At 40.0% G+C, this 57,671-nt stretch carries 50 protein-coding genes and 1 tRNA gene (2 of these 51 cut by a window edge); 27 read left to right on the forward strand and 24 right to left on the reverse strand.

What is annotated here, in order from left to right; all coding sequences use genetic code 11:
- On the forward strand, positions 1–537 hold the 3' portion of the coding sequence (locus ACFG4S_RS28905; RefSeq protein WP_392532338.1) for an OST-HTH/LOTUS domain-containing protein. It extends 393 nt beyond the left edge of the window; 537 of the gene's 930 nt are visible here — the last part of the coding sequence; its start codon lies off the left edge, out of view; the stop codon is at positions 535–537.
- Positions 538–557: 20 nt separating this feature from the next.
- Positions 558–2,264, forward strand: coding sequence for an amidohydrolase family protein (locus ACFG4S_RS28910; protein WP_392532339.1), 1,707 nt, complete (start codon positions 558–560; stop codon positions 2,262–2,264).
- A gap of 43 nt (positions 2,265–2,307) precedes the next feature.
- On the opposite strand, the gene ACFG4S_RS28915 is transcribed toward ACFG4S_RS28910, so the two are convergent.
- On the reverse strand, positions 2,308–2,622 hold the full coding sequence (locus ACFG4S_RS28915) for a helix-turn-helix transcriptional regulator (protein ID WP_190878312.1): 315 nt from the start codon (positions 2,620–2,622) through the stop codon (positions 2,308–2,310).
- Between the two features lie 4 nt (positions 2,623–2,626).
- Positions 2,627–2,968, reverse strand: coding sequence for a type II toxin-antitoxin system RelE/ParE family toxin (locus tag ACFG4S_RS28920; RefSeq protein WP_392532340.1), 342 nt, complete (start codon positions 2,966–2,968; stop codon positions 2,627–2,629).
- Between the two features lie 99 nt (positions 2,969–3,067).
- On the opposite strand from ACFG4S_RS28920, the gene ACFG4S_RS28925 reads away from it, so the two are divergent.
- Positions 3,068–3,844: a uracil-DNA glycosylase gene (locus ACFG4S_RS28925; RefSeq protein ID WP_392532341.1), complete on the forward strand. Its 777-nt coding sequence runs from the start codon at positions 3,068–3,070 to the stop codon at positions 3,842–3,844.
- On the opposite strand, the gene ACFG4S_RS28930 is transcribed toward ACFG4S_RS28925, so the two are convergent.
- Complete coding sequence (locus ACFG4S_RS28930; protein ID WP_392532342.1) at positions 3,833–3,982, reverse strand: hypothetical protein; 150 nt, start codon at positions 3,980–3,982, stop codon at positions 3,833–3,835. The genes ACFG4S_RS28925 and ACFG4S_RS28930 overlap by 12 nt on opposite strands.
- A gap of 336 nt (positions 3,983–4,318) precedes the next feature.
- Between ACFG4S_RS28930 and ACFG4S_RS28935 the strand changes: the two genes are divergently transcribed.
- The 11 genes from ACFG4S_RS28935 (at position 4,319) to ACFG4S_RS28985 (ending at position 13,231) form a co-directional block, all read left to right on the forward strand.
- A complete protein-coding gene (locus ACFG4S_RS28935) occupies positions 4,319–4,804 on the forward strand; it encodes a type II toxin-antitoxin system VapC family toxin (RefSeq protein ID WP_392532343.1) in 486 nt (161 codons plus the stop codon).
- 2 nt (positions 4,805–4,806) lie between these two features.
- Positions 4,807–4,992 carry a hypothetical protein gene (locus ACFG4S_RS28940; RefSeq protein ID WP_221709229.1) on the forward strand — a complete coding sequence of 62 codons (186 nt, stop codon included), beginning with the start codon at positions 4,807–4,809 and terminating at the stop codon, positions 4,990–4,992.
- A gap of 135 nt (positions 4,993–5,127) precedes the next feature.
- Positions 5,128–5,532, forward strand: a complete 405-nt coding sequence (locus ACFG4S_RS28945; protein ID WP_392532344.1) for an Mpo1-like protein — start codon at positions 5,128–5,130, stop codon at positions 5,530–5,532.
- Positions 5,519–6,523: a Rieske 2Fe-2S domain-containing protein gene (locus tag ACFG4S_RS28950; RefSeq protein ID WP_392532345.1), complete on the forward strand. Its 1,005-nt coding sequence runs from the start codon at positions 5,519–5,521 to the stop codon at positions 6,521–6,523. Before ACFG4S_RS28945 ends, ACFG4S_RS28950 begins: the two co-directional genes overlap by 14 nt.
- Before the next feature lie 261 nt (positions 6,524–6,784).
- Positions 6,785–7,525 carry a hypothetical protein gene (locus ACFG4S_RS28955; RefSeq protein ID WP_392532346.1) on the forward strand — a complete coding sequence of 247 codons (741 nt, stop codon included), beginning with the start codon at positions 6,785–6,787 and terminating at the stop codon, positions 7,523–7,525.
- A gap of 5 nt (positions 7,526–7,530) precedes the next feature.
- Positions 7,531–8,583, forward strand: a complete 1,053-nt coding sequence (locus ACFG4S_RS28960; RefSeq protein WP_392532347.1) for a Rieske 2Fe-2S domain-containing protein — start codon at positions 7,531–7,533, stop codon at positions 8,581–8,583.
- 120 nt (positions 8,584–8,703) lie between these two features.
- Positions 8,704–9,609, forward strand: coding sequence for a ferritin-like domain-containing protein (locus tag ACFG4S_RS28965; protein WP_392532348.1), 906 nt, complete (start codon positions 8,704–8,706; stop codon positions 9,607–9,609).
- A 39-nt stretch (positions 9,610–9,648) separates the two neighbouring features.
- Positions 9,649–10,827, forward strand: coding sequence for a P-aminobenzoate N-oxygenase AurF (locus ACFG4S_RS28970; RefSeq protein WP_392532349.1), 1,179 nt, complete (start codon positions 9,649–9,651; stop codon positions 10,825–10,827).
- Between the two features lie 373 nt (positions 10,828–11,200).
- Positions 11,201–12,316, forward strand: a complete 1,116-nt coding sequence (locus ACFG4S_RS28975; protein ID WP_392532350.1) for an AAA family ATPase — start codon at positions 11,201–11,203, stop codon at positions 12,314–12,316.
- Positions 12,313–12,804, forward strand: a complete 492-nt coding sequence (locus ACFG4S_RS28980) for a hypothetical protein (protein ID WP_392532351.1) — start codon at positions 12,313–12,315, stop codon at positions 12,802–12,804. The genes ACFG4S_RS28975 and ACFG4S_RS28980 overlap by 4 nt, the downstream gene beginning before the upstream one ends.
- Positions 12,805–12,928: 124 nt before the next feature.
- Positions 12,929–13,231, forward strand: a complete 303-nt coding sequence (locus ACFG4S_RS28985) for a 2Fe-2S iron-sulfur cluster-binding protein (protein ID WP_392532352.1) — start codon at positions 12,929–12,931, stop codon at positions 13,229–13,231.
- A 64-nt stretch (positions 13,232–13,295) separates the two neighbouring features.
- Here the strand turns inward: ACFG4S_RS28985 and ACFG4S_RS28990 are convergent, their stop codons facing one another.
- Complete coding sequence (locus tag ACFG4S_RS28990; RefSeq protein ID WP_392532353.1) at positions 13,296–13,514, reverse strand: hypothetical protein; 219 nt, start codon at positions 13,512–13,514, stop codon at positions 13,296–13,298.
- Between the two features lie 128 nt (positions 13,515–13,642).
- On the opposite strand from ACFG4S_RS28990, the gene ACFG4S_RS28995 reads away from it, so the two are divergent.
- The 4 genes from ACFG4S_RS28995 to ACFG4S_RS29010 all read left to right on the forward strand — a co-directional run bounded on the left by ACFG4S_RS28995 (position 13,643) and on the right by ACFG4S_RS29010 (position 17,600).
- Positions 13,643–14,662 carry a Rieske 2Fe-2S domain-containing protein gene (locus ACFG4S_RS28995; RefSeq protein WP_392532354.1) on the forward strand — a complete coding sequence of 340 codons (1,020 nt, stop codon included), beginning with the start codon at positions 13,643–13,645 and terminating at the stop codon, positions 14,660–14,662.
- Positions 14,663–14,734: 72 nt separating this feature from the next.
- Positions 14,735–15,487, forward strand: coding sequence for a sterol desaturase family protein (locus tag ACFG4S_RS29000; RefSeq protein WP_392532355.1), 753 nt, complete (start codon positions 14,735–14,737; stop codon positions 15,485–15,487).
- The gene (locus ACFG4S_RS29005; RefSeq protein WP_392532356.1) at positions 15,484–16,092 is read left to right on the forward strand and encodes an acyltransferase; all 609 of its coding nucleotides are present in this window, start codon (positions 15,484–15,486) and stop codon (positions 16,090–16,092) included. Before ACFG4S_RS29000 ends, ACFG4S_RS29005 begins: the two co-directional genes overlap by 4 nt.
- Entirely contained in the window at positions 16,092–17,600 is a 1,509-nt protein-coding gene (locus ACFG4S_RS29010; RefSeq protein WP_392532357.1) for a GH3 auxin-responsive promoter family protein, read from the forward strand. The genes ACFG4S_RS29005 and ACFG4S_RS29010 overlap by 1 nt, the downstream gene beginning before the upstream one ends.
- Positions 17,601–17,695: 95 nt before the next feature.
- Here ACFG4S_RS29010 and ACFG4S_RS29015 read toward each other — a convergent pair whose 3' ends face one another.
- The gene (locus ACFG4S_RS29015; RefSeq protein WP_392530245.1) at positions 17,696–18,943 is read right to left on the reverse strand and encodes an ISL3 family transposase; all 1,248 of its coding nucleotides are present in this window, start codon (positions 18,941–18,943) and stop codon (positions 17,696–17,698) included.
- A 382-nt stretch (positions 18,944–19,325) separates the two neighbouring features.
- Here ACFG4S_RS29015 and ACFG4S_RS29020 point away from each other — a divergent pair, with 382 nt between their 5' ends.
- Complete coding sequence (locus ACFG4S_RS29020) at positions 19,326–19,580, forward strand: hypothetical protein (protein ID WP_392532358.1); 255 nt, start codon at positions 19,326–19,328, stop codon at positions 19,578–19,580.
- A gap of 47 nt (positions 19,581–19,627) precedes the next feature.
- Here ACFG4S_RS29020 and ACFG4S_RS29025 read toward each other — a convergent pair whose 3' ends face one another.
- From ACFG4S_RS29025 to ACFG4S_RS29065, 9 genes are all read right to left on the reverse strand, one after another.
- A complete protein-coding gene (locus ACFG4S_RS29025) occupies positions 19,628–22,774 on the reverse strand; it encodes an efflux RND transporter permease subunit (protein WP_392532359.1) in 3,147 nt (1,048 codons plus the stop codon).
- Between the two features lie 204 nt (positions 22,775–22,978).
- On the reverse strand, positions 22,979–23,329 hold the full coding sequence (locus tag ACFG4S_RS29030; RefSeq protein WP_392532360.1) for a DUF5615 family PIN-like protein: 351 nt from the start codon (positions 23,327–23,329) through the stop codon (positions 22,979–22,981).
- A gap of 15 nt (positions 23,330–23,344) precedes the next feature.
- Entirely contained in the window at positions 23,345–23,668 is a 324-nt protein-coding gene (locus ACFG4S_RS29035; protein ID WP_392532361.1) for a DUF433 domain-containing protein, read from the reverse strand.
- A gap of 172 nt (positions 23,669–23,840) precedes the next feature.
- Entirely contained in the window at positions 23,841–26,963 is a 3,123-nt protein-coding gene (locus tag ACFG4S_RS29040) for an efflux RND transporter permease subunit (RefSeq protein WP_392532362.1), read from the reverse strand.
- Positions 26,960–28,561, reverse strand: a complete 1,602-nt coding sequence (locus ACFG4S_RS29045) for an efflux RND transporter periplasmic adaptor subunit (RefSeq protein WP_392532363.1) — start codon at positions 28,559–28,561, stop codon at positions 26,960–26,962. The genes ACFG4S_RS29040 and ACFG4S_RS29045 overlap by 4 nt, the downstream gene beginning before the upstream one ends.
- Positions 28,562–28,809: 248 nt before the next feature.
- The gene (locus ACFG4S_RS29050; RefSeq protein ID WP_392532364.1) at positions 28,810–29,787 is read right to left on the reverse strand and encodes an RpoD/SigA family RNA polymerase sigma factor; all 978 of its coding nucleotides are present in this window, start codon (positions 29,785–29,787) and stop codon (positions 28,810–28,812) included.
- 143 nt (positions 29,788–29,930) lie between these two features.
- Positions 29,931–30,839 carry a hypothetical protein gene (locus ACFG4S_RS29055; RefSeq protein WP_392532365.1) on the reverse strand — a complete coding sequence of 303 codons (909 nt, stop codon included), beginning with the start codon at positions 30,837–30,839 and terminating at the stop codon, positions 29,931–29,933.
- Positions 30,840–31,005: 166 nt separating this feature from the next.
- The gene (locus tag ACFG4S_RS29060) at positions 31,006–32,286 is read right to left on the reverse strand and encodes a S41 family peptidase (RefSeq protein ID WP_392532366.1); all 1,281 of its coding nucleotides are present in this window, start codon (positions 32,284–32,286) and stop codon (positions 31,006–31,008) included.
- Positions 32,287–32,514: 228 nt separating this feature from the next.
- Positions 32,515–32,898: a hypothetical protein gene (locus ACFG4S_RS29065; RefSeq protein WP_392532367.1), complete on the reverse strand. Its 384-nt coding sequence runs from the start codon at positions 32,896–32,898 to the stop codon at positions 32,515–32,517.
- A 523-nt stretch (positions 32,899–33,421) separates the two neighbouring features.
- Here ACFG4S_RS29065 and ACFG4S_RS29070 point away from each other — a divergent pair.
- Entirely contained in the window at positions 33,422–34,639 is a 1,218-nt protein-coding gene (locus tag ACFG4S_RS29070; RefSeq protein ID WP_392532368.1) for a sensor histidine kinase, read from the forward strand.
- Positions 34,640–34,668: 29 nt separating this feature from the next.
- A complete protein-coding gene (locus ACFG4S_RS29075; RefSeq protein WP_392532369.1) occupies positions 34,669–35,331 on the forward strand; it encodes a response regulator in 663 nt (220 codons plus the stop codon).
- Positions 35,332–35,392: 61 nt separating this feature from the next.
- Here ACFG4S_RS29075 and ACFG4S_RS29080 read toward each other — a convergent pair.
- Positions 35,393–35,464: transfer RNA gene (locus tag ACFG4S_RS29080), tRNA-Thr, on the reverse strand.
- 341 nt (positions 35,465–35,805) lie between these two features.
- Here ACFG4S_RS29080 and argF point away from each other — a divergent pair.
- From argF to ACFG4S_RS29105, 5 genes are all read left to right on the forward strand, one after another.
- Positions 35,806–36,726 (forward strand): ornithine carbamoyltransferase, encoded by a 921-nt coding sequence (gene argF / locus ACFG4S_RS29085; protein ID WP_392532370.1) that lies wholly within the window; start codon positions 35,806–35,808, stop codon positions 36,724–36,726.
- Between the two features lie 232 nt (positions 36,727–36,958).
- The gene (gene lexA / locus ACFG4S_RS29090) at positions 36,959–37,564 is read left to right on the forward strand and encodes a transcriptional repressor LexA (protein WP_392532371.1); all 606 of its coding nucleotides are present in this window, start codon (positions 36,959–36,961) and stop codon (positions 37,562–37,564) included.
- 107 nt (positions 37,565–37,671) lie between these two features.
- Positions 37,672–39,147, forward strand: coding sequence for a DNA phosphorothioation system restriction enzyme (locus ACFG4S_RS29095; protein WP_392532372.1), 1,476 nt, complete (start codon positions 37,672–37,674; stop codon positions 39,145–39,147).
- Positions 39,148–39,478: 331 nt separating this feature from the next.
- Entirely contained in the window at positions 39,479–39,652 is a 174-nt protein-coding gene (locus tag ACFG4S_RS29100) for a hypothetical protein (protein WP_292754103.1), read from the forward strand.
- Positions 39,649–41,721 (forward strand): AAA family ATPase, encoded by a 2,073-nt coding sequence (locus ACFG4S_RS29105; RefSeq protein ID WP_392532373.1) that lies wholly within the window; start codon positions 39,649–39,651, stop codon positions 41,719–41,721. Before ACFG4S_RS29100 ends, ACFG4S_RS29105 begins: the two co-directional genes overlap by 4 nt.
- A gap of 235 nt (positions 41,722–41,956) precedes the next feature.
- Here ACFG4S_RS29105 and ACFG4S_RS29110 read toward each other — a convergent pair whose 3' ends face one another.
- The 9 genes from ACFG4S_RS29110 to ACFG4S_RS29150 all read right to left on the reverse strand — a co-directional run bounded on the left by ACFG4S_RS29110 (position 41,957) and on the right by ACFG4S_RS29150 (position 56,568).
- Positions 41,957–42,535, reverse strand: coding sequence for a PEP-CTERM sorting domain-containing protein (locus tag ACFG4S_RS29110; RefSeq protein WP_392532374.1), 579 nt, complete (start codon positions 42,533–42,535; stop codon positions 41,957–41,959).
- A gap of 118 nt (positions 42,536–42,653) precedes the next feature.
- Positions 42,654–43,403, reverse strand: coding sequence for an SDR family oxidoreductase (locus ACFG4S_RS29115; RefSeq protein ID WP_392532375.1), 750 nt, complete (start codon positions 43,401–43,403; stop codon positions 42,654–42,656).
- A 287-nt stretch (positions 43,404–43,690) separates the two neighbouring features.
- Positions 43,691–45,037: a cytochrome P450 gene (locus ACFG4S_RS29120; RefSeq protein WP_392532376.1), complete on the reverse strand. Its 1,347-nt coding sequence runs from the start codon at positions 45,035–45,037 to the stop codon at positions 43,691–43,693.
- Between the two features lie 80 nt (positions 45,038–45,117).
- The gene (locus ACFG4S_RS29125; RefSeq protein WP_392532377.1) at positions 45,118–45,741 is read right to left on the reverse strand and encodes an O-methyltransferase; all 624 of its coding nucleotides are present in this window, start codon (positions 45,739–45,741) and stop codon (positions 45,118–45,120) included.
- A gap of 146 nt (positions 45,742–45,887) precedes the next feature.
- Positions 45,888–49,025, reverse strand: a complete 3,138-nt coding sequence (locus tag ACFG4S_RS29130) for a thioester reductase domain-containing protein (protein WP_392532378.1) — start codon at positions 49,023–49,025, stop codon at positions 45,888–45,890.
- A gap of 47 nt (positions 49,026–49,072) precedes the next feature.
- Entirely contained in the window at positions 49,073–52,426 is a 3,354-nt protein-coding gene (locus ACFG4S_RS29135; RefSeq protein ID WP_392532379.1) for an AMP-binding protein, read from the reverse strand.
- A 245-nt stretch (positions 52,427–52,671) separates the two neighbouring features.
- Positions 52,672–54,372 carry a histidine ammonia-lyase gene (hutH, locus tag ACFG4S_RS29140; RefSeq protein WP_392532380.1) on the reverse strand — a complete coding sequence of 567 codons (1,701 nt, stop codon included), beginning with the start codon at positions 54,370–54,372 and terminating at the stop codon, positions 52,672–52,674.
- A gap of 281 nt (positions 54,373–54,653) precedes the next feature.
- Complete coding sequence (locus ACFG4S_RS29145; RefSeq protein ID WP_392532381.1) at positions 54,654–55,499, reverse strand: PEP-CTERM sorting domain-containing protein; 846 nt, start codon at positions 55,497–55,499, stop codon at positions 54,654–54,656.
- A 178-nt stretch (positions 55,500–55,677) separates the two neighbouring features.
- Positions 55,678–56,568 (reverse strand): PEP-CTERM sorting domain-containing protein, encoded by an 891-nt coding sequence (locus ACFG4S_RS29150; protein WP_392532382.1) that lies wholly within the window; start codon positions 56,566–56,568, stop codon positions 55,678–55,680.
- A 509-nt stretch (positions 56,569–57,077) separates the two neighbouring features.
- Here ACFG4S_RS29150 and ACFG4S_RS29155 point away from each other — a divergent pair.
- Positions 57,078–57,671, forward strand: the beginning of a protein-coding gene (locus ACFG4S_RS29155; protein WP_392532383.1) for a cytochrome-c peroxidase. The gene runs 1,428 nt beyond the window's last position; 594 of the gene's 2,022 nt are visible here — the first part of the coding sequence; it begins with the start codon at positions 57,078–57,080; its stop codon lies off the right edge, out of view.

Genomic DNA, 57,671 nt, shown 5'->3' on the forward strand with positions numbered 1-57,671 from the left:
ATTAAAGATATAAATGATATTTTTGATCCAATTTTAATTTCTGCACATATATTATTATACGAAAACGTCGATAATATAGATGACATGAATAAGTATCAAAATAGTTTAAATAATTTGTATTCACTCTTGAATGAATCCTTAACAAGAGCGGGTGGCTCTCTTGAAATAGAGGTTCACAATAATCTTGATGAACGTTTTGATTACCAGACAAAAAGTAATTTTAATAAAAATAATTCTTCTACATTTAACCCGCAAGCAGAAAAAAATAAATTATGGCAAAATACTAAAATAGTTCGTGCATTGAGTTGTATTGGAGCAGAGATAGCAAATCAAGATGGATGGATTTCTTTATCTATTTGTGAACAACGGCTAAAAACAGAGTACCCAGAAATAAAGCCTAATGATTATGGCTTTAATAATATTCTGGAAATAATCAAAATATCTAATTTATTTAAAGTTAAAAAATCAAAATGTAAAAAACACAATAAATATAAAATTTATTTTCGGTTTTATCAAGAAACAAATGAAATTAGCTGAAATTATCAAAATAGAGAATTATGTTAGATTTGCTGATTCAAAACGGGTTAATTTTCGATGGCTTAGGCTCTCCACCTGTGCGCGGAGATATCGGCATTGAAAACGGCCGCATTGTCACCCTTGCACCTTCCTTAACTACCCCAGGGCTTGAAGTGGTTGATGCTTCTGGGTTATGGGTGACACCGGGATTTATAGATATTCATACCCACTACGATTTAGAGTTAGAAATTGCACCAGGATTGAGTGAATCAGTTCGTCATGGAGTTACCAGCGTGGTTATTGGTAACTGTAGCTTGTCTGTTGCGATCGCCCAACCCCAAATCCTGGCTGATATTTTTCAGAGGGTAGAGACACTTTCCCATCGATTGATTGCAAAATGGCTAGAAAAGTCGGTTTCCTGGCAGACACCAGCAGAATATTTACAACATTTGCAACAGTTACCCCTTGGCCCCAATGTTGCCCCAATGTTTGGACACAGTGCCTTACGCGCTCATGTGATGGGATTAGAACGCAGTTTAACGGTTCAGCCGACAAAATTTGAACTAAAGCTTATGCAGCGCATAGCCAGAGATGCAATAGATGCTGGTTTTATTGGTATTTCTATTGATATGTTTCCTTGGCATCGGATGAGTGGAGAATGGCAAGGCTGCACAATTCCCTCTCAACACGCCAAATTTAATGAATATGCGATGTTGGCGGATTTGTGTCGGCGGTGCGATCGCGTTTTTCAAGTCACACCCAATTTACAACGACTCGCTTCCTTTGTGGATATTCTGCGTATGGGTTCAGGAATTGCACAAAAACCACTGCGGCTAACAGTCCTCTCAGCCTTAGATGCCGTACACGATCGCAAACTATGGCGAATATTTTCTCCCCTACTTTTTATTTGGAATCGGCTTCTAAATGGGAATGTGCGCTTTCAAACCCTTACCGAACCTTTCACCATTTACTCTGATGGATCTGTGACTCCCTTATTTGAAGAATTTTCCACAGGCGCACAACTCAATGGCTGTCAGTCACGAGAAGAAAGACAACAACTATGGGCATCGGAAATTTTTCGTCGTCAGTTTCGCCAAGAATGGCTCAGTAAACGGCGTAAATCATTCCATCGTCGGTTAGATTTAATGGAAGTTATCCACTGTCCCGAAGCAAGTTGGCAAGGGTTAAGTTTTGCGGAAATTGCTCGTCAAAAGCAACAAGAACCAGTAGATTTATTTATCCACGCATTACAAAAATACGATACAGATTTACGCTGGGTGGCGACAGGAGCGAACGATCGCCTAAAACCCCGTTTAGCGATGATGCAGCATCCTCATATTTTGCCTGGTTTTACCGATGCTGGCGCTCACGTCCGTAACCTGGGCTACTATGATGGAGCTTTGTCTTTGCTCAAACAAGCAGTTGCAACCAAGTTCCTTTCACCTGAAGCTGCAATTTGCCGCGTTACGGGAGAACCTGCTGCTTGGTTTCGTCTGGATACGGGAGTTCTGAAAGTTGGGGCGAAAGCAGATATAGTTTTACTCGATCCCAATGCTTTAAATCAGCCGATTAGCCCGCAAGTGCAGATATCAGATCCAGTTTTAGATGGTGAACCTCGGATGGTTAAGCGTGGCTCGGATGAGATTGTCCAAGGGGTTTATATTAATGGAGTTCGGGTTGTTTGTCGGGGGAAAGTGAGCGATCGCTTGGGGCGTGAAAAGTTGGGAACTGTTTTGTTTCCTGTTTGAATTATTTCATACGGAGGCTTAAGAGGGGAGCATTGAATTGCTTTTACCCCACACCGGCAATCACCTGCCCAATATCTTGAGGGGTTGCACCTGTTGCTAACATTGCCCGAATCAACAATTCAATTGATACTGAAGCATCGCCATTTTCAGCTTTAGCAATCCGAGGTTGGCTGGAACTAATCTTATCAGCGAGTTCACTTTGAGTCATCAGTTTTTGTCGGCGTTCCTTCAAGTTTTGGCTGAGAGCTAGCTTAATTTCAACCAAGATAGTTTCTTCGGGTGTTAACTCCAAAAAATCTGAAACTGTACCAATTTTCCAACCTTTAGATTCCAAACGTTCTTTCTTTGCTTGATCCATCACATTACTCCTGTTGATCGGTATCGTATTTACTCAGACGCTTTTTGCAAACCTCAATTATCTTCTTGGATGTTGTTCTCGTTGTTTTATTAAAGACTTCAACAATCAAGATTGCATCGTCATCAATTCGATAAATGATTCTCCAGTTTTTATCTGCATCTCGAATACGTAATTCATGACAGTGAATTCCTATACTTGGCATAGGGCGTGAATGTGGCAACCCAAGGGATTCACCTTCCTGTAATTGTCTGAGCAGAACACCCGCTTCTATGCGTGCTTCTTGAGTCAAAGGTGGGGTTTTAACTTCACCATGTAACCAAATTAAAGGTTTACTTTGATCTCCCATACTGTATTTATATCATATCTGATATATCAATACATTAACTTAGAGATTAGATTAAGGGCAAACTACATTGATGTTGTATTGGTCATAGCTTTTAAATTTATGTCAGATTACTTGTTTTCCCAGTTTAAAGCCAACAAATTTGAAGCCTTGCATAAGGAGTTATCTAAAGTTCTGGATATTTCAGAAGATCAACTACAAAATTTCTATGATGTAATGCTGCAACAATTTGAATTAGAGGGCTATCCCGACGATCAGAGGCTTACCCGAAATATTTTTTACTCTCACGATGAAAATTTTCAGAAGTGCTACGAAGACGCTTTAGTTATTGGAGTAGATATTCCCAGTCTCCTTGAAAAGAACAATAATATTTCAAACAAGAAAACAGTTGTTATCCTCGGACAAGATCCTTTAAGAAAAAGTGATAAAAGAGTAGAGGAAATTGGTATTGCAACACCTTACGCTTTACACTTGAAGAGTTGTCGAGAGAAGTTGCGTAATACAAGGCTATACTTTGATTTGATCAAAGTCTTACTAGATGCAGGATACCGAGTCTATCTCACAGATATTTTTAAGATATGGGTTAGTGAGGCTAGTTGCGATCGCGGTATTCCTCTAAGTAAAAAAGATCGTACTCGCTTCATTCAAGTTCTAAAGACAGAGTTAGAAATTTTTGAACCAGTTGCGATCGTTACCTGGGGAAAAAAAGCAAGTAGCGCTATTAAAAGTATAAATTTAGAAGTAAAACACCTTGAGTTTCCTCATCCCGGTGGTGCGGCAAATGGTACTTTGGGTAAACTAATGGGTAAATCACCAACACGAGAAAACCGGATTAATTACTGGCAGGAAAAAGTTTTTGCCTACTTATCAGGGTTGTAGACAAGGGTAGTTGCCAGTGCGATCGCTCTTCTTGTAAGCTACGTTAACGAAAATATAACGCACTATTTTTATGAGAATAATACCTACGGCGGGTGGAGCGATCGCTTTATTCAGCAATTGTGCCTCACCGATAATCACTTCTCAAGAACTTGTAAAATTTAAACAGCAAAAAATTTCTTCATGCTTATTCTTATGAATGTAAAACTTCAGACCAACGAAGACAATCTACAGGCAAGCACTAGTATAAAAATAGATGAAGAAACAGAAAACGAAAAAGTTCTATGTTCTCATTGTCAGCGCACTGCTACGAACGGTATTAAATGTAAAGGTATCTGTGTAGCTGACAATGACTATTAACGTATAAATTCTATTACTCGCTGGTAAGTATGATTGTTTTAGTTCATTTGGGAGGCTAAAACCATCAATAGTATAAATTCAGGGGATAGTTTGGATCAAAAGGAATCATAAGTTGCCGTGAAGGAAAGCATCTATATTGAAACCAGCATCTTAGGTCACTTGACCGCCAGAGCAACAGACAATCTCATTCTTGCTGCTAACATCAAGATCACACAAGACTGGTGGAATGAAAATCGTAGTTCATTCATACTGTATGCTTCAGAAATTGTTGAGGATGAAGCAGCTAAGGGAGATCCAGCGATCGCATCTCAAAGGTTGAGTATGTTACAATCCTTGATGCTCCTTGAACTCACAGAAGAGGCTCTAGAGCTTGCCCAAGCATTCCTCAGCCAAAGTAATCTCCCACCAAAAGCATCAAACGATGCTCTGCATATAGCATTGGCAACAGTGTATGGTTTGGACTATCTGCTAACATGGAACTGCAAACATATGGCAAATGCCCAAATCCAGCGCAAGCTATCACAAATTAGCTCTGAACTTGGATATGTTTTACCAGTTATTTGTACACCTTATGAACTCATAGGGTATAATCAGGAGATTTAATCATGTACAAAAACGAAATAGTTGAAGAAATTCACAAGTACAGAGAAGATTACGCTCAATCATTTCAATATGATTTGCAAGCTATATTTAATGATTTACAAAGAAAACAAACGGAACACAAGGATAGACTGGTAAGACTCCCAATCAAGCGGGAGTATAACAAATCACTGAATCAAAATGCAAGCTAGATCATCCTTATTAATGTAGGCAGCAGACTCAATAAATCAGTCTTGATTGTCATGCGCTTTTGAAGACAGTAGTCTTGATCCATTGTTTATAAGGCGACAAGCCCATACGATATCTGAGGAAACTCACATCTTTTCATGAGTGAGATCAATTCTAATCCTAAACAAAAGGTAAAAAATCGGATTAATAATCAAATTTTGGATCATCCTTTTACAGATTATTGGGATATTTTTATTCTTAAACATCAACATCCAATTAATATTACTCTACACATTCTGGGAATATTCTTTTTTTACGGTTTACTCTTTTATACTTGGAAATCGCAAAATTTTTGGTTACTCTTGGGCTTACCGTTAACTCAATTATTGGGATTAACCGGACATTTTTTATTTGAACGTAGCCATATTGATTTACAAGATGCTGTATTTTCTTGGCGGGCTTCTTACTGTTTGGGTAAAATGTTATTGAGGATTTTGATGGGTAAATATCAAGATGATATTCGCCAACGACAAGAAATATTAAACAATTATGCAAATATTTAACAACTGGAATGTAATTGCTAAGGGTTGGTATATTGCCTGTCCTAGTCGTGAAATCCCTAAAAAAACAGCAAAATCTGTAGACGTGTGCGGTCATAAAATTGCCATTTTTAGAGGTGAAGATGGGCAAGTGCGGGCTTTGGATGCTTACTGCCCTCATTTGGGGACAGATTTAGGAATTGGGAAGGTTGATGGTAATTGGATTCGTTGTACATTTCATCATTGGGCATTTGATGAAACAGGGCTTTGTCAAAATATTCCCTGTCAATCAGAAATTCCTACTCAAGCTAAATTACAAGCTTATGCAACAGAGGAAAAGTATGGATTTATCTGGATTTATCCAGATGCTAAAGCACCAGAGGGAGTAGCTGATTTTGATGAATTGAAGGGAAAAGAAATTGTTGCACAAGCTGATATTGCATTTGCAAGAAGTTGTCATCACCATATTTGTATGATGAATGGAATTGATGCTCAACATTTAAAAACAATTCATCATTTAGATATCAAAATGGATCTGTCGTTATATCGCAGTGAATTAGGGACGCAAATTGACTTTACAATGCGGGGACAATTCCCTCAAACTACTTGGAGAGAAAAGTTAGGTCAAAAATTTCTTGGTTCTACATATCAATATTCAATGCGTTATGCTCATGGTTGCATTGGCTTGTTAACAATGATGAAGGATGTTAGACTTTTTCCGCCATTGTTTATGATATATGCTTACACTCCGATTGCGCCTGGAAGAACGATAATTCAACCGATTTATGTAACTGAAAAACGTCAAGGTATTCTAGGGTATCTGCTTAGTCAGTTTTTGCTATTTTGTACTCGCTTGGCTTACTATATGCTTAGAGATGAAGATGGCAAAATTTACGATAATATTCGCTTTAATCCGAATTTACTCCTTAGTATCGATCGGCCATTAGCTGAATATATGAAGTATGTGAATCAGCTAAAACCGTCTCTATGGTCAAAAAATAGGGGTGTAGAATAGTAGTTTTGGATTAGCGATCGCGTAATCCAACAAAAGCTTTGGTAATGTTGCGTTTTGTTTCTCAATCTAAATACATCTTAATTATTTTGTAGAGTGCGTAATTGACATCAACCTTTATTGAAAAGGTGCAAGATGGGAATACGGAATTGTAGCGTAAATAACCATTCTGGAATCTGTCACATTACACCGTAAATTTACCATAATGGTCGATAAAGTTTTAATTAAATATAATACAAATCGAGTTTAGGTAATTTCCGTGCAATGAAGAGTTTGCTGATTCCTGTTGAAAATTTGCAACAAAGCGATCGCACTGCCATGTATGCGCTGCTGCAAAATCACTTTAAAGGTATAACCTGGGCTGGTTTTGAAATTGATCTAGAGCGTAAAAACTGGGTTTTGTTGTTGAGAGATGAAACATCTAATGTACTCAAAGGATTTTCAACTTTGATGTTATGCCAAAAGACTTTTTTGGGAGAAAAAATTAGTGTGGTGTATTCCGGCGACACTATTGTTGATCCTAGTGCTTGGTCAAGTACAACATTACCACGAAGTTGGATTGCTGCCATCAATTTTCTTCGTCAAAATTATGCCGAAAATAAACTTTACTGGCTGCTAATTTGCTCTGGTTTTCGCACTTATCGTTTTCTGCCTACTTTTTGGCAAGATTTCTACCCGCGTTATGATGTCACAACACCTACTGATGTTAAGCATCTAATGGGTAATTTGGCACAGGAATATTATGGTAACTTATATCAAGAAGCAACTGGTATTGTCCGGTTTCCGCATCCCCAAATTTTACGGGAAGGGCTGATTGAAATTCCATCAGGACGACAAACTAATCCCCATATCCAATTTTTTGAGGAAAAAAACCCCGATTATCGTTTAGGTGATGAATTAGTTTGTTTAACTGAAATTAATTATGACAATCTCACCCGTTCTGGACAACGGATGTGGAAGTCAGAATCATCATTAAAATTTGTGCGAGATTGTGTTCTTGTTTAACTTCTATGCCATCTACCAACCCACACTTAAACTTTAATAACTCAACACAATTTATAGAGGGATGGTACTGGACATTACCATCAAAAAAATTAAAGCTTGGCAAAGTAAAAGCTATAACTTTGCTAGGTAGAAATCTGGCAATTTATCGGGGAGTTAGCGATCAGGTAGTAGCTATAGATGCTTATTGTCCACACATGGGCGCTCATTTAGCAGAAGGGAAGGTAGAAGGTGATGGAATTCGCTGCTTTTTTCATAATTGGAAGTATGACAGTCGCGGAATGTGTGTAGATGTTCCTTCTTTGGGAAAACCGCTACCTGTGTGTATTAAAACTTGGCATACGGCAGAAAAGTACGGCATGATTTGGGTTTGGGTGGGAGAAGAAAAGCCAAGTTTGCTGCCTTTTGTACCAGAGTTAGAACAGGCAGATTGTGACTATATATTGGGGACTCACTTTGTCAAAAACTGCCATCCCAATGTCTTACTAATTAATGCGATTGATGCTCACCATTTCAATACAGTACACAATCTGCCTTTAGAAATTGTGTTTGATTCTCAAAACCTCAACCTCAACGCTATTACCTTCAGTAATACTACACGAGGAGGGGATGATTCTTGGTTAATTCGCCTGATTCGTCCTTTATATCGCAACGAAGTTACTTATAGTATGTGTTACTGGTATGGCAGCACTGGCACTGTGACGCTAGGCCCGGATTTTCTGCACTTCTACATTATATTTACACTGCGAATGATAGAAGGTGGTAAAACTGAAGGGCAAACAATTCTTGTCACTCCTAAGCGTTCGGGATTTTGGGGATGTGTTTTAAATCGTGGTTTGTTATGGTTAACTCAGCAGGTTGGTAATTACTTTGCAAAAGGGGATACACAGGTATTTCAAACAATTCAGTTTGATTTAAAGACTCCTATTAAAGCAGATCAATCTATTCTGGAATTTATTCAGCACGTTAATCACCAGAAAGCTTTAACCTGGGGAACTTGGGACACTGTTAATTATCCAGATATTCAAACCCTATTAACACCTAATAGTAATTCGCTATGAAGATGCAGTTAATTATTAAACGAACCGCCAAGTACGCCAAGAGAGAGAAGGAGTAATTATTAAGTGTAAACTTACAGACAATTAGTATAACCTTGAATTTACTTTAATTGAACAGAGAAAATGGATTTAAAATATAATATTGTTGGTTTTGACCTACCGCACACAGATTCGGATGACCGTTTGCGACGGATATTAACAGCAGCATTACCTAATCATAATAATTATGTTAATTACCCACAATTAAATTATTGGAATGCTGAATTTTTCAATTTATATCAAGTCAAAATTTTTCAACAATCTAATATTGATGAGCAATCTGGTATTCTGGAATTTGCCAACCGCAGCCTGTTAGAAGAATCATATTTCATAGAGAAAGCAGGTGTTGGCTACATGGCAAAAATGGTACTTTTAGCAGAAACAGTTGAAGAACGAATGCTTTATGGATTGTTTACGGCTGATGAAGCTACCCACCTTCACCAAATTAGCCATTTTTTACCAGAAATGAAAGTAACTAGCACGGACGATCCGTTTTTGCACTTACTATCAGAAGTGGTTGAAAGTGAAGATAAAACAGTTTTGTTGTTTGTGCTGCAAGTCGTTTTAGAAGGATGGGGTTTAAGCCATTATCGGCGTTTGGCAAAGGAATGCTGCTATCCAGTTTTAGCAGAACTTTTTTCTAGTTTTTTACAATCTGAATCCCGTCATCACGCTACGGGAACCACCTTGTTTAATCAAATTACTGTTTCAGCATTCAGTCAAACAACAATTCTTGATGTCTTGGCACAGTTTTTGTTTATGGTACAGGTGGGGCCGCAAAGTGTACTAACAGCAATCGAACAAGTTAAAGGACATCTGACGCGATCGCAAAAAATCCAAATTTTAGAAGAACTGGATACCGAAACCCACAGTGGAACGCGATTACAAATATTGCGATCACTCATGGGGATAAAATCAGCCCAGTCTATCCTGCAAAATTTAGAAGAACGCGGAGCCTTTGAACCACTCCCCGCCTATCAATGTGTGTAATAAATCTCAATTTTATCTCTGCGTCAAATAAAAACGGATATGGAAAAAAATATTCATCGCAAATTACAAATTAACCACACCCGCAACAAACAGCAAGATAATACTCCTTTAATGGATGAAGCTGTCACCAAGTTTCGCTATGAAGATTGCCAAAACGAGTATTGGAACCCAGAGGAATTTTCCCTGCTATATGGTACACCTTTATGGGAACAGTCCAGCCAACATCAGCGTATAATTTTAAACCAACTTTACTGGGTAGCTTACTACTCACAAATTGTTTCTGCGGAAATTGCAACTATCTTTTTCAATCAAACCAGTGCAGCCGGACTTTACGCTCAAGAAGATTTTCGCTTAATCTGCGATACATTAGACTTGGAATCCGCCCAAGAGCGATCGCACATTAACGCCTTCCGCACAATTGCCAAACAGGTTGAACAAGAGTTGTTTAGGGAACTTATCTTTACTTACCCCATGCGCGGCCCCTTTACAGAAACGATGGTTTATGCTGACACCAATGCTCTAAAAACTTGGTGGAAAAAAATTCAACTTCAATACTTTGGGCTGATTTCTGCGAATAATACTTTTTTGGCTTGTCAGTATTTCACTGTCCGGGGAGTACGGACACTAAACGGCAAGTTAGTACAGCACAAACTCAGCAATTATTATCAAAAACATCCCCATCCTGAAGCTGCTCCAATTCCTGCTAAAGTCTCCTATTATCACTTCATGGATGAAAGTTTTCACTTCAATAGTTCGACAATTATATCTCACGATGTTGTTACTTGTCTTAATCCACCAACTGAATTTGAGCGACTGGTGGCTAATTTAGGATTGCTAGGATGTCAGCGCGATCATTTCCATTTTTCGGCTGCAATTAACGGTATTTTTTGGTATGAGCCGGCGCTGTATAGTAAGATTTATCGGGTGTTGCGATCGCCAATTTTTGAGATGAGTGACAAAGATGCTAAAGAAATGATGCGGCGTTGTTTTACGCAGGAGTCGGAAGGATTACAGCGCAGTTTTTCAACTCATCAGGAGGCGATGAAATCTTATCAGGTGTATGTTGAAAAGCTCGATTATCTTTGGCAACGTAATCGGGATATGTCACTGATGCGAACTAATTCAATTTCTCGATATTTGGCAACTCAAAAAAATGCTTTTCAAGGTTTTGAACAACATTATAATGATAATTTACAGGGATTTGCTGCAACTGAATAGACTATTAAAAATAAGGAAAATTCAGTTTGTGTAAATTAAAAGTATAAGAGCTTACACTGGTTTGTTTGCATTTGGTGAAGAGAATAGTTTGTGTATAATGATATACAATCGATGAGGTTCAAACCCTCTTGCTTTCTGCCTACTACCTTATCCTAACCATAAATATTCACGCCTACCTACTTATCGCTCTTCTATCACTTCCCATTTATCGAGGATAGCGTTTGTGATGAAAGTAAATGTAATCTAATATGTAGCTAATCCCTCTGTAGATCAGCAAAGCACCTGAATTCTCAGGATCTTCATGGCAATGCTTATTCACTACTTAGGCAGCTCAAAAAGTTCTTTCACTTTCCACTCCTCGGAATTTTTCTCTATGCTCCAAAGACTATATATACACAACTTCAGATGCCTAGAAAACTTTGAACTGCCTATAAAGGGGATGTCATCTGCTCTCTTGATTGGAAAAAACGGTTCAGGTAAATCAACTATTGCTTCTGCATTAGAGATACTTCAGTCCATTGGTCGAGGCATTAATAGAATGCGCGAACTTGAATCCCCCCTTAAACTTATTAGCCCGAAAGATTTTGCTCGTGGAAGGTCTGATGTTCCGATCCGCTTTGAAATAGAAGTATTACTTGAAGAAAAATTGTATAAATATGTCCTTGCCTTAGAGTTGCCAGAAAAATTTAAAGAGCTTCGAGTTTCTGAAGAGCAATTGATAATTGAAGGAGATCCAATATACTCTCGAAAAGAAGCTCAAGTCACTGTTTATAACAACTCACAAAATCGTGAGGCTCAGTTTCGGGTAGATTGGCATCTTGTTGCGCTTCCAGTAATTCAGACTGATCCTATTCATATTTTCAAGACTTGGCTTGCTCACATGATTATTTTAGCCCCGATCCCAAGCTTGATGACAGGAGACTCCAACGGCGATACTTTGGAGCCAAAACGGGATGCTTCAAACTTCGGGGAATGGTTTTCTGGGTTACTCAGTCGCTATCCTGCGGCGTACACACAGGTTGTCCAATATCTCTATGAAGTTATGCCTGATATTAAGGATTTTCTGAATGAACTAATTGGCAAAGACTCCAAAAGCATGATTGTTCGGTTTCAAGAAAATAATGCGAATCTGAGCGTTGACTTTGAAGCTTTATCTGACGGGGAAAAATGCTTTTTTCTTTGCTCTGTTGTCTTAGCTGCCAATGAATCATACGGCCCTCTTTTCTGCTTCTGGGATGAGCCTGACAACTATCTCGCCATATCAGAGGTAGGACATTTTATATCATCACTGCGACGCTCATTTAAGAATAGTGGACAAATTTTGGTGACTTCGCATGATCAAGAAGCAATCCGAAAGTTTTCAAATGAGAATACCTTTGTACTTGATCGAAAAAGCCACTTAGAGCCAACTTTAATCAGATTACTCAATGATATTTCTGTTCCAGGTGATCTTGTAGATGCCTTGATTAGTGGCGATATAGAACTATGAGCATAAATAAGCATAGACCACACATTCTTGTATTGCCTGAAGACGATGCTAATCGTCAGATTGCAAACGGATTTATTCTTGATCTAAACCTCGAACGCCGTGCTATTCAAGTTCTACCAGAGGCTCGTGGTTGGCAAGACGTTGTGGAGAAATTTACGAATAACTATGCATCTACAATGCGACAATACCCAGACAGAATGATTGCTTTACTGATTGATTTTGATGAGGATAAAGATAGATTTAGTTATGTGAAGGAACAGATCCCAGATGATTTAGAAAATAGAGTGTTTGTTCTTGGAGTCTTATCTGAACCAGAGGGTTTAAGGAGAGACATTAACAAGAATTTTGAAAAGATCGGAGAAGCTCTTGCAAAAGATTGCTCAGAGAACACAAATGAATTATGGGGGCACGATCTTCTTATACATAATAAAACTGAGTTAGAGCGTATGATTTCATCTGTCAAACCATTTCTCTTTAATTTGAAATAATGTTGGTAAATGATATATGTCCAACTTTGCACTGCAACCGACAAAACCCAAATATCAGTAGTGATGCAAAGGGGAGCTACCGCAGTTAAGCTTGACGATTATACAATTACTATAAATACTCTCAGTGAATACTGTGCAATATATGTCTGGCTTTTGTAATATATCTTTTCCGGGAACTGATTACCCTCCCCTGACTCTGCAACCCCATAAAAATTTATCCGAACATCTCACGATTCAGAATTCGCCTGTTTTGTTTGGTTGTCGGACTGGTATTTGTGGCACTTGTCTGATTGAGGTTATTGGTGATATTCCTCCTGCTCAACCTGATGAACAGGAAATGTTGGAGACGTTAGCAGCTAATATTCCGAATGTTCGGTTAGCTTGTCAAGTTGAGCTTACAGGTAATATTCAAGTTCGTAAGGTTTAGATGGTGATTAAAAAAACTAAAAGAGCAAGTATGGATTCGTGATAGTGACTCGCAAAAATTCGCATTATTGATATTTTTCAGTCAGATAGTTAATATAATCTACTTCAACATCTTCACTTGATATTTCTATATCTTTTGCAATCCCTCGCAGTCGGGACAAGTTACCCTTTTTCAATTCAGAACTAGTTTCTTGCTGTAGCGACTCCAAAAGTATCTGCACTAATATCCAGCGATCGCTAATTGGTAACTCTAATACCTGCTTTTGCAATTGTTGTAATTTCATGATGATTTTTCTATCTCAGGTTATCTCATTTTTAATTGTAAATTAGCTCTTTTGCAATTCGATAGATACAGCAATGCAGTTCTACTCAAGACATTGCCATAATTTAAATACGATCGCTCCCACCCACCATGCAATTTGCAGATTTCTGGTACATTGTCGCACTCAGCGAACAGTTACAACCTAACAAGGTATTATCACGCACCGTTTTAGGAGAATGGTTAGCGATATTTCGCGGTGAAGATGGACAACCCGTAGCTTTGCGCGATCGCTGTTTACACCGCAATAGCCGTCTATCATCAGGTAAAATCTGTAACGGTGCTTTACAATGTCCCTATCATGGTTGGGTATATGACGGGGTTGGGAACGTTATTGCTGTTCCAGCCGAAGGAGATGATTTCAAACCTTCCCCACAGCGTCGAGCCAAGGGTTACGCTACCAAAGAACAAGATGGCTACGTTTATGTGCGGTTAGCCGATACCCCCGTTGATTTTGAACCATTCTCTATGCCTCACTACGGACAAACGGGATGGGAGACGGTGCGGGTAATTAACCGTTTTGCTAACAATGTTACTAATTGTGCGGAGAACTTTATTGATATTCCCCATACGGCTTTTGTTCATCCTGGTGTTTTCCGTACTTCCCGCCAACAAAAGTTAGAGATGACTGTAGAACGGTGGAATGGTTCGGTTTTGGTGGAGTATCGCAACGAAAACAGTAATTTGGGATGGTACAGCCGTTTTCTGAATTTGCAGGGTGCAGAGATTAAACATAGCGATCGCTTTTATATGCCAAATATTACCTCTGTAGAGTATAAGATGGCACATAATCGCCATTTGTTCATTACCAGTCAATCTGTTCCAGAAACCGATAATTCAACTCTGGTTTACACGGATGTCACTTATAACTATGGTATCTGGAATAAATTAGCACGTCCTTTTGTGCGGTGGACTGCTCAACACATTATCCGCCAAGACGTGGAAATTTTGGGTATTCAGGGGGAAGCGATCGCTAAATACGGGACACAATTTTATAATACCCCTGCGGACACAATTCATATATTTGTCGAGTCAATTATGGCAGCTATATGTCGTGGAGAAGATCCGCGTTTATTGCCAAATCAATCAGTAAAAGTTACATTTTGGGTTTAAAAAATAATTCGTAATGGGCTACGCCCCGCTTCGCTAACGTAATTCGTAATTAATCAGTGTGAGCAATTAAAAGTGGAAATAGATAATTTTGCACAATTGCTAATTTTCGGTTCTTTTATCGGATTAGTTGGTTGGACTATTAGCAATCAGGTTGGACGAACTCAACTTCAAGCTAAAAGTCGTGAAGATTGGTTGCTAGATGGTACAGGATTAACGATTCAAGGAATTTTAATTCCCTTACTACAAGCGACTTTAGTTTATTGGCTTTATCAACATTTACTACCCGCTCAACAAGGATATTTAAAAATATTATTAATTCCGGCTTTTACGATCAGTTTTGTTGTAGTTGATTATTTATATTATTGGAATCATCGTTTATTGCATACTAAATTGTTGTGGAAAGTTCATCAAGTACATCATACTGTCACTCAGATGGATGTATTAGGAACTTCTCGCAACACACTTTGGACAAGTTTGTTAATTATTTATTTATGGATACACACTTTATTTTTGTATCTGTTAGCCGATCCAACAGGTTATTTACTTGGAGTCAGTTTAACTTCTGCCTTAGATTTATGGCGACATAGCAGTTTGATAATTCCTGAAAATAGCTGGTTTTACCAATTTTTATCTTCTTGGTTAATCTTACCACAGGACCATGCTTGGCATCATTGCCGCGAAGTCCACAATTATAACTATGGAGCTAATCTGAAAATTTGGGACAAGTTACATGGAACATATTATGAAAGCAAAAAATTGCCATCTATAATCGGAATTCCTAGCTCATTAAACCTGTTACAAAAACTTTTATTCCCATTTTCATGACAGTTATAAGTAAAATTCTTTTATTTTTTCCCACCTTTATATTATTGTTAACTGGGGCAGCAATAATCTACCTCGCCTATTCACCCAACATCTTCAGCATTCTGGCGGTGTTCCTTTCTATTTATGGGCTACCAGTGCTAGTTTACCGCTTGCATGAATGGGTTTATCCTGTGCGGGAAGGTATTAGTTATTTACAAAATAAAGAATATAATCCCTGGTGGGGTAGTCATCAAATCCAGGTAATTTATATTGCAATTCCGGTGTTGGAAGCACTGCTGCGACTGATTCCGGGGGTATTTTCCTGTTGGTTGCGATTGTGGGGTGCTAAAGTGGGGCGAGATGTATACTGGACAACAAGATTGGAGATTGCCGATCGCAGTTTATTAGAAATTGGCGATCGCGTCGTTATCGGGCATGGTGTCGGTATCTATTCTCATGTCATTAAACCCCGCAAGCAAAATTTAATGTTGTATGTCAAAAAAGTCAAGATTGGCAGCAATGTTTTTGTCGGTGCTGGATCTAATCTTGCTGCTGGTGTAGTCATTGGTGATGGTTCTTATGTACCAGCAGTCAGTAACCTTTATCCTAATCAAAAGGTGCAATAATGCGTCCGATTATTCAGCTTTTTGGGCAAATCCTTGCACCAACTGCGAGGCGATTTCATCAAGCTTTGGATAACCCAGAGTTAATGCAGACATCTGTACAGAAGGAGATTTGCGATCGCCTAATCAAGAGTGAGTATGGTAAAACTTTGGGAATTCATTCTGTAGACGATTGGCAGCGTGTACCAATTGTAGATTATGATACCCTCGAACCTTACTTAAATCAAAAACCTCAACAAATTTCCCTCACTCCCGAACCCATTTTATTCTACGAAAAAACCTCTGGTAGTAGTGGAGCGGTAAAATGGATTCCTTATACTCAATCTTTGCGGCGATCGTTTAATCAAATGTTCTGTGTATGGGCACACGATCTGATTATACACGGCCCAAAATTTTCCACAGGCAAGATTTATGCTTGTATCTCGCCGCAATTAAATGTAGCTGATAGCCAAATACAAGATGATTTAGATTACTTAGATGGCTGGTTGCGTTGGTTTTTGCGTCCTTGGTTGGTGATGCCAAATAAACTTAATCGGCTGCATGATGCGAACTTGTTTAAACATCAACTGGCTTTGGCATTATTAGAGGCTGAAAAACTAGAAATTATTTCTATTTGGAGTCCTAGTTTTCTGCAAGTACATTTAAAATATATTCAAGAAAATCAGGATTTACTGCTAAAAGAATTACACAACCGGATCTCACATCATCGGCTGCAACTCCTTAGCGAAAGTCATATTCCCTGGATGGAACTCTGGCCAAATTTGAAGCTGATTTCTTGCTGGGATAGCGCCAATGCAGCAGATCAAGCGCAAGGATTAAGATTAAAATTTCCAGGTGTATTAATTCAAGGTAAAGGACTATTAGCAACGGAAGCCCCAATGACGATTCCGTTGATTGTAGCTGGGGGATGTGTACCGGTTCTCGATGAAGTTTTTTTCGAGTTCGAGGATGAGACTGGTTCGCTGTATGGTTTACATGAACTCAACATTGGCAAGGAATACACAATTATTTTATCCCAGAAAGGAGGATTGTATCGTTATCGAATAGGCGATCGCATCCGGGTAACTCATCACTATCGCCACACTCCCTGTTTAGAGTTTCTCGGACGACATCAAGCTGTTAGCGATTTAGTGGGCGAAAAGTTGCAAGAAATCTTTGTAAATAATGCTCTTATTAAATTGAACTTGCAAGAAACTAATTTTAAAAGTTTGATGCCCATTGCCGATCCTCCACACTATATTCTATTATTAGATTCGGCAATAGAAATCCCAAAAATTATTGCTCAAAAACTGGATCTGGCTCTATCAGAATCGTATCATTACAAGAGAGCGCGATCGCTCGGTCAACTTGCACCACCAGAGGTTTTAATTTCTAATCAAATTCCGGAAATATTAGTTTCCCATCGTATCCGCACTGGAAGTATTTGGGGAGGTATTAAACATCCAATTCTGGCAACATCACCTATTAGCACTGAACTTTTACAAGAATTGAACTGGCGATTGAGAACTTAAAACTTAATAAGAGCGCAAGATTTTATTAATTCCCATTAAATCTTAACTGCTCATCTAGCAAAAATAAGTGGTTCTTCAGTACATAATATGCTTAACTAATAGTTTAAATGCCAATTTAACAAGCATCTAACTCGGAAATTATCAAAGTTTCTAAATCCATAGCCGGAACGTTTAATTAGCTTAAGTTTGTTATTAATGCCTTCCACAACACCACTAGTTGTCCCATTATCAAAGTAAGCAATAATCTCATCAAACCAACGGATAATAGTATTGTTACTCTTGGGAAAATATTTTTTAGCTTTTGCTAACCACATCCCGAGTTTAAAAACTCCCGGATACCAGTTATCTGTCTTATTGAAAATCTTTCTAATTTTTTCTTTTAATTCATGCATTTCTTTGAGAATAGGAGATAAATTTTTCACTTGATAAAGTTTGTTTATCTGCTCTTCATTTAAGTCTGACTCATTTTTCAATAAAACGTATTTACTATTTTTTAGTCCCGACAATACTTTTTCGTACTTAGATTTTTTTGATAATGATTGCGCTTTTTTAACTAATTCTTCTAGATTCCGCTTCTCTTGTTTTCTTTGTGTATCTAGTTCTTTATTGATTTGTGTCATCACATGAAATCTATCTGCTACTACTTGAGCATTGGGCATTAATTCTGTTACTACATTTTTGTAACCTACCCACAAATCTATACTCACTTCCTCAATTCGTGCTAAAACCTCAGTTCCCCACTCTATAAGGGTTTTCTTTACTACCTCTTGTGTGCGCCCACTTAACAAAGTTATTAATTTAGATGTATCTAAATCTATTAATACTGCACAGTAATTACCCTTGCCTTTAACTAGAGCTATTTCATCAATTCCAAGCCTTTTTATAAAATCAGGTTTGTTATCAGATAATTTTTCTGAGGCATCTTTTAACATTCTTTCTATTTCTTCTGTTGTCACTATCCCTTTATTTGCTACACTATGAATATCATTTTCTACAACATCTTGTATTATCTTGTCTGCTAGCCGTTTTGTATAAGTTCTTTTCTTACTTACAAAATCTAGCTTTTCACTAAACGGTTTTTCACATTTTTCACATTTGAATTGTCTCCTATTTATTTCTAAAAATACTGGCTTTTCTCCAAAAGGTAAGTCTTTAACAACGTATCGATGATTTTGATGTAATCTATGGCTTTTTGTACCACAGCGAGGACAATTACTGTATGATTTTGTTGATTCAGTTTGTAAAATCATTCCTATCCCCTCATGAATCCGATGAGATATAACTTTCACATCTTTTAAATCAAGAAGCGCTGTTAGGATTTTAATATTTTGTTTCCTATTCATGACTGTAAATACACCAAAAAATATTTCTCTTGTAATTACAGCTAACAACAAATATGCTTTATAAGTCAATTAGGTCAAAGTTTTTTCTCAATAGCTGATACGATTATTTTTATTTATTAAGCTTTTTGGCTAACAATTTAGCATAACAAGTGCTGAAGAACCAAATAAGTTATTTAAAGTAATGTTTAGTATTAATATGTTTGTAACAAAGTTAATATTAGTATTCTGGTAAATCGAAAGGGAGAATAATAAAGTGCTGAAATATGCTGAACGTTAGATTTTTTCAGAAGAACAATATCTAGAGGCTTTCCACTCAATTTATGAGGGATTAACTCTAGGACATAAAGCCATATTGGATAAGTTGTATCAGCATTGTTACTTTATGAAAGATAATCGCAGATTACGTACTTGGGAGTTATCTGAAGCTGCTGGATATGATGGTGATTCTCCTGGACAAATTGGTTATTTAGGTGCAAAATTTTGCAAGTTTTTTGGAGTAAAAGATGATGAATTTAGGCAACCAGCACTTGCAATAGTTAATTGGTTTGCAGATGAAACGAATGAGTATTGGTACATTGAGCTAATTCCTGAAGCAGCTAGAGCATTTAAATGTTTTCGCCTCGAAACTATCCAATAAATGAGGTTGATAATGTTGGGTTGCTGCGCCACGTTCCTCAAATCAATCTACTCTTTGTTGCGGAATAAACTATAGAAGTGCGATCGCCTGTAATCAGTTTTTTCAGCTTTCCGACTTTGCCTACTCAGCTTTTTCCGCCATGTCTCCATGTAAATGTAAAACACTGGAGTCAGATATAGAGTCAATATCTGAGAGAACACCAATCCCCCAACGATCGCAATCCCCAAAGGACGACGCGCTTCTGAACCTACTCCTGTCCCCAGAGCAATGGGAAGTGTGCCAATTAAAGCTGCCATCGTCGTCATCATAATTGGACGGAAGCGAATCAAGCAAGCGGCATAAATGGCATCAAAGGAATTTTTTCCTTCCTTTCGTTGCGCTTCAATAGCAAAATCCACCAGCATAATGCCATTTTTCTTGACTATGCCCACTAGCAGGATGATGCCGATGAAAGAGTAAAGATTTAAATCAACCTGGAAAATTAGCAGCGTCAGTAACGCGCCAAAACCCGCCGAAGGTAGACCCGAAAGAATGGTGATTGGGTGAATAAAATCCTCATAGAGGATACCGAGAATCAGATAGATGACTAAAATAGACACCAACAACAATACGCCTAAATCGTTGAAGGACTGTTGAAAAGTCTGGGCTGAACCCTGAAAGCTGGTGGTAATTGTTGAGGGTAGCACCTCACTGGCTACTTGCTTAATGGCATCTGTAGCCTGACTGAGAGACGTTCCTGGAAGCGTGTCAAAAGAAATAGTTGCAGAGGGGAGTTGAGCAACGTGAGTAACGGTGAGAGGGCCGACACTTTGAGTAATATTAGCGATCGCACTCAAAGGAACCAGTTTCCCAGTACTTGATTGCACATAGAGCATCGATAGAGCGCTAGGATCTCGTTGAAATTCCGGTTTTACTTCCAGAATTACATAAAATTGGTCATTTGGGGTATAGATAGTTGACACCTGGCTAGAACCATAAGCAGCGCTGAGAGTTTGTTCAACTTCTTGGGCGGTAATGCCAAGGGTTGCGGCTTTGTTGTGGTCAAATTTGACTTGGATTTGAGGAGTGCTGAGTTGTAAATCACTGTCAACGTTCTGGAGTCCTGGTAGGGTTTTGACTTTATCTACAAGTTTAGGAACGTATTGGCGCAGGTCTTGTAAATTCAAACTCTGTAAGGTGAACTGATAAGTAGAATTCGTTTGTTGTCCACCGATGGGAATAGCTGGCGGAGAACGGAGGAATGTTTTAACCCCAACTACACGTCTCAACTTGGGGGTTAACTCTTGAATGATTTCGTCAGCACTCAGTTTACGTTGAGAACGTGGCTTGAGCCGAATCGTAATTCGCCCGGAGTTTACCGATGCATTCGGGCCACTTGCACCCACAATTGAGTCAACGGCTTCAATATTAGGGTCTTGACGAATGATATTAACAACCTTTTGCTGGTGACGCCGCATATCATCAAAAGAAATATCTTGCGCTCCTTTCGTATTCGCCATCAGTTGTCCGGTGTCTTCGGTTGGAATAAATCCTTTGGGAACGATGACGAACAAATAGACGGTCATTACCAGCAGAATGCCAGAACCAATCAGTGTCATCAAGCGGTATTTTAAGACGGGCTTGAGCGTCCAATCATATCCCCGCAGTAGTAAATCAAATGCCCGTTCTGAGACTCGATACAGCCGATTTGGTTTTTCCTGATGTGAACGCAGAAAGCGACTGCATAACATCGGGGTAAGACTGAGGGAAACAAAACCCGAAACCAAAATTGCCACTGCGATCGTCACGGCAAATTCATGAAATAATTTCCCGATTATTCCACTCATAAACATAATCGGGATAAACACCGCCACTAGGGAAAGGGTCATTGACAAAATGGTGAAGCTGATTTCCCTCGATCCCTTCAATGCCGCGTTTAGAGGAGATTCGCCCATTTCTCGATAACGGACGATATTTTCCAATACAACGATCGCATCATCCACGACAAAGCCCACGGAGAGAGTCAACGCCATGAGTGAAAGGTTGTCCAGCGAGAAGCCCGACAGATACATCACAGCAAAAGTCCCAATAATCGCTACAGGTAGCGCCAAACTGGGAATTAGCGTCGCAGTGATGTCACGCAAGAATAAGAAAATTACCAAGACAACTAGACAAACCGAGAGAACCAAGGTAAATTTCACATCATTGACAGAGGCTCGAATAGTTTGGGAGCGATCGTACATAATCCCCATCTCAATGGATTTGGGAACTTGTTCGCGGAGTGTAGGTAAAAGTTTCTGGATGGAATCAACGATATTTACCGTGTTGGCACCTGGTTGCGGCTGCACAGCGAGAACGACAGAATGACGGTTTGTCACCTTGCGATCGCTATACAAATTCGAGACTTTGACGTTTTGTTCGCTATCAATTACCTGCCCCAAATCCTGGAGCCGCACGGTAGCACCATTCTTGTAAGTTACAATTAGCTGGCGATAGCTGGCAGCATCGGTGAGTTGACCGTTCGCCTGAATTGTATAACTTTTGTAAGTGTCAGAGAGACTACCAGTTGGTAAGTTGACATTTCCCTGTTGAATTGCAGTTTTTACCTGATTTAGACCAATTCCCCGCGATGCCAACTCTCGCGGGTCAAGCTGGACGCGGACTGCATATTGCTGTTGACCAAAAACCTGTACTTGAGCAACACCATCAATCATTGAGATTGGCTGACCAACTGTTACCTCTGCGTATTCATCAACTGTCGAGATTGGCTGTGTCTCCGAATACATATAGAGGAAGAGTATCGGTGAGACAGACGGGTTAACTTTGCGGTAGGTGGGGGGGTGAGGCATTCCGGCTGGTAGTTGTCCGGCTGCTGCTGAGATGGCTGCCTGTACATCTTTGGCGGCATCTTCTACTCTGCGGCTAAAGTCAAATTGTAGGGAGATGTTAGTGCTGCCTGTTGAACTGGTGGAATTGAATGAATTGAGTCCGGCAATTTCGGTAAACTGTCTTTCTAGGGGTGCGGCGACTGAAGATGCCATTGTTTCTGGGGTAGCACCAGGGAGACTAGCAGAGACAGAAATAAAAGGATATTCAACGTTGGGTAGGGCACTGATGGGTAACAGTAGATAACTCATGAGACCGAAAATGAGGATACCCATCATTACCAAAGTGGTCATGACTGGACGACGGATGAAGAGTTCTGAAAGGTTCATGAGTTTTGTTCTCCCAGAAATGTGAATTTTGGCTACTGATTTTTGACCTAACTGAACGGTATTGGTTTATAAAGAAGGGGAAGGGGGAAAGGGAAAAACCTCGCCCGCAAGTGGCGCGAAATAATCCAAATTTTATGGGGCAGGTAAAAACCTCGCCCCTTGTGGGCGACCTGTTTATCCCTTTCCCCTTTTCCCTTTTATATTTCATAAGGGCAAATATAGGACAATCCCTTTCCACTCCAACTGATCGCTGTAATTAACCAGCAGCAGCAATTCGTCAATTGCTTGTCTAATTGGCATCCGATCGTTGACTACGAACAAACCCAACATTTGCTCTCCCTTTAACAATCGCTCGTAAGCGAAATCTGGCATCGTTGCCCGGTCATGAGTGAGGACTATGCGATCGCTTGCTGCTGCCCAATTTAAGATTGCTGGGTCATCAACTTCCTGCAAACCAACATCCTGAACGCGAAGTAAGTCAAGATTCGGTTGACGCAGAAATAGTCCTCGCACAATATCCCCATTGAAATTCTCATCGCTCAATAACTTCAGCATTGACATTTTTTAAAATTATTGCTGGGCTAATAAGCGAGAACGAATTAGGCTCAAATCAGGTTGAACATTTGACAGATGTTGATGAACAGATTCAGCTAATTGTTCGCGTTGTTCGAGGTATAATTCGACAGCATCTCGATGTCGAAGATAGTAGCCAATTGTCAGGTATACATCAGATAATGACAAGGATGAATAACGCCCAACAATAGATTCAGGGGATGCACCATCTTGAAAGCTACGAATCACCAGTTCTAGCAAAACCCTTGTATTACCTATCCGAATTGCACCTGTTGCATCTTCACTTAAGGGAGGAATTTCTTGTTCTAGTGCTAAAGTCATAGTGTAATTATTCCAAAAACGCTAATATCTAAATTTTAGTGGGGTACTATTTCATAATTCGTAATTCGTAATTCGTAATTCGTAATTACAAATTATTTTAATCTGTAGTCTTGCTTTGGAGAATTGATGTTAAATCGAGTATAGGTAAAAGACTGATATTGCTTGTAGAAAATCACGATCGCCCATCTGAAAATGAAAATACCCGCCGGAACTTAACTTGATTGAGTTTCTTCCGCCATGATTCCATATATATATAGAACACAGGTGTTAAATACAGAGTCAATATCTGAGAAAACACCAATCCACCCACAACTGCAATCCCCAAAGGACGGCGGGATTCGGAACCAGCCCCAAATCCGATCGCAATAGGCAAGGTTCCCATTAATGCTGCCATTGTCGTCATCATAATCGGACGGAAGCGCACTAAACAGGCTTGATAAATCGCCTCAGACGGTTTTTTTAATTCTTCTCGCTGGGCTTCAATGGCAAAATCCACCATCATGATGCCGTTTTTCTTGACGATGCCCACTAAGAGAATGATGCCGATGAAGGAATAAACATTGAGTTCGACATGGAATATTATCAGCGTTAACAATGCCCCAAAACCTGCTGAAGGCAAACCGGAAAGAATCGTAATTGGGTGAATGAAATCCTCATAGAGAATACCCAGGATTAGATAAATTACTAAGATAGCGATCGCTAACAGTAAACCCAAACTCGGCAGTGAGCTTTGAAATACCTGGCTTGCGCCCTGAAAGCTGGTGCTAATGCTCTTAGGAATCACTCGATCGATCAGTTCTGCAATTTTTTGGTTGGCATTTCCCAAGGACGCACCGGGGGCAAGGTTAAAGGAAATGGTAGCGGCGTTCATTCTACCGTTATGATTGACCATTAACGGGCTGACTCCCTGAGATAGTTTGGCGAATGTCTTCAGAGGAACTGCCACTCCTGTGCTGGAGTTAATGTATAAGGTCAACAGAGCATTGATATCTTGCTGATATTGCGGTGCTAATTCCAAAATCACCTGATACTCATTGGTTGCTGCATAGATAGTTGATACTTGATAGGAACCGTAGGCACTTCTGAGGGTATTTTCGATTTGCTCGGCGGTGATCCCATAAGTTGAGGCTTTATCGCGGTCAATGTCAATTTGAATCTGGGAAGCAAATTGTAAATCGCTGTTGACATCCTGGAGTTCTGGCAAGTTCTTCATCTTGAGAACAAGTTGAGGAACATATTCCTGCAAGGGTTTGACATCAGAACTCTGAAGTGCAACCTGATAAAGTCCTGTGCTTTGTTGAGCGCCAATGGGTATTGCTGGGGGATTTTGTAAGAATACTTGGATGCCTGGAACAGTGGCGAGTTTGGTTCGCAAATTTTGCACGATTTCGTCAGCCCCAAGTTGGCGCTGCGATCGCGGTTTTAATCGAATAAACAAACTTCCAGAATTGGCTGCAACTGCTGCCCCACTGCCATTAGCACTCGCTCCCGCCCCGATATTGGAGTTGACTGCATCTACATTTGGATCTTGACGAATCAGGTTAGCAACTGTCTGCTGATGCTGGACAAGATTATCAAAGGATGCATCCTCGGCTGCTTGGGTAATGCCTGTAATTTGTCCGGTATCTTCGCTAGGAATAAAGCCTTTAGGAACTACCAGCAACAACCCAACTGTCACCGCCAATAGAACGACAGATAAAATCATTGTGGTGCGGTGATATTTTAAGACTTTTTTGAGACTCCAATCGTACAAACCGAGGAAGCGATCGAAGACATATTCGGAAGCTTGATATAACCGACTTTGATTAGCATGATCCACAGGACGCAGAAAACGGCTGCACAACATGGGAGTCAGAGTCAAAGACACAAAACCAGAGACGAGAATTGCAACTGCGATCGTCACAGCAAATTCATGAAATAATCGTCCCAGCACTTCACTCATGAACAACATGGGGATGAACACTGCAACTAAGGAAAGTGTCATCGACAGAATTGTGAAACCAATTTCTCTCGACCCATTCAACGCCGCTTCTAGGGGACGTTCCCCCATTTCCATGTGACGGACGATATTTTCTAGCATAACGATCGCATCATCCACGACGAAGCCCACAGAAAGGGTCAACGCCATCAGCGACAGGTTATCTAGTGAGTAGTGCAGCAAATACATCACTGCAAAAGTACCAATCAGCGAAACGGGTAACGCCAAACTGGGAATCACCGTCGCCGAGAGGTTCCGCAAAAAGATGAAAATTACTAAGATAACTAGAGCGATCGTCAGAATCAACGTAAATCTGACATCATCTACTGAATCTCGAATTGATTGAGATGCATCATAGAGAATACCAATTTCTACTGATGCCGGAATCTGATCTCGCAAATTCGGGAGCAATTTCTTAATCGTGTCTACGACTTGTACTGTATTGGTTCCGGGCTGTCTTTGAATGGTGAGAATAATGGCGCGAGTATTATTGTACCAGCTTGCTACTTTGTCATTTTCTACACTGTCAACGATCCGACCCAGTTGATTGAGATAGATGGGCATTCCATCTTTATAAGAGACAATCAACTGACGATAAGCAGCCGCATCCTCAAGTTGTCCGTTAGTTTGAACTGTAAAATTCTTGTGATTTCCTGAAAGACTGCCGGTAGGCAAATTGACGTTACCTTGTTGAATCGCCGTCGCCACCTGATCTAGCCCAATTTGCCGCGCTGCCAATTGTTGCGGATCGAGTTGAATTCGAGCCGCATACTTTTGGGAACCGTAGACAGCTACCTGTGCCACCCCATTGATTGTAGATAGCTTTTGCGCCAGATAAGTCTCGGCATAATTATCTACCTGGGAAAGCGGCAGTGTGGGAGAATCCAGGTAAAGATAAAGAATCGGTTGGTCTGCGGGGTTAACTTTGCTGTAGGTAGGAGGATTAGGTAAATCCGTCGCAATTTGCCCCGATGCTCCTGATATCGCCGCTTGCACATCCTGCGCCGCATCATCAATGTTGCGACTCAGGTTAAATTGCAGGGTAATTTGAGTCTGTCCCAGAGTACTAGTTGAGTTGAGCGAATCGAGTCCAGCAATACTGGAAAATTGCTTTTCTAGAGGACGGGCAACCGATGCTGCCATTGTTTCCGGGCTGGCTCCCGGTCGGGAAGCACTTACCTGAATTGTAGGATAATCCACACTTGGTAAATCGCTGATTGGCAGCAAGCGATAACTCATGAAACCGAAGATTAAAATCGCCGCCATCACCAGAGTCGTCATGATCGGGCGACGGATAAATGGTTCTGAAAGGTTCATGATTCACCTCCGCCAGACTTAGGAGATTCTCCCCCCTGCCCCCTTCCTCTTCTTGGGGAATTTCCACCTGCATTCGAGTCATTGCCGGCTGTTTTAATGCGAATTTTGCTACCCGAAACGAGATTCGCTTGACCATCGGTAACAATTTTATCGCCTGGTTGCGGTCCTTTCTGAATCACATCTAGCCCCTGAATGGTGCTGCTAACTGTAACTGGAACATTTTCTACTGTCATGTCTGGCTTAACTACAAAGACAAACTGCCCATCGGGGCCATTCTGCACGGCTTGGGAAGGAACAACCGTTGCATTTGGTTGTTCAGTCAGCGTTAGGGTGGCGTTGACAAATTGACCAGGAAACAAGTTTCCTTGAGCGTTGTCAAATTGGCCAATCAGTTGAATCGTTCCCGTGGTGTTATCAACCGTATTATTAACAGATGTCAAAACCCCTGGTGTCGAATGACCTTGACTATTGGGGAATGTCACATCTACCTTCAGCTTGCCATTCCGCATATACTTTTGCACCTGGGGTAGATTTGTTTCGGGAATGGAAAAAGCAACTTCAATCGGGCGAATTTGGGTGATGGTAACAAGTGGAGTCGAACTGCTAGTTGTACCAGCCGTACTGTTGGTTTGCAGGGCATTCCCCTGAGTCAGCGAAGCACTGCTGTTAGCTTGCACCACATTCCCCTGAGTCACCGAAACATTCCCTGCACGACCATCAATTGGGGCATAGATTTTGGAGTAAGATAATTGCACTTTGGCATTGTCTAATGCTCCTTGGTCGGAAACGACAACAGCCTGAGCATTAGCGATCGCAGCTTGATCCCCTTTGACAACTTCGCCAGCATTAGTCAGCGCCACGCGATCGCTTTTCAAAACTGCTTCAGCATTAGCGATCGCTTCTCGATCTGCCTGAAGTGTTGCTGTAGCCGATTTACTGTTGGAAACGTATTGCTGTGCTTGATCTAAACTAATTGCGCCTTTTTTGTATAACGCAGTATAGCGATCGCTCTGTCCCTGAGCAAATTCTGCTTGCGCTCGATCCTTGGCCAAATTCGCCTCGGCTTGTCGCACTAAGGCTTGGTCTTTGACTAAAGTGGCTCTAGCTTGGTCTACCTGACCCAAATCTCTAGCTAATGCGGCTCTTGCTTGTTGTACCGAAGCTTGGTCTTTGGCGACAGTACCTTGAGCTTGCTGGATTGCCGCAGTTTGCGATCGGTCATCTATGGTAAACAAAAGTTGTCCCTTTTTCACATCTTGACCTTTCTTGAAATAAACTCCAATAATCCGTCCGCTAGCTTGGGGTGTAATCGCTACTGTAGATCCCGATTGCACGTTGCCAATGGCCTGCAATTGTATCGGAACCGTTTTTTGTGTCACCATTGCTACAGTTACAGGTGTAACTTGTTGCTTATTACGCCCAGATTTTTCACTTTTGTCTGACTTGGCTGCACCTGCATAGATGCCAAAAAAACCTAGTCCAGCCAGTAATAGCACGCCCAAAATTATCAAAGTAATCTTTTTCTTTTTTGGCGATTGTGGTAGCTCCGGTTCTATACTGCTCTCAGTCAAACTCTCGTTAGAAATTTCATGGTTCATCAGAACCTCCAATGCATTTTAGTTTATTAAAAACAGTGAAATCCTTTACCACCTCAACTCCCACTTATCCGAATTTTATTTGAGGCGGCACATCTGAATAATTAGTTTTTTCCGGTTTGCTCGATGTGCCTTATAAAATTGTGATTTTGTCGAGTTTAAATCAAACCAGTAATATTGTTCAATCTCTTTTATAGAATCATAGTCCAAATATTTCATCATCAATCCTTATTTTTTTTGAATTGTATTTATTACTGATTTAACTGCTGATATAAAAGTTTGAGAGCTTGCTTTTCTATCTGTCTGACTCGTTCTCGACTAATACCCAGACGCTGACCAATCTCTTCTAGAGAAAGTTGATGTCCATCTGTCAAACCAAAGTGCAAATCTAATATCTTTTGTTGTTGCTCAGATAAATTTGACAATAAATTTTCAACTTCTTGATTGAGAGATTGCTCAGTGGTATAGCCATTTTCCGAATATCTGTAATCTTCTATTAAATCTTGTAGCTGCATCTCTTTTTCCGACCCAACTCGAATATCCAGAGAGATAGTTTGACGAGCTAAAGTTAGATATTCTCGAATTTGATTAGGCTCTAAAGAAAGTGCATGAGCAATTTCCGCAGTAGTGGGAATCCGACCGAGTTTTTGAGATAACTCTCGCTGAACGCGCTTAATTTTGTTTAACTTTTCATTGATGTGAATGGGTAATCGAATCGCCCGTCCTTGCTGGGCGATCGCTCTGGTAATTCCTTGACGAATCCACCAGTAAGCGTAGGTTGAAAACTTGTATCCTAAAGCCGGATTAAATTTCTCAACTCCTCTCTCCAAACCCAAAGTACCTTCTTGAATTAAGTCCATTAGCTCTAAGTTACGTCTCTGATATTGCTTGGCAATTGACACCACCAGACGGAGATTAGACGCCATCATTTTCTGCTTGGCTTTTTTCCCTTGATTTAGCTGCTGAAGTAGTTCTTGTTCACTTAACTGCATTTGGGTAGCCCATTCTAGCAGTGTGGGTGTACGCTTTAATTTAACAGTGAGTTTTTGTGATTCAGCAAATATTGTCATCATCTGCTGAATTTGTTGGGCAAAAATAATTTCTTCCTCCGGGGTTAATAGAGGTATCCGGCCAATTTCTTGAAGATAAGCACGTACTGTATCAGTTGTAAATAGAGATGCTTTGGTTGTTTTAATAGCTTTTGTATTGGAGAATATTAAGTTACTCATATAGGACTCCTATTGTATTTATTTTGGCGAAGCTAGGTACGCATCTATATGCCATCTTTTCTGTTCTACCAACCCTGTTACCTACCTAAGTAAGTAATTTCATAAATCAAATCAGATTGCTATATTGAGTTAGCATCTGCCGATTAAATAGGGTATTTTTTATTTGGGAAAAAGCGTAGATCGTGACTCGATGACCCATAGAGGTTTTTATAAAAAAACCAGGTATCAAGTACTAACTCCAAAAGAGCAATTAACACCCAAGCTGCTAAAGAAACAATTACAGGTAAACTGAGATCGGGAAACTTCCTTTGCAAATCGATAATGCCAAATAACAGCAAAAACAGAAGCGAAACTCCCAACAGAAAGGACAACTTGACGATGGCGAGAATGAAACGGCTCATCTCTAGAATGCGATTGTAAAGCCGGGAAAATCTTTCTAGTATTTCTTCCATGTTATTGATGACAAGTAAAATTTGCTGTTGGTGCAGATGGGTAGCTAAAGAGCATTTTTGCTGCACTTGCATCAATTCATGTTCATTCTTAAAATTATCTAAAAGCTTCTCCCAAGGTAGCACCTGGGAGCTATTTGCCGAAATTGGGAAATCCTTTAAATGCAAGGGAACTAAATAGTTAATCAGTGCGATCAGAGTTTTATCAAAATTACTGAGTTCAGAGGGAAGAGACTGAGTTAGACGAATGAGTTGGTCAATCTGAATCTGAAGTGTATAGTAGTCCTCATATCTCCTTTGGGCGATCAACTGACTAGTAAACGTGAGGAAAACAATTAACACCCCCAATAAAGCAGCCAGAGACTGGGATACAGCAGAAAAGAATTCAATCGCTACCTGTTTAGGTACTGACAGCCAAGGGGCGTTTTCTCGCATAGAAAAAATTAGAGTGGCAACAAATACAAGCCCAACGATCGCTAGTTGATGGCGAGTAATAGTAGCTACTATTACCCTAATCAGGGAATTATTACTGAGTTGAACCAGGATTTTTAGACCTGGGACTGGTTCATAAATTTGTAGTCGTTGGGCTTTGTGGGTTGACATGATTGAAAGATACACTTCCTGACTTGTTCTCGACAGTGTTTATCAAGGAAGGCAGGATAGCGCTCTTACCTTCTGCCGACGCTCGTAGACTCGCTCTAAGCGTTGGCGCAGCCTCTCGTAGAGAAGGCTTTACGCTGCGCTATCCTGCCTCCTAGCTTCTTCCCCTTCATTTCCCATGCTGTAAACTTACATGATTGTCCGCGGACTGAATTAATTTGCTCAGGTCAGCAACTGCGGTGGCATACTGAGGATCGGCTAATGTCCCCAAGGTTCGGTTTTGCACTAATGCTTGCTGTTGTGCCTCGGTTAACTCCACAGTAATATCTGGTGCAATGCCCACATGATTAATATCTCGACCTTTCGGTGTGTAGTATTTGGCGATCGTTAATTTCAGTGCTGAACCATCTTCTAGTGGTTCTACGGATTGAACTAAACCTTTACCGAAGGTGCGAGTCCCTACTAATCTGGCACGATTATCATCTTGTAATGCTCCTGAGAGAATTTCACTGGCGCTAGCAGATCCCTTATCGACCAATATTACTAAGGGTTTGTTAGTAAGAGGATGTCCCGAAGCATTGTAGCTATCTTTAACTTGGTCTCGATTTACCAAAGACACGATCGCTCCTTGCTTCAACCACATACTGGCAATTTGCAAACTTGCATCCAGCAGTCCACCTGGATCGGAACGCAAATCCAAAACGTAGCCCTGTACCTGTTGTTTTTCTAATGCTTCAATTGCACGATGCATCTCTGCGGGGGACGTTTGAGTAAATTCTGGCAACCGAATGTAACCAATCTTACCTGCTGACGTTGTTTGCGCGTTGTAAGTTACAGGATGGATAGCAATATTTGCGCGGGTAAGTTTGAAAGTTTGCGATTGATTGCCACGTTGAATCGTCAGTACTACCTTAGTTCCTACTGGACCGAGAATTCGCTTAACAGCATCATCAATTTTCATCCCCTGAGTTATTTGACCGTTAATTTTGACAATTATATCGTCCGGCAAAATACCTGCTTTGAAGGCAGGTGTTCCTTCAATGGGGGCGACAACCGTTAAGGCTTTAGTTTTTTCATTCTGTGCCAGTTCCAGCCCTACGCCACTGAGGTTACCAGAAAGGTCATTATTTAGGGCTTTAAATTCTTGGGGATCAAAAAACTCGGTGTAGCGATCGCCTAATTTGGCCACCATTTCTGCGATCGCCCCATAAGCCTGTTGATTGGAAGTATAAGAACGGCTAAGATACTGCTGGCGAATTGCTTTCCAATCTTGATGGTTAAAACTGACATCAACATAATTTTTATCTAGGATTTGCCACACTTCATCCACAAGTTTTTGCGGGCTAGTTTGCGGTTTACCTAGAGCTTTGGAAGTATATAGACCAGTTCCTACAAGGATTGCTGCTATCACAGCTAGTTCTATCTTGACGAGAAATTTTTGTTTAAACATACTTTAATTCTTGAAGAATAATACAGAATTCGGAATCCAGAATTCAGAATGCAATCAAGGAAGGGTTGAATATCCCCAGTCGCAGATAATGACTTCTGAATTACAGGATATTTCAAGGGAGGTGAAGTACACAAGCTCAGTCTCAAAGTCAAGTATAAAGATTATTTCATTTCTGTTAGCGCAGCTAATTTTGACTCCTGAATTCTGAATTATGTTTTGATAAAATTACTACGAATTATCTTCCGATTTTCCTTTGCGGTGGGGATAAGCAGTCTTAAAAATATCCTGAATTTTAGTCTTTTGTTCAGTAGTAAGATTCAGGCTCAATACTGCTTTACGCATTTTTTCACCTTGTTGTAATTTTGTTGACAATTCCTTTACCTGATCTGGGGTGAGAACTGCCTCAATTTGCTTGCGAAGTTCTTCGCGCTTCTGGGCACGTTCTGATGTATTCGATGCTGGAGAGTTTGGGGTAGAAGTGTCAGATACCTTTGTCCCAGAGTCGTTTCCTTGAGACACATCTGGAGACTTAGAACTGGTACAACCTGTGATTCCGCCAATAAAAATAGTTGCAAGTAGCAGAGTTGGTAAAATTATCTGTTTTTTAATCATTTACTTCACTTGTTTTTGTTGTGTGTAATAGGACTATTCTGACTCAATTTCGGTTCATGACTGTTTAGAAGAACTTGGAAAATTTGCTGCTTTCTTCACACCAATTAATTTTAAAAGTTAAGATCGGTTTCTACATGAGCTAGAATTCCTAACCTGGAGAGGAAAAAAGTACTAAAATTATTGTGACTTTTTTCCTAATTTAGAAATAGTTAATTAGTCGAAACGGCTCTATCGAGAATAGAGACATATTCGTTATATAGAAAGGAGAGCTTCAAGGAGTATCTCAATGAATGCAAGTATACATGGCAATTAGAAATTGCAATACAAACTAAGTCCACCTGCGGACTCAACGAGTTTCCAACCCAGATCGGTGGGTTTTGTCTGCATACCCGCGAATTCCATCCTCCCATTTCTCCAAACTCCGTAATTTCCAAAAAACTGATGTGTTGTTTAACTATTTACCTCTAAAATTGTGAAAATACCTATGGTTTTGTTAGAAAGGCCATTGAGTTGGAACAGTTCTATGGTTCGCTTGACTTACCCATCGTTTCGTCTGTTGCTTTACCTAGAGTGGCTGTTATTAGCTACAGCAGTGTTTATGGAAGTTCTGCTGCCATTTCAGTTGTCTTGGTCTTTGCTGCTAGGAGTTCTGGCCATTGCTACCTTCAGCTTAATGGGCTTGAAATTACCAATGGTTAAGCCGGAAACAAAATTATTTTATACAGCTTTAGAATTCAGTTTAATTTTGCTACCAGCAACTCAACATACTTTATCTACTCGCTCGGTTTTTCTGCTGTGTCTGGTACTGGTGATGCGGAGTTGTTTAATATTTAAGCGATCGGGACAGTTGTTTGTCTTGATTTTATCTCTGCTTTCTTATGGAACACTGCTTTTATCAAGACCGATTGTACCAGAGAATTTTATCCGAGATAAACTCATCGCCATGTCCTGGGATTGGCGATTGAGTAATATATTATTGTTTAGCTTAACGTTAGTATTCGCTTTATTGTTAATTAATGCCCTGCTTGCAGAGCGCCAAAGTCGAGAGCAGTTAGAAATTGCCCATCAGCAATTAGAAATTACCAATCAACAACTCTGCCAGTATGCACTACGAATTGAAGATCAAGCAACGTTACAGGAACGCAACCGAATTGCCCGCGAAATTCATGATGGGTTAGGACACACTCTCGCTGCCCAAACCATTCAAATTAATAATACTCTGTTGTTTTGGCAATCAAATAACGATAAAGCATTGACATTTCTTAAACAGGCAAAAGAACTGGGGGCTGAGGCGCTGCTAGAAATTCGGCGATCGCTTTCGGTTTTACGTTCAAATCCTTTGCAAGGACAATCTCTCAAATCAGCCATTGAAAAGCTGCTGACAGATTTTCAGCAAACCACAGGTATTGAACCTTCCTGTAAAATCGATCTACCGCACACTTTACCAATAGAAGTAAACACGGCTTTATACCGCATTGTGCAAGAATCACTGACAAATATTTGCAAACACGCCCAAGCGACGAATGTCAGCGTTAAACTACTGGCTCACGCTGGGATGATTCATCTGTCAATCGAAGATAATGGAAAAGGCTTTAACCCCACTCAAAATACAACTGGCTTTGGGCTACAAGGGATGCGAGAAAGGGCGTTTGCCCTGGGCGGTCAATTAAATCTCCACAGTAAACTAGGAACAGGTTGCTGTATTTCTGTTTCTTTGCCACTATCAAAGCTGTTATTTTAGCCACTTTCCGCACTTCATTGTTTTAGCTTATGATTCAGATTTTATTAGTTGACGATCAGCATCTTATTCGCCAGGGACTCAAGAGTATGCTTGAGTCGAATGCAGAGATGCAGGTAATCGGTGAGGCAGAAAATGGGCAACGGGCACTGGAACAGATTGCCGTACTGCAACCTGATATTGTGTTAATGGATATTCGGATGCCCGTAATGGATGGAGTTGCTACCACAAAGGCGATCGCTCAACTATATCCCCATATTAAGGTTCTCGTTCTCACCACCTTTGATGATGATGAGTATGTTTCCCAGGCGATGCGCCTGGGTGCAAAGGGTTATTTGCTTAAGGACACCGAACCAGATGAATTAATGTTGGCAATTCGATCCGTCTACAAAGGACAAACCCTACTCGGTCCGGGATTGTTTGAGAAAGCACTCACGTCTATTGTCACACCTGTCCCGTCCGTGGAACCCCCTCCCCAATTGGCGCAACTTACACCCAGAGAATTAGATGTATTGCGGCTAATTGCTTGTGGAGCCAATAACCGTGAAATTGCTGAATCACTGTTTCTTTCAGAAAACACTGTTAAAAATTATGTTACCAATATTCTGAGTCGGTTGAATTTACGCGATCGCACTCAAGCCGCTTTATTTGCTCATTCGTTGTTTAGTGGACTAATTGTAACTTCCAATGAATAAATTGGCGTCACTGTACAAGTCAAAAAAGCGAAAACCCCTCTTTTGAGGGGTTTTCAGTTAAGGCCAGCAGCTGGATTTGAACCTGCGACCTTCCGATTACAAGTCGGATGCACTACCACTGTGCTATGCTGGCAAGTCTCGCTTAAGAGTAGCCCACTGTTAGGCATGGCTCTCAAATAGCAACCACAATTTCTTATTGTACCATAATAAATTTATTTGTCTAGTTCCCATGATTATAAATATCTGCCTACTCGTCAATCAGACCATAAAATCTGATATTTAGGCAACTTACACTCAAACCTGCAACCCGACACCCTTCGGAGCGGAGCAATGATAAATTAATATTCATAGCAAAAGCTAACTCAAATCCTGGGCTGGACGCCAAAATATCTGGTACATTTCTCAAATTGTACTTTTTTGACACGGCTGGGTAAAGGAACAGAACTATATAATTGTTCTTTACAGATCACAAGCATGGCAGCGTTGAACGGACGAGATTTATTAAGTTTGGCGGACATCAGTCCAACGGAAGTGGAACAACTTTTGGAATTGGCAACTCAGCTTAAATCACAACAGCTGAAGTTGCACTGCAATAAAGTATTAGGGTTGTTGTTCTCTAAAGCTTCAACTCGGACGCGGGTAAGTTTTACTGTGGCGATGTACCAACTTGGCGGACAAGTAATCGATCTTAACCCAAATGTCACTCAAGTTAGTCGCGGGGAACCTTTGCAAGATACGGCGCGGGTGTTAGATAGATATCTGGATATTTTGGCAATTCGCACTTTTGCACAGCAGGATCTAGAAACTTTTGCTCGCTATGCCAAGATTCCGGTAATTAATGCGCTGACTGATGCAGAACATCCTTGTCAAATACTAGCGGATTTATTGACGATTCAAGAAAGTTTTAGCACCCTTGCTGGGTTAACTTTAACCTATGTGGGTGATGGGAATAATGTGGCTAATTCTCTGATGTTGGGTTGTGCTTTGGTGGGAATGAATGTTAGAATTGCTACCCCTAAAGGATATGAGCCAGATTCTAGGATTGTAGAACAAGCAAGAGCGATCGCTAATAACAAAACTGAAATCCTCATCACTCACGATCCAGAATTAGCTGCCAAGGGGTCTGCTGTACTTTATACTGATGTTTGGGCAAGTATGGGGCAAGAAGCAGAAGCTGATAATCGGCTACCAATTTTCCAGCCTTACCAAATTTCTGAGCAGCTATTGAGTCTTGCTGAACCAGAGGCAATTGTTTTACACTGTTTACCAGCCCATCGCGGTGAAGAAATTACCGAAGCAGTTATTGAAGGTTCTCAATCACGAGTTTGGGAACAGGCAGAAAATCGCCTGCACGCGCAAAAAGCTTTGCTTGCGAGTCTTTTAGGGGCACAATAAGGGAGTGGGATATTGGGCATTGGGTATCGGGCATTGGGTATACTTTTCTTTCCTGTAACTTGTTTGGTTTAGTTTTACCCTCTTTTCTTCTGGATTACTTATTTGTCAAAAGGCAAAAGAGAAAAAAATAATCTTACTTTTGCCTTTTATATTTTTAGTTTTCTATTGCTTATGGGGAGTTTTTTGTAGTACTAATGTTCTAGAGACATTTATAATTACTTCCCACAAATTTATGGAACGTCTAACTGAAGCTCAACAAGAACTTTACGAATGGTTGGCAGAATACATCAGAATGCACCAGCATTCGCCTTCAATTCGGCAAATGATGCAAGCGATGAACTTGAAGTCACCAGCACCAATTCAAAGTCGTTTAGAACATTTACGCACTAAGGGATATATAGAATGGACTGAAGGACAAGCACGAACGATTCGGATTTTGCGTCCTGTTAAACAAGGTGTACCAATTTTGGGCACGATCGCGGCTGGTGGTTTAATAGAACCGTTTACTGATGCTGTAGATCATCTAGACTTTTCTAATTTCTCATTACCTCCCCAAACTTATGCTTTGCGCGTAGCTGGCGATAGCATGATTGAAGATTTAATTGCTGATGGCGATGTAGTATTTCTGCGTCCAGTAGCAGAACCCAATCATTTAAAAAATGGCACTATCGTCGCCGCTAGAGTTGATGGATTTGGTACCACATTAAAACGTTTTTATCGCCAAGGCGATCGCGTTACTCTTAAGCCAGCTAATCCTAAGTACAATCCCATTGAAGTCAGTGCTATGCAAGTACAGGTACAAGGTTCTCTCATTGGTGTTTGGCGAGGTTACAACTGAGTAATGGGGACTGGGGAATAGGGAAGATGGGGTCTCCTCTGGGGATAAGGGGTAATGGGGACTGGGAAAGATAAGTACTAATGACCAATGACTAATGACTAATGAATATGTACCTGACGCAAAATTCAGTGCAGCAACTGCCCACTTTCCGATTAAAATTGCCATTTGTAAGGGAAAGTAAGGGCAGTTATCAAACTTCGCAACCATTACCAGGATGTCCAAGAAGACCTCCATCTTTACAATTGCGGCAATATCAGCAACAAGCGATCGCTAGCTGGTTTACCAACAATGGCAGAGGGACGCTGAAAATGGCTACTGGTAGTGGTAAAACCATTACTGCATTAGCGATCGCTTGTGAATTATATCAGCAGATTAATTTACAAGTGTTATTGGTGGTATGTCCCTATCGCCATCTCGTCACCCAATGGGCACGAGAATGTGAAAAATTTAATTTACAACCCATTTTAGCTTTCGAGAATTTACGCACTTGGCAAAGTCAACTTTCTACCCAAATTTATAATCTCCGTTCTGGTTCTCAACGCTTTGTCACGGTGATTACTACGAACTCCACTTTAATTGGAGATGGGTTTCAGTCTCAACTCAAATATTTTCCCGCCAAAACTTTAATTATTGGGGATGAGGCACATAATTTAGGGGCACCCAAGTTAGAAGAAAGTTTGCCGCGCAGTGTTGGGTTGCGATTAGCTTTATCTGCCACACCGGAGAGATATTTTGATGATTTTGGTACGCAATCTCTATTTGATTATTTTGGCCCAGTTCTCCAGCCAGAGTTTACTTTGCGGGACGCGATCGCTCAAGGTGCTTTGGTACATTATCTGTATTATCCGGTACTGGTAGAGTTAACCGAAGCAGAAAGTATTGCTTATTTAAAGCTAACTAAAAGAATTGGGCGATCGCTACTTTATCGCGATCGAGAAAATAGCGGAGATTTTGAAGACAATGAAGATTTAAAACCGTTATTGATGCAAAGAGCAAGGTTAATTGGTGCAGCCGAAAATAAATTAAATGCTTTACGGGATTTAATGACAACTCGCCGCGAAACTACCCACACTCTTTTTTATTGTAGTGATGGTTCTCACGATGCGGGACAACGTTCATCCCTACGCCAACTCAAAGCAGTTTCCAAAATTTTAGGAGTAGATTTGGGCTATAAGGTAAGCACTTACACGGCTCAAACATCTTTACAAGAAAGGGAAATTTTGCGTCATCAATTTGAAACCGGCGAATTGCAAGGTTTGGTAGCAATTCGTTGTTTAGATGAAGGTGTCGATATTCCGGCAATTCAAACTGCGGTGATTTTATCAAGTTCTGGTAATCCCCGCCAGTTTATCCAGCGACGGGGACGAGTTTTACGTCCTCATCCTACTAAGGAACGTGCGACTATATTTGACATGATTGTTTTACCACCAGACTTGGATAGAGAAACGATAGAAGTTGAACGGAATCTGTTAAAAAAAGAATTGCGCCGCTTTGTCGAATTTGCTGATTTAGCTGATAATGCGGGCGTTGCCAGAATGAAATTACTGGATTTACAAAAACGATATGGTCTATTAGATATTTGATGATGAATTAGAGAAAGTTGTATTTTTTTGTAAAAATTTTTCGAGTTTGGAGAAAAGCAGTATTAAGTATGAGATAATAAAATTATGAGTTCGATCATAATTGGGTTTAGCTTGCCTTAAAAATTTCAATATCATCCCATTATAATCTATATTAGTTAATACAAATAATAAGAGAAACAGATTCAATAATAAAGTCTTTTTTCCCAGAAAATTATAAATTTCCAAAAACAGTTTTTGCCAAATTAAAGATCGGGCTAACAGTGGCTTTACGGAGGCGATTTTAGCACTAGAGAAAGTTAAAATAGAGAAAAAGTATCTTTAAAAACACAAGATGTCACAAGAGGCGAATATCGATGATGTGCAGGAGCCAATAACCAGCGCTCCACCGGAAGTACGGCGAATTATTGAGCGGGTATGGAAGTTAGAAAAGGGCAGGTTAGATAAAAAGATTAACAGCCATATAAATGATAATATTTTGGACATTGTGAAGGAAGAGGTGCAATGAAGCTGACTTCAATTAAGCTCTGCAACTTTCGTTCCTTTTATGGTACGACACCAGAAATGATCCTGGCTAGTGGAGACGATCGCAACACGACGATTATTCATGGTAATAATGGCTCTGGAAAAACCAGTTTACTAAATGCCTTTACTTGGGTATTATATGAAAAATTTAGTGCAGCATTTGCATCGATAGAACAGCTAGTAAATAAAAGAGCGATCGCTGAAACTCCCAAAGGTCAACCTGTAGAATGTTGGGTAGAGATTGGTTGGGAACATGAAGGTAAACGCTATCGAGTCAAACGCGCCTGTCGGGGTTATAAAAACGAAGGTGATTTTGATGCTGGTAAAACTAAATTAACCATGTGGGTAGGTGGAGATGATGGCAAATGGAATATACCAAATCAGCAGCCAGACGATATAATCAATCAAATTTTACCAGCTATTTTACATCAATATTTTTTCTTTGACGGCGAACGAATTGAAGAAATAGTCCGTTCTGACAAAAAAACTGAAATTGCTGAAGCCACAAAAATCTTCTTAGGTGTCGAGGTAATCAACCGTTCTATTAGACATTTGGGAGATGCTAAAAAAACTCTAGAAAATGATTTAAAAGCTATTGGTGATTCCCAAACTAAACAGTTATTACGACAGCAAGACAAGATAGAGCGAGAACGCGAACGCATTAGCAAACGACAAGCGGAAATTAAAGAAGAATTAGAATATCAACAAACTTTTAAAAAAGAGACAAGTAACCGATTACGAGAACTGAGTGCTGCGAAGGAATTACAAGAAAGATGGCAGAATTTAGAATCGCAGAAAGCGGCGAATCAAGAAGAATATAAAAAAACCAAAGAAGCGCTGAAAAAAATTATTTCGGCGCGGGGTTATACCGTTTTACTGTCAGAAACTACAGCACAGTTTCGCGGAATTATCAATAATTTGAAGGCGCGAGGCGAGTTAACATCAGGAATTTCGCGGGAATTTGTCAATGATTTACTCAATTCTCGACGCTGTATTTGTGGCGCAGAATTACACGAGGGTAATCATTCTCATACTCATGTGAGTACCTGGTTAAACAAAGCAGGTTCTTCGGCGGTGGAAGAAACTGCAATTCGCATGATAGCTCAAGTAGATGAAATTGATAAGCAAGCTATAGGATTTTGGGAAGAAGTTGATAGAGAACAAACTAGAATTAATCAATTAAGGCAAAGCATATCTCAAATTGAAGGCGATTTAGACAATATTCAAGAACGGCTGCGAAAAGATGCGAATGAAGAAATTAGCAGTTTGCAAAAACGGTTAGATGAAATTGAAAGTAAAATTGATGAATTAAATCGAGAACAAGGCGCAAATCAGCAGCAAATTGTTCAGATGACAACTGAGATTGAAAGTTTGAATAAACAAATTGCTAAACAAAAGCTGAATGAAGACAAGCAAACTTTAGCACAGCGACGAATTAATGCTACACAAGATGCAATCGAACGCTTAACAGAAGTTAGAAATCGTCAAGAACAACAATTTCGTCTGCAACTTGAAAAACGAGTACAAGAGATATTCACAGAAATTTCTGTAACTCCATATATTCCTAAAATTAGCGATAAATATGAACTAACATTAGTAGAAAATACTACAGGTATAGAAGCATTAGTTGCAGCATCAACGGGACAGAATCAAATTCTCAGTTTATCTTTTATTGCCAGCATTATTGACAAAGTAAGAGAATGGAGTGAGAAACGAAAAATGATGATGATTCCTGATAGTAGCACTTTTCCTATTGTTATGGATTCGCCTTTTGGTAGTTTGGATGAAAGTTCGCGGCGACACATTGCGAAGACGATTCCTAAATTAGCGAATCAGCTGATAGTTTTAGTAACAAAAACTCAGTGGCGGGGTGAAGTAGAAACAGAAATTACAAACAGAATTGGTAGAGAATATGTGCTTACATATTATTCCTCTAAGCCGGATTGCGAACAAGATTATATTAAGTTGGGTGGCGAAACATATCCTTTGGTGAAGCAAAGTCCGAATGAGTATGAATACACTGAAATTATTGCGGTTGAACGTAATGTTTAAAGTATAAAGTAAATTTATTCAGTATCCTTGTCTAATGGTCTAACTACTCTCTCCTAGTACAGAAGCTTACGATAGATGTTCAATCGAATGATTGAACATCTATTCTAGTTTTAACTCCTACTGACTCTATCAGCTTTTCTTGCGGCATAAACTGGTACTCGCCCTAGTAACTTGGGAAACCATCAAAATGACCTTTTCTACATGCCGTGAAAAGTTAGATTGATAATCCGAGGCTTTATATTTTTCCTCTACCTAGAGTGATTGAAGAGGGATAAGCTATCAATTTTGTGGCTTTCTTTTTGCGTTGCATCCACAATCCTATAACAGTAGCGATCGCAGTACCACTAATACCTAAAGGTTCCGGTACTCTCGTATAGCTTACAGTACCTACTTCTATCGCATTTACTGATTGCTGAATCACATAAAATCTGTCTCCTCCAACATTTAGAGAATCTACATCACTATCGATCACAAACTGGTCTGGAACAAAATAGCTTAGTCCCAAAAGTTGACCATCGTTGAAGGTAACTATGGGAAAACTGTTGAAATCAGCATCATTTGCCTGTGTATAGTTAATACCCAAATAGTTGAATGTAAGTGCTAATCCATTATTAACATTCAATCTCTCAAAACCTATATTAGTTAAGTCCGAGTCATCGTATTGAAAAGAACCGAAATATTTACCTGGGTTGCTACCAGATGTGGCATTTACAGTAAAATTGTAATTTAATAAGGCAGCTTGTGCTGGTTTAGCACCAACAACAAAAATACTAGCAGCAACAGCAGCGATACCAAAATTTTTAGCTAATTTCATCAGAAAATATTCCAACTTATGTCAATGATAAATAAATATGCTGGGATAGCACGAAGCTTACAGGTGACATCAAAAAAAAGGGGAGGTTAACAATCGTTACTTCTTTAGGAACGCCCGATTAATCTTGTTGCGCTGTTGGACGTACTAAAATTTCATTGATATTGACGTGGGGTGGTTGCGTTAGTGCGTAGACGATCGCATTGGCAATATCTTCACTGCTAAGATTTTTCATGGATTGATAATAATTTTCTGCGTTCTGTTTCGCTTGTGGGTTGGTAATGTGGTTGATGAGTTCAGTCTCTACTAATCCTGGTTGAATGCTAGTGACGCGGATATTGTGTTTATAGACTTCCTGGCGCAAGGCCTCAGAAATGACATTTATTGACCATTTCGTAGCAGAGTAGACAGCAAAACCCGCCTTTACCCAACGTCCTGTAACCGAGGACAAATTAATAATATGTCCACTACCTTGAGCTTTCATAATTGGTAAAACGCGGTGAATGCCATATAATAATCCCAAAACATTCAAATTAAACATCCTACGCCAATCTTCAGTATCTGCTCCTTCAATTGGCCCCAGAAGCATCACACCAGCATTGTTAATCAGAATATCGACAGTTTCCCATTTAGCTTGAGTTTGCTCGATTACCCGCTGAACTTGTGCCTCATCACTAATATCCGCAACAATGGGTAATACTTGTCCACCTTTTTCTCGGATTTTTTGAGCAATGGCTTCTAAGCGATCGCTCCGCCGAGCTGTAATCACAACCTTTGCACCTTCTATGCTTAGTGCAATGGCAGTTGCTTCACCGATCCCAGATGATGCACCTGTAATAATCGCAACTTTGTTAACTAGTTTTCCTGTCATAATGCATAATCAGTGGTTTATGATATGGAAGTTTGTTGAATGTACGCAATGGGAATTACGAATTACGAACTTGTACTGAGCGTCTTGCCCTGAGTTTCGACTACGCGGAAATCGAGCGTTCGCGTAGCGTCTCCGTTAGGAGAAGTTGAGATTTAACTACCGCAAAGCCGTTCGCGCAGCGTCTCCGACAGGAGAAGGGAGCCGAAGTATTACAAACTTGTACTCAGTTTCGACTACGCTCAACTTCCGCTATGCGGAAATATTACGAATTACGGTCTTTTTGAATTTTAAGATTGTTCGCGTAAATGTAACTGAAGTGGAACGCCTTGTTTCGATCGCAGAGTAATAGTTGCCCACAGTACGATATTAAAATCTGACACTAGTTTCAAATGGTACTTTTGAACAATAGTTGCAACGATAGATAACATTTCCATTTGTGCAAGACTCTTACCGATGCAAATACGCGGCCCATGGCCAAATGGAAAATAGGTTCCTCTTGGTAACTGCTTTTCTAAACCGTTAGCCCAGCGATCGGGATTAAATATATCTGGCTGTTCAAAGTAGCGCGGATGTCGATGCATTGTCCACGAACTTATTAAAACTGTGCATCCTGTCGGTACTTTATAACCATCAAGTTCGTAATCTTGAATACTTATACGAGGCATAACTGCTACTGGTGGATAAAGCCGCATTGCCTCCTTAATTATCGACTCGGTGTAACACAAGTGTGGTAGATCGGCAACTGAAGGAGATCGACCACCCAATACCTGATTTAACTCCGTCAGTAACTTGGTTTGTACTTCTGGATGTAACGATATCAGCAGAAAAGTCCAAGACAAAACCACAGCTACTGCTTCTTGTCCTGCAAAAACTAAAGACACAACTTCGTCTCGAAGTTGCTTATCATTCATTTGACTATTATCATCTTGATCGCGAACTTGCATCAGCATCGAAAGCATATCACCTGGGTCTTCACCACTTTGTCTGCGCGACTGAATCAGAGAATAAATATATCGATCCATCTCTTGAAGAATACGCTCGTAACGCAGGTTATTCGTTGCTGAATGCTCCTCTAAATGTTGGGGATTGCCCTCAAACAATCTCGTAGATACGCCCAAAATGTAACCGATGTCTTGTGCCTCTTGCTCACTCAGATCGTGGTTGAAGATTACTTTCCACATAATGTTCAAAGTGAGACGCATCATGTCTGGCTGAACATTACGGATTTCGCCATCTTGCCAAGTGTCGAGCAAGCGCTCAGTATAGGCTATTATAATGTCACCATAGTTGCTAATACGCTTATGATGAAGGACTGGTTGAGTAATGCGTCGCTGATGAAACCAAGATTCTCCTTCCTTGAGAAATAACGCTTCGCCAAGTAGCCCTTGCAAAGAAGTACGCACATTGGGGCCTCTAATAAACAAAGCCCGATCTTTTGACACTTGGTCAATATAGCCAGGACTATTGATTAATAGAGATGGATGTGTACCGATTTGTAGCGGCACAACATCCCCATATTCACGAGAGCATTTAGTTAAAAAAGCCAATTTATCTTCGTTCAAATTAGCCAATGTATCAACTACAGATGCTCCTCCCGGACCAGGTAATTTAAATACATCTTGATTCATCATCATTGTATTGTTTTAAACATTGTCAAGAACTATCAGAGCTTTTATGCGATCGGCCCATAAAGAGCCAATGCAAGTATGCGGAATTAGATAGCTTTTCGTGTTAACTCCAGACCTTGACCAATATCGATTTGAATTGATTCTAAGTCTGGCTTGCTGCGGACATATTCTTGATATTCCTTCATAATTGCGCGAAAATCGGGAGGAGAAGTAATGTTATCTGCAACAACAATCGCCCCTGGAGCAAGCCTTTCATAAAAGCGATCGAAGCAGGGAATGTAAGCATCTTTCCAAATATCAAGCAAGATAAAATCCCACGATCCTGGTAAATTCTCGACTAACTGTACAGCATCACCAAGTTGAAAGTCGACAAAATCCTCTAAACCAGCCTTACGAATATTTTCCACCGCTTGCGCTTGCTTAGTAGCAACATATTCCAGAGTAGTGAGATGGCCACCATTTACCCGTGCAGCTTCGCCTAACCAAATTGTTGAATAGCCAACGCTAGTACCAATTTCGAGAATGCGTTTGCCACCTTGGGTTTTCAGAAGCATATTCAAGAACTGTCCAGTTTGTGAGCCAACTGCCAGCATCATTTCATCTCGATGCTTTCCTCTTTCTTGAGGACTGAGTACTTTGAGTTGATTTTGTTCTGCCTCTAAGAGAGCATCAAATTCGGATAGTACATTAACTATGCGTAATTCTTTCATAAGAGCAATACCTTCGCTAAAAAAAGAGTAGAGTATGGATATAAACAGACAGATCAGATGTTGTAAAGCTTTTATCTCGCAAAAGAATAGTTTAAAAGCTTGATTAAGGTATTTGTAAAAAGCAACCTTCTACATTATTTTTTCTGTTAATTTGGAGCTAAGTCGAGCCAACCACTACGGATGAAATAGGAAAAATAGGTATCTAGTAATTGGGCATTGACGGGAGGGCAAGTTATACAACTACCATTTAGAGCAATCTGCGTTGCAGAACAACTAAGTTGTGGATCTTTTGATTGCTGATTCTCCTCAGAAATAGCGAGTTGTTCTTGAGACAAGTTCTTGAGAAAAAAGGGTAAAAGATGGTACAAGGGGTTTTCTCTGGAACGTACAATATTACTTACTTGCATTTGCCAGTCTCGATAATTAATATGCTCAATCGGATAGCCAAAAGAGCGGATAAAATCTGTTAGTTGGCTCCAATTACAAGGTTGAGGATTGTTTAAGTGAAAAGTTTTTCCGATAGAATCTTTTTGCTTCGATAAATACACAATACTTTGGCTGATATAATCTACCGGAGCCAAATCCAATCTATCAGTTATATCTGTCATACTCCCCATTTGAATACAGCCTTTGATAGTACGGCAAATCACATCATCTTTATACCAAGCGCCTGTCTGACTATGGCCGGAAATAAATGGTGGTCTGTAAATTGAAACTGGAATTCCTCGATCGCTCCCTATCATCATCAACTTTTCTGCTACCCATTTACTCTGGGAGTAAGCAAGTTGCATTCCCTCACTATGAACGAGTTCATCCGATTCAGTGACTATTTTTCCTGCATAAGCAGGTGATTCAAAAACAGCGACAGTAGAAATGTAATGTACTGGTTTGATTTTGTCAATACTCGCCAATCTGAGAATTTCCTGCGTTCCTAAAACATTGGTAGGCTTTAGTGCTGAGTAGGGATAAACATAATTGATCCAAGCAGCATTATGATAAATAACATCAATCAGGCTGCTCATCTTTTCAAATTCTTCAGATGACAGACCTAACAATGGTTGAGATAAATCTCCCACAACAGGAATAATTCTTGCAGATAAATTCTCATTCCAAATGCCATAAGATTCTAAATTATTTTTAATCCTGGTTTTACCTGAATTAGCATCAGTAGAACGTACTAAACAATAAATGTTTGCCTGAGTTTGCTGCAAAAGTTCTTGGAGTAAAAATGCTCCCAAAAAACCTGTAGTTCCAGTTAATAAAATAGCAGTAGGATCGGTTATAAATGCCTCATGTGGATATTCTGGGAAGATTGTAGACTCCAAAACAGCCTCAGAATTCAAATCTGTTACTAATTCACTTATAACAGTGCCAGTTAATGAAGGTTTTGAAAAAATTGTCTTTTTTGCTGCTAATTGCTCCAGCAATAAATTTACCACCTGATTGATATTGGAGTCGCCAATCAACACTTCTATAGGTATGTCTACTCCTAGTTCAGTATCAATGCGATTCTTTAGATCGATATTCATTAGAGAATCTAGCCTGAGTTCCTTCAACGGCTTCTCTGTATCCAGATGTTGCAAAGAATCTATTTCTAAAATTTTGACAAATTGATCCCGGAGATAAGCAACTAATAGTTCTTGACGTTGACTGAGAGAAGCATCATCTAATTCTTGCAAAAACTCAAGTCGTTGCTCTAATGGTTGTTCAAATTTAGTATTTTCTTTTATTTTGATAAATTCTTGTTCTACCAATATTCGGCGTAAAATTTTGCCAGAAGGTGATTTGGGAATTTGATCCACAAATTCCAGTCTACGGATCGTTTTTTGAGGTGCTACTTGTCCAGCGACAAACTCCATTATTTGCTCTGCCGTAGCTAGTTCTTTCAGCACAACAAAAGCTTTGGGAACTTCGCCACTACTACGATGAGGACTTTTGATTACACAGGCATCAGCAATAGCAGGATGACTCAACAAGACTGCTTCTAGTTCTGCTGGTGCTATTGAGTAGCCATTACATTTAATCAAGTCCTTAATGCGATCGACTATGTAAAAGTAACCGTCTTCATCAATATAGGCAATATCCCCGGTGTGAAACCAACCGTCTGGGTCGATTGCGTTAGCGGTTGCTTCGGGATTATTCCAATAGCCTTTCATTAACTGGGACCCGCGTATCCACAGTTCTCCCGGTTGATTGTAGTTTAATGACTGTCCGGTATCAACATCTATAATTTGACATTCAATATTTCTGATACATTGACCTACCGAGCCTGGTTTAATCTTGTCGCGTTCGTCTGGGGTATTCATCACCATCATTGTTTCCGTCGAGCCATAGGCTTCCTTGACGACACAATTGATGAAACGTTTTTGGCACTGTTGTATTAAGTTTGGGTTTAATGGCGCGGCTCCAGAAGTAATCGCCCGCAAACTTGAAAGATTGTATTTATCGACTATTGGCTGGGTTGCTAGCGCTAGCACAATTGGCGGTGCGACATAAATACGGGTGATTTTGTGTTTTTCAATCAAGTTGAGAAATATCTCTAGCTCGAAGTGTGGCATCGTCACAATAGTTGCGCCACAAGCAAGGCTGTAATTTAGCATGTTCATGCCGTAGGCATGAAAGAAAGGTAAAACACCGATGAGTGTATCAGCTTCACTCATCGGTTCGCAGTGTTGAAATTGGTGAAAGTTTGCCAAAAATGCCTGGTGGGTGTACATCACACCTTTAGGCAGACCAGTAGTTCCACTAGAGTAGAATAATCCTACCAAGTCTGCCTCGGGAGTGAACTGTATGGATGGTACTTTTGCTTCCCCTTCTAAAAGCAGAGAAAATGAAGTCGCTCCATTTGCTTCACCAAACACAAACACTTCTTCTACTTTTGACTGAGCAACCGCTTCTAATGCTTGCTCTAGCAGTTCCGGAATGGTGAGCAGATATTTTGCTCCAGCATCATTGAGTTGGTATGCAAGTTCTTGGGCTGTATAAGAGGGGTTGACTGTGGTAGTAATTCCATCTAAAGTGGCGACAGCATGAAAAGCGATCGCATATTCGGGAAGGTTAGGACTGTAAATAGCCAATACATCACCCTTGGAGAAACCACGGGCTGCCAAGTTAGAAGCAACTTTAGCGATGGAGGAAGCTAGTTGTCCATAACTGACTGTGCGATTAGTCAGCCCTTCAATGAAAGCTGGTTTGTCCGCTAATTCTACTGCTCTGTGTAAGACAAATTCTGTTAGTGGGCGATCGGGTATAAAAATATCAGGGTATGGACTGCGAAATATCATAATATTTTCTCTCACTTAATTATTAAATTATTAATCTGGAATCTCAATTAAACCAATTTGATAATATCCAGCACTTTCATATCTGGTTGATGCACAAAATTATGTAAAATTTCCTGATAAGAATTTATAAACTGCTCGATAGTTTCCTTTTTATAAACCGAAACATTGAAGAAAATTTTAATCATCAATTTCTCATAATATTCGGTCGGATAGGATAAGTAAAAAAGTTGTATGTTTTCAAAATTAGTCCACATTTCATTGAAAGCGCTCATCGCATCTAGAATTTGACATTCTAGCTCCTCGTTCCATTTGGTTGGAAGATTATGAGCGTAAACATTACTGATATTTATCATCGGCGGAATATCTTTTGCCCAATCTTGCTTTATAACTGGCAAATTGGAGAAAAGTAAAATATCTTGATTGGCTAAAGCTTCAACAAGTGTTTGTTGAACTTGGTTTAAGAACATCAATCCTGTTTGAGTTTCCGATATTTTACTTCTCCAATAGACTTGTGTGAAAATACAACCAATCATTTTCTCTAGTTCTATTTTGTTACGGCTATTGTGTAGTCCAGCCAACAAAATGTCGGTTTGCCCAGTCCATTTAAACAAACTTATTTTTAAAGTAGCAAGTAAAATTACAAATACAGTGACTCCTTGGCGCTCGCTGAGATGTTTAATAGATGTTAGGAGATCATCAGGTAAAACAAGAGAATAAAAGTCGGCAGCTAAGTTATAATCACCACTTTGTTGAGAATAGTCCGGTGGTAAAACAGTTGGATGAGCATCTATTAATTTTTTTTGCCAATAATCTTGTTGTGGTTCTTGTAGCCTTTCTTGTAAAAACTGCTGTTCCCAGGATACAAAATCTTGATGCTGAAATTGTAATTTAGGCAATATAGTTTCTGCATCAATAAACTTATTAGTTGTCAAAGCTTGATAGATTTTTCTCAACTCTCGATAGAAAATACCAACTGAAAGACCATCTGAAATCAGATGATGCATTGAAATCAGTAGCCTATGCTCTTGGGGAGCAATTCGTAGGCAGATTACCTTAATCAAGAGACTATTCGTGAGGTTAAAAGGCTCTTGGAACAAGGAAATCATGATTTTTTCAGCTTCAGCATCTCGCTTTGTTAGAGATAAGTTTTGTAGATCTACTATTTTTAATGGTAGTAATTGAAATGGAGTGATAACCTGTACGGGTTGACCATCTAAAATGGTAAAGGTCGTGCGGAGAATTTCATGACGATGGAGAACCTCATTGAAGCTTTGCTCTAAAGTCTTTAAACAGAGAGAACCTGTAAAATTTACGGCAAAGTTAACATGGTAAGCGTTGGTGTCAGGACGTAATTGCATCCTGTCCCAGAGACACCGCTGTATTTGAGATAAAGGTATATGTATATTCGAGGGAAGAGTTGTCATCGATGAGAGAGAATTAAACTCTCTATATTGAAATGGATGCCAACTACTAGCTTGGGGGATGAATGTTACTACATTAGCTGAATCACATGTGGCTTTTGCTAGTAAGGGCTCAGAAATGAGAAAATCAACTAGGGTTTCAACAGTCGGATAAACAAAGGCTAAAGTAGAAGGCAAGAGGCATTTAAAACTATTTTCTAAGTGGCTTTTTAACTGGATAGCCATCACGGAATCCATCCCCAGGTTGACTAGACCTTGTTGAGGGCTGATAATCAGAGACGAGTCTAATCCTAAAACTTGAATAATTAGGGACTGAACATGAGCCATTACAACCGAACGGACATCTGATGCTGAACCAGCTGCTTCTAATTTTTGGCGAAACTCAGTCGGGTTCATTATTGCTTCCGACTCATCCCTAATTTTCTTGAGTTCTTGATGGATTAAAAGTCGGCGCAAAATTTTGCCCGCAGGAGATTTGGGAATTTGCTCTATAAATTCTAGCTGACGTATCCTTTTATAAGGCGCGACTTTTGCAACTGTAAACTCTATAATTTCTTCTGGCGTTGCCTTGCTTTTGTCTTTTAAGACCACAAATGCTTTGGGAATTTGTCCACTGCTCGCATGTTCAACAGGAATTACACAAGCATCAGCAATAGCAGGATGACTCAACAAGACTGCTTCTAGTTCTGCTGGCGCTATTGAGTAGCCATTACATTTAATCAAGTCCTTAATGCGATCGACTATGTAAAAGTAACCGTCTTCATCAATATAGGCAATATCCCCGGTGTGAAACCAACCTTCTGAATCGATTGCGTTAGCGGTTGCTTCGGGATTATTCCAATAGCCTTTCATTAACTGGGACCCGCGTATCCACAGTTCTCCCAGTTGATTGTAGTTTAATGACTGTCCGGTATCAACATCTATAATTTGACATTCAATATTTCTGATACATTGACCTACCGAGCCTGGTTTAATCTTGTCGCGTTCGTCTAGACTACCCATACACATAAGTGTTTCCGTCGAGCCATACACTTCCTTGACGACACAATTGCTGAAACGTTTTTGGCACTGTTGTATTAAGTTTGGGTTTAATGGCGCGGCTCCAGAAGTAATCGCCCGCAAACTTGAAAGATTGTATTTATCGACTATTGGCTGGGTTGCTAGCGCTAGCACAATTGGCGGTGCGACATAAATACGGGTGATTTTGTGTTTTTCCATCAAGTTGAGAAATATCTCTAGCTCGAAGTGTGGCATCGTCACAATAGTTGCGCCACAAGCAAGGCTGTAATTTAGCATGTTCATGCCGTAGGCATGAAAGAAAGGTAAAACACCGATGAGTGTATCAGCTTCACTCATCGGTTCGCAGTGTTGAAATTGGTGAAAGTTTGCCAAAAATGTCTGATGGGTGTACATCACACCTTTAGGCAGACCGGTAGTCCCACTAGAGTAGAATAATCCTACCAAGTCTGCCTCGGGAGTGAACTGTATGGATGGTACTTTTGCTTCCCCTTCTAAAAGCAGAGAAAATGAAGTAGCTCCATTTGCTTCACCAAACACAAACACTTCTTCTATTTTTGACTGAGCAACCGCTTCTAATGCTTGCTCTAGCAGTTCCGGAATGGTGAGCAGATATTTTGCTCCAGCATCATTGAGTTGGTATGCAAGTTCTTGGGTTGTATAAGAGGGGTTGACTGTGGTAGTAATTCCACCTAAAGTGGCTACCGCATAAAAAGCGATCGCATATTCGGGAAGGTTAGGACTGTAAATAGCCAATACATCACCCTTGGAGAAACCACGGGCTGCCAAGTTAGAAGCAACTTTAGCGATGGAGGAAGCTAGTTGTCCATAACTGACTGTGCGATTAGTCAGCCCTTCAATGAAAGCTGGTTTGTCCGCTAATTCTACTGCTCTGTCTAAGACAAATTCTGTCAGTGGGCGATCGGGTATAAAAATATCAGCATATGAACTGCGAAATATCATAATATTTTCTTTAACTTATTATTAATGTTGTCTTATGGAAGAATAATCAAGAAGTCTGAGCCAAGGAAGCTTTAGCTCAGAACTTCGGATTATCTTGCCCGGCCTAAATATGCAAGGTGATTTGTGGAGTAGCTGATGAAATTCAGTAATTTGACATCATTTAGGTTTCCTATATGTCAATACTTGTAAATTGGCAAAGGTATTGAGCAAACAACCTATTAATCAGGACTTTAACTGAAACCTGACTAAAAGCTCGCTCTAATTTTGTCAACGGCTTGCACAATCTGACCACCCACCGAAATATCATGAGCAATCAGAGCAATGTGCTGGTCAAGGAATTGGTCGTCATCATTCCAAATGTAGGGATGATTGGGTGAAGGCGGTTTTCCAACCACATTTCGCACAGCCATATACAATTCTTGAGTTGCAGGTGATAAACACTCAGTAGCATTGTAATGACCTGCAATCACATAAGTTCTCAAATCGACAGCTTGAACTCCAAATATCAGCGCCAATGCTAAATATTGTTGAAACAGTTCCATTGAACGACGAGCTAAATTCGCCGAATTAAATCCTTGGCTATTAATATTCTGGTTAAATTGTTCAGCGTGAGTCGGAAAGCGATCGACAATTGAGTTTCCATAGAAGCCCAACAGAGGCATAATCGAGTTTCCAGTGATTTGTAGCCCCTTGAGTCCCATATTAACTACACGCTCAGTATTACCCACCAAAGAGGCGGAGAGTCCATTGTTAAATTCGGGTGCAACTAAAAGCGCAATTTGTGTGTCAAGGTGTTTCGCCAACAGCCCAATATAGTAACGCAGTTGATCCATCGCAATCCCTACATGTTGCCCGAGAAAATTGCCACCGTGATAGCTCACTTGATTAGCAACATCAATTAACGGGTTATCTGTGGCGGAATTAATTTCCACCTCAATTTGACTAGAAATATGCTCAATTCCCTCGATAATCGGTCCGAGATACTGTGGCAAACAACGCAGTGAATAACGATCTTGGATCGGTTGTTGCCCTCGATAGTCATGAGAGCCATCTAACTCATTGCGGATTAAACTCGATCCCTGCAATAACTCCAATATGCAAGAAGCTGCCCAAATTTGGCCAACATGAGGTTTACATTGATGAATAAATGGGTGAAATGACTGATTTGTTCCATTCAAACCTTGAATAAACAGTGCATGGATGCCCATCGTCAATGCTAGCCCTATGCGTGCATCGTATACAGTATTACTTGCAATCCCTGTCATTACAGAAGTACCGTTCATCATCGCTAACCCTTCTTTGGGTTGCAATTTCAACGCTGGTAATCCTAGTCGAGATAGCGCTGTTAAAGCATCGATTTCTTCGCCATTAAAGTCAACTTTATAACTGCGATCCAGTCCAAACAATGCACCGGTAATATAGGACAGTGGAGTTAAATCACCACTTGCACCAATGCTGCCAAACTCATATACGTAGGGAGTTACACCAGCATTCAGGAAAATCTCCATACGTCGAATTACTTCTAGTCGAATGCCGGATGCTCCTCTCAAGTGAGAATTGACTCGTACAAGCATTGCGGCTCGGACATCTGCTAGGGGTAACATTTGTCCTGCACCGACTTTATGATATCGAACAAGATTGTTCTGTAGTTGCTCTGCTAGTTCCGGTTTGATGGCAACATTGGCCATCCCACCAAAACCACTAGTTACACCATATATTGCCTGACCAGCTTCAACTGCTTTGTTAATGTAATCGCAGGATGCTTGCACACCTTCTAGAATTTCGTTGTTATCAGTTATATTTACCTGTGCATAATGACGAGCAACTCGTACAACCTGATCTATGTTTAAAAAACCACCTACAGTAACTGTTGCCTTTGGTGATTTTGTAGACTCTAACTTTTGTGCCAAAGAAGGTGTGAGTTGTTCTTGTATGATTTCAGTCATGATTTATTGCATCTATGAAGGTTAACTAATGGAAATAAAGCGAAAAGAAACCCTTTGATTTACGAAAATGCAGCCGGAGAAATTCTGACACTTGCAATCAATTGCAGAATCAATAATAATCGGATTGCCTTTGAAGTCAGCAGAAAATTCATAATATATATCTGCTCCCTAATAAATATTCAAAAAATCAATTTATGCAATTGATAACTCCAGCATCTGAAGGGGTTACAAAGATGTTACAAAAACGCATCAATTCATGAGCGTTTGCGCCGTTTAACAGATTAAAAAGCTTTTTGCTTACGCAGCATCCAGCAACCTGTAAAAATGGCCACTATTGTACTAACAAGACTGGTTGGTTCAGGAACAGATTTTGCCTCACTAATAGAACTGGCAGCCCCTAAGATTTCACCAGTAATTCCTGTAATGTTTTTATCGAAAACGCCCGCTCCTGTTGTTTCATTAATAATCAACTGTCTACGATCATTTGTATAAGCGTACAAAGTTCCATCGTCATAGGCCAGTCCATAAACCTCAGCAAAACCAACATTGCCAATTGGGGTAGCTGCGCCATTTATGTCAACAGAGAACAAAGTACTATCACTTCCTCCGACAATCGATGATAGACCGAAAAATCGATTAATTTTAGGATCGAATACGATATCAGAGATACTGGGGAAGCCAGTATTAGCTATTAAACTGGCAGAACCTGTAGATTCATTAACAGAGTAGAAATTACCATTTAGATCTGTAGTATAAAGCCTGTTATTTTTGTCAAAACCTAATCCAAAATAAAATGTTGTATTATCTCCTCCACCAATAAAAGTAGATGAGCCTGAGCTTGGATTAATACTATATAGTTGCCGATCAAAGGTAGTAGCGAAAAGTTCTCCTGTATCATTGAGGGCTAAATCGGTGAAAGGTAAACCGCCGTTAATAAAAGGAGTAAATATGCCTGTTGAAACATCAACATTTCCAACTTGTGCTAACCCAGGAGTAACCATTCCCGGAGGAGGAGGGACTACAGTAGAAATTATTACAGCTTGTCCGGGAAGTGCAGAGCCTAATATCTCGCAACCAGCAATAATTGCTCCGATACTGGCTACAGTTAAGCTTTTGTACAGTTTCATAAATTCAATCCTTTTTTTGGGAAAAAATTAGTAAAGATACTTGCCCGATGAGAGGGGAGAAGTATTTACAGCACTTACGGCAGCTATGAGGTACATTCCCAAATCTAAAAGCTTTGATAGGAGAAGGCAAGGAGAAAAACTGTATTGCATAATAGCCGGAAGCGCTATAACAGTATCGCTAGGCAGATTGAGAATCTTTTTGCTTACGCTTCATCCACCAACCCGTTAAAATAGCCAGTATTGTACCTACAAGACTGGTTGGTTCAGGAACTGATTTTGCCTGACTAAGAGTAGTGGCAGCCCCAAATATTTCACCACTAAGTCCTGTAACCTTTTTATCGAAAACCCCTGCTCCTGTTGTTTGATCGATAATTAATTGTCTGCCATCATTTGTATAACCATACAAAGTTCCATTCTCAAAAGCCATTCCATAAACATCATGAAAACCAATCTTGCCAATTTCCGTAGCTTTACCATCCAAGGAAAGAGAGAATAAAATACTATCATCTCCTCCTACAAGTGAGGATACAGCTAAAAATTGATTATTTTTCGGATTGAATACGATATCAGAGATACTGGGGAAGCCAGGGACTTTAGATATTAAACTGGCAGAACCTGTAGACTGATTAACAGAGTAAAAGTTACCGTCTGGAGTTGGAGTTATTGGAGGGATCGAGGTTAATCCAACCCCTGTGGCATAAAGTCGATTATTGTTGTCAAAACCTAATCCAACCGCTGCGTCATTATATTCGCCTTGACCAATCAAAGTATATGAACCTTGGCTCTGACTAATAGTGTATAGTTTCCCATCGACAAGACCAAAAAGTTCTCCAGCATCACTGAAGGCTAACTCACGAAAACTTTCACCACTGGTAATAAAAGGAGTAAATACGCCTGTTGAAACATCAACATTTCCAACTTGTCCTAACCCAGGAGTAACCACAAAAGGAGAAGGAACGACTCCAGTAGAAATTATTACAGCTTGTCCAGGAAGTGCTGAAACTAATATTTCGCAAGCAGCAGCAACCGCTCCAATGCTAGCTAAAGTTAAGCCTTTGTACAGTTTCATGGATTTAATTCCTTTTTTTGGGGAAAAGATTAGTCAAAATTCTTGTCGGCTCGGAGGAGAGAAACATTTAACAGTATCGCTGGCGGGAACAAGTTTTGTAGCATTATGTAGAACTTGTAGCCCGAAATATTTTATCACCAGTAATTCCTAAAAAAGATTTACCAGCTGAATGATTGAGGTAAGCATATCAAAATTAATTTGAAAACACAAGTTTAGTTCCACACAATATATTGTGTTTTTCCTGATATACCTGATATATATATTATTTATACTAGTAAATATATAGTAAACAAATTTTGGTAGCTAAATTTAAACTAAATTTATATTTTTGATAACTTCTATTTTAATAATTAATAATTAATTCTTAACTTTCTTTCCTTAAGGTCATAGTCTATATATTGTCTTGATTCGACAAAAATTGGCATGTATATTTGAACATGAAGAAAATAAAAAATAGCGCCATTTTTATAGTTGCTGTACTCACCAAGGTTAGTAATCTAGTCTCAAATTTGTCAAAGAAAATAAAAAACAGTATCGCAATTACTGTGATAGTTGCGATCGCAGTACTAGCTGGACATAGTGTATCGGCACAAGTAACGCCGATCCCCGTGAATTTTTTCCCATTAACTCCACTTAGCGACGTGAAGGTTCCAGAGCCTGATAATCTCTACGACTACGTTAAAGATAAGAAAAAAGCAATTGTTTTGGGAAAAGCCCTGTTCTGGGATATGCAGATCAGCAGCGATGGCACCACATCCTGTGCTACTTGCCACTTCCATGCCGGAACAGACAACAGGATTAAAAACCAGATCAATCCAGGGGTCTTGGGTGGAGATACTACTTTCACATCCCCCTTTAAGCCGAACTACACGCTTAAAGAAAGAGATTACCCATTTCACAAACTGGCAGATGCCAACGACCGTTTATCAACTGTTGTTTTTGACACCAATGATGTCACCTCCTCCCAAGGAATTTTCAAGTCAAAATTTGTTGATGTTGTTCCCGGTAGTAGTCAAGACATACTGAGTCCAGAGAAAGACAAAGTTTTTAATGTCAAAGGCATTAAAACCCGTCAAGTATCACCACGTAATGCACCGAGCGTG

The sequence above is a fragment of the Nostoc sp. C117 genome (genome assembly GCF_043099735.1).
In the GTDB taxonomy this organism is placed as follows: Bacteria; Cyanobacteriota; Cyanobacteriia; order Cyanobacteriales; family Nostocaceae; genus Nostoc.

What these genes read in the sequence shown, in the direction of transcription:
- ACFG4S_RS28910 (WP_392532339.1), top strand. Translation starts at nt 558, where the DNA reads ATGTTAGATTTGCTGATTCAAAACGGGTTAATTTTCGATGGCTTAGGC.
- ACFG4S_RS28915 (WP_190878312.1), bottom strand. Translation starts at nt 2,622, where the DNA reads ATGGATCAAGCAAAGAAAGAACGTTTGGAATCTAAAGGTTGGAAAATT.
- ACFG4S_RS28920 (WP_392532340.1), bottom strand. Translation starts at nt 2,968, where the DNA reads ATGGGAGATCAAAGTAAACCTTTAATTTGGTTACATGGTGAAGTTAAA.
- ACFG4S_RS28925 (WP_392532341.1), top strand. Translation starts at nt 3,068, where the DNA reads ATGTCAGATTACTTGTTTTCCCAGTTTAAAGCCAACAAATTTGAAGCC.
- ACFG4S_RS28940 (WP_221709229.1), top strand. Translation starts at nt 4,807, where the DNA reads ATGTACAAAAACGAAATAGTTGAAGAAATTCACAAGTACAGAGAAGAT.
- ACFG4S_RS28945 (WP_392532344.1), top strand. Translation starts at nt 5,128, where the DNA reads ATGAGTGAGATCAATTCTAATCCTAAACAAAAGGTAAAAAATCGGATT.
- ACFG4S_RS28950 (WP_392532345.1), top strand. Translation starts at nt 5,519, where the DNA reads ATGCAAATATTTAACAACTGGAATGTAATTGCTAAGGGTTGGTATATT.
- ACFG4S_RS28955 (WP_392532346.1), top strand. Translation starts at nt 6,785, where the DNA reads ATGAAGAGTTTGCTGATTCCTGTTGAAAATTTGCAACAAAGCGATCGC.
- ACFG4S_RS28960 (WP_392532347.1), top strand. Translation starts at nt 7,531, where the DNA reads ATGCCATCTACCAACCCACACTTAAACTTTAATAACTCAACACAATTT.
- ACFG4S_RS28965 (WP_392532348.1), top strand. Translation starts at nt 8,704, where the DNA reads ATGGATTTAAAATATAATATTGTTGGTTTTGACCTACCGCACACAGAT.
- ACFG4S_RS28970 (WP_392532349.1), top strand. Translation starts at nt 9,649, where the DNA reads ATGGAAAAAAATATTCATCGCAAATTACAAATTAACCACACCCGCAAC.
- ACFG4S_RS28975 (WP_392532350.1), top strand. Translation starts at nt 11,201, where the DNA reads ATGCTCCAAAGACTATATATACACAACTTCAGATGCCTAGAAAACTTT.
- ACFG4S_RS28980 (WP_392532351.1), top strand. Translation starts at nt 12,313, where the DNA reads ATGAGCATAAATAAGCATAGACCACACATTCTTGTATTGCCTGAAGAC.
- ACFG4S_RS28990 (WP_392532353.1), bottom strand. Translation starts at nt 13,514, where the DNA reads ATGAAATTACAACAATTGCAAAAGCAGGTATTAGAGTTACCAATTAGC.
- ACFG4S_RS28995 (WP_392532354.1), top strand. Translation starts at nt 13,643, where the DNA reads ATGCAATTTGCAGATTTCTGGTACATTGTCGCACTCAGCGAACAGTTA.
- ACFG4S_RS29005 (WP_392532356.1), top strand. Translation starts at nt 15,484, where the DNA reads ATGACAGTTATAAGTAAAATTCTTTTATTTTTTCCCACCTTTATATTA.
- ACFG4S_RS29010 (WP_392532357.1), top strand. Translation starts at nt 16,092, where the DNA reads ATGCGTCCGATTATTCAGCTTTTTGGGCAAATCCTTGCACCAACTGCG.
- ACFG4S_RS29015 (WP_392530245.1), bottom strand. Translation starts at nt 18,943, where the DNA reads ATGAATAGGAAACAAAATATTAAAATCCTAACAGCGCTTCTTGATTTA.
- ACFG4S_RS29020 (WP_392532358.1), top strand. Translation starts at nt 19,326, where the DNA reads ATGAAAGATAATCGCAGATTACGTACTTGGGAGTTATCTGAAGCTGCT.
- ACFG4S_RS29025 (WP_392532359.1), bottom strand. Translation starts at nt 22,774, where the DNA reads ATGAACCTTTCAGAACTCTTCATCCGTCGTCCAGTCATGACCACTTTG.
- ACFG4S_RS29030 (WP_392532360.1), bottom strand. Translation starts at nt 23,329, where the DNA reads ATGCTGAAGTTATTGAGCGATGAGAATTTCAATGGGGATATTGTGCGA.
- ACFG4S_RS29035 (WP_392532361.1), bottom strand. Translation starts at nt 23,668, where the DNA reads ATGACTTTAGCACTAGAACAAGAAATTCCTCCCTTAAGTGAAGATGCA.
- ACFG4S_RS29040 (WP_392532362.1), bottom strand. Translation starts at nt 26,963, where the DNA reads ATGAACCTTTCAGAACCATTTATCCGTCGCCCGATCATGACGACTCTG.
- ACFG4S_RS29045 (WP_392532363.1), bottom strand. Translation starts at nt 28,561, where the DNA reads ATGAACCATGAAATTTCTAACGAGAGTTTGACTGAGAGCAGTATAGAA.
- ACFG4S_RS29050 (WP_392532364.1), bottom strand. Translation starts at nt 29,787, where the DNA reads ATGAGTAACTTAATATTCTCCAATACAAAAGCTATTAAAACAACCAAA.
- ACFG4S_RS29055 (WP_392532365.1), bottom strand. Translation starts at nt 30,839, where the DNA reads ATGTCAACCCACAAAGCCCAACGACTACAAATTTATGAACCAGTCCCA.
- ACFG4S_RS29060 (WP_392532366.1), bottom strand. Translation starts at nt 32,286, where the DNA reads ATGTTTAAACAAAAATTTCTCGTCAAGATAGAACTAGCTGTGATAGCA.
- ACFG4S_RS29065 (WP_392532367.1), bottom strand. Translation starts at nt 32,898, where the DNA reads ATGATTAAAAAACAGATAATTTTACCAACTCTGCTACTTGCAACTATT.
- ACFG4S_RS29070 (WP_392532368.1), top strand. Translation starts at nt 33,422, where the DNA reads ATGGTTCGCTTGACTTACCCATCGTTTCGTCTGTTGCTTTACCTAGAG.
- ACFG4S_RS29075 (WP_392532369.1), top strand. Translation starts at nt 34,669, where the DNA reads ATGATTCAGATTTTATTAGTTGACGATCAGCATCTTATTCGCCAGGGA.
- argF (WP_392532370.1), top strand. Translation starts at nt 35,806, where the DNA reads ATGGCAGCGTTGAACGGACGAGATTTATTAAGTTTGGCGGACATCAGT.
- lexA (WP_392532371.1), top strand. Translation starts at nt 36,959, where the DNA reads ATGGAACGTCTAACTGAAGCTCAACAAGAACTTTACGAATGGTTGGCA.
- ACFG4S_RS29095 (WP_392532372.1), top strand. Translation starts at nt 37,672, where the DNA reads ATGTACCTGACGCAAAATTCAGTGCAGCAACTGCCCACTTTCCGATTA.
- ACFG4S_RS29100 (WP_292754103.1), top strand. Translation starts at nt 39,479, where the DNA reads ATGTCACAAGAGGCGAATATCGATGATGTGCAGGAGCCAATAACCAGC.
- ACFG4S_RS29105 (WP_392532373.1), top strand. Translation starts at nt 39,649, where the DNA reads ATGAAGCTGACTTCAATTAAGCTCTGCAACTTTCGTTCCTTTTATGGT.
- ACFG4S_RS29110 (WP_392532374.1), bottom strand. Translation starts at nt 42,535, where the DNA reads ATGAAATTAGCTAAAAATTTTGGTATCGCTGCTGTTGCTGCTAGTATT.
- ACFG4S_RS29115 (WP_392532375.1), bottom strand. Translation starts at nt 43,403, where the DNA reads ATGACAGGAAAACTAGTTAACAAAGTTGCGATTATTACAGGTGCATCA.
- ACFG4S_RS29120 (WP_392532376.1), bottom strand. Translation starts at nt 45,037, where the DNA reads ATGATGATGAATCAAGATGTATTTAAATTACCTGGTCCGGGAGGAGCA.
- ACFG4S_RS29125 (WP_392532377.1), bottom strand. Translation starts at nt 45,741, where the DNA reads ATGAAAGAATTACGCATAGTTAATGTACTATCCGAATTTGATGCTCTC.
- ACFG4S_RS29130 (WP_392532378.1), bottom strand. Translation starts at nt 49,025, where the DNA reads ATGATATTTCGCAGTCCATACCCTGATATTTTTATACCCGATCGCCCA.
- ACFG4S_RS29135 (WP_392532379.1), bottom strand. Translation starts at nt 52,426, where the DNA reads ATGATATTTCGCAGTTCATATGCTGATATTTTTATACCCGATCGCCCA.
- hutH (WP_392532380.1), bottom strand. Translation starts at nt 54,372, where the DNA reads ATGACTGAAATCATACAAGAACAACTCACACCTTCTTTGGCACAAAAG.
- ACFG4S_RS29145 (WP_392532381.1), bottom strand. Translation starts at nt 55,499, where the DNA reads ATGAAACTGTACAAAAGCTTAACTGTAGCCAGTATCGGAGCAATTATT.
- ACFG4S_RS29150 (WP_392532382.1), bottom strand. Translation starts at nt 56,568, where the DNA reads ATGAAACTGTACAAAGGCTTAACTTTAGCTAGCATTGGAGCGGTTGCT.